We start from the raw sequence: 46,786 nt of genomic DNA, 5'->3' as shown, positions 1-46,786 counted from the left end.
AGAACCAATGTGGGAGCGGGCTTGCTCGCGAAGGCGCTGGATCAGTCAACATCTTTGTTGAATGTGAAGCCGCCTTCGCGAGCAAGCCCGCTCCCACATTTATCTTGTTTACATCCTCGAAACACGCGCAAAAAAAAGGGCAACCGAAGTTGCCCAAAATGCCTTGCGTGCTCATTACACCCAGAAAGAACCACGGTTATTTCCGCTTGTGCGAATCCTTCCAGATAAAAAGTCCGAACCCTGCAAAAAACACAAACATGAGGCTGACAGTCAGCACCCCGGCGATCACCACGTTGTCGAAAAACATGACGCGTCTCCTGCACTTGCCCTGTTGCGATAGGGCTAAGTTAACCAAACAGGCAGGAGAGAATATTGACCGGGATCAATGTCGCCCAAGACTGGGCAAGAGGAAGGGGAAAGATTGACCCGCATCAATAAATGCGGGGGGATTCAGCGCTTTTTTGGTTTGTTTTTCGGTTTTTTCTTTGCCTTGCCCAACGGCATGGCCTGCTCGAACGCCTGGCGAACTTCATTGAGCCGCTTGTCATTGAGGTCATGAATACGCTTGGCGCGTTCAGCATTGAGGTCAATCAGTTTGTCGTCTTGGCTCATGGCGGTCAGTGCATCGTTTGAAATGAGTTTCAGCCACCGTAGCGTTCGGCAACCCTGCATCAATAATGCGGCCTGATGGTCGCGCTGACCAGCCGCACAGTCAAATCTCGATATCGACCCATAGCCCCTGCCGCGGCTGATCTTCCATCAGTGGCGCCACCGGTACCGTATTGTCGGCATTGAGTTCATCCCCGGGAATCGCCATATGCGCCTCGGGGTCATTGTCGGCTTCGCGGCGGCGCCGCTCCTGCTCCTGCCTGCGGCGCTGTTCCTCGCGCAGCACCAACCCGTCCTCTTCAGGATTGCGCTTTTGCAGGTCAATGGTGCTTTCACTGGAGCTTTCCTGCACCGGCACCACCGGTGGAATATCCGGACGCTGGCGTATCGGGTCAGTTTGTGAAGTGATCGGCACGGCACTCAAGGGGAGCATCGGTGGCAGCATGGTTTTCAGTCTCCTGTCAGCAAGCTGTCGGCTGCGGGGATGGCGACTTGAGCCATCGGTCGCAAACTGTGACTCAATTGGCACTCAAAGGTGCACTTAAGGGCGATCCCAGCGTAGGTAGGCTAACGTAAGACTGTGAGTTTTTCTGAGAGTCCTTTGGCCCTGAAGCGCTCATTCCGTTAAGATAGCCCGCTTTTTCAAGGTGGGAGTCAGGCAGCATGGCGCAGCAGTATCAACCGGGGCAACGCTGGATCAGTGACAGCGAAGCCGAGCTGGGTTTAGGCACCGTTCTGGCACAGGACGGCCGCTTGTTGACCGTGCTCTACCCGGCCACTGGCGACACCCGCCAGTACGCGCTACGGAATGCGCCTCTGACCCGCGTGCGATTTTCGCCGGGTGACACCATCACTCACTTCGAAGGCTGGAAACTGACCGTACGCGAAGTCGACGACATTGATGGCCTGCTGGTTTACCACGGCCTCAACGGGCAGAGCGAAGTGGTCACCCTGCCGGAAACCCAGTTGTCGAACTTCATCCAGTTCCGCCTGGCCAGCGACCGTCTGTTCGCCGGCCAGATCGACCCGCTGGCCTGGTTTTCCCTGCGTTATCACACCCTGGAACACACCAGCCGCCAATTGCAGTCCTCGCTGTGGGGCCTGGGCGGCGTGCGTGCGCAACCCATCGCGCACCAGTTGCACATTGCCCGCGAAGTCGCCGACCGTATCGCGCCACGGGTTCTGCTGGCCGACGAAGTGGGCCTGGGCAAAACCATCGAAGCCGGCCTGGTGATCCATCGCCAATTGCTCTCGGGCCGCGCCAGCCGTGTGCTGATCCTGGTTCCGGAGAACCTGCAGCACCAGTGGCTGGTTGAGATGCGCCGCCGCTTCAACCTGCAGGTCGCGCTGTTCGACGAAGAGCGCTTCATCGAAAGCGATGCCAGCAACCCGTTCGAAGACACCCAACTCGCGCTGGTAGCGCTTGAGTGGCTGGTAGACGACGAGAAAGCCCAGGACGCACTGTTCGCGGCGGGCTGGGATTTGATGGTGGTCGACGAGGCGCACCACCTAGTGTGGCACGAAGACCAGGTCAGCCCTGAATACTCGCTGGTCGAGCAACTCGCCGAAACCATTCCTGGCGTGCTGCTGTTGACGGCCACCCCGGAACAACTGGGCCAGGACAGCCACTTCGCCCGTCTGCGCCTGCTCGACCCGAACCGTTTCCATGACCTGCAAGCCTTCCGCGCCGAGAGCGAAAACTATCGCCCGGTGGCCGAGGCCGTTCAGGAGTTGCTGGATCAGGGACGCCTGTCGCCGCAAGCCCACAAGACCATCCACGGTTTCCTCGGCAACGAAGGCGAAGCCCTGCTGGCCGCCGTCAACGATGGCGACACCGAAGCCAGCGCCCGCCTCGTGCGTGAACTGCTCGACCGTCACGGCACCGGCCGCGTGCTGTTCCGCAACACCCGCGCCGCCGTGCAAGGCTTCCCGGAGCGCAAGCTGCACCCGTACCCGCTGCCGTGCCCGGACGAATACCTCGAACTGCCGCTGGGCGATCACGCCGAGCTGTACCCGGAAGTCAGCTTCCAGGCCCAGCCGGACGCCAGCGAAGAAGATCGCTGGTGGAAATTCGACCCGCGCGTCGAGTGGCTGATCGATCAGTTGAAGATGCTCAAGCGCACCAAAGTACTGGTGATCTGCGCCCATGCCGAAACCGCCATGGACCTGGAAGACGCCCTGCGCGTGCGTTCCGGCATCCCGGCCACGGTGTTCCATGAGGGCATGAACATCCTCGAACGTGACCGCGCCGCCGCCTACTTCGCCGACGAAGAGTTCGGCGCGCAAGTGCTGATCTGCTCGGAAATCGGCAGTGAAGGTCGCAACTTCCAGTTCTCCCATCACCTGGTGCTGTTCGACCTGCCGTCCCACCCGGATCTGCTGGAACAACGCATCGGTCGACTGGACCGGATCGGCCAGAAGCACATCATCGAACTGCACGTGCCGTATCTGGAAACCAGCCCGCAAGAGCGTCTGTTCCAGTGGTACCACGAAGCGCTGAACGCGTTCCTCAATACCTGCCCGACCGGCAACGCCCTGCAGCACCAGTTCGGCCCGCGCCTGCTGCCGCTGCTCGAAGAAGCCGACGATAGCGAGTGGCAAGCGCTGATCGACGAAGCCCGCACTGAGCGTGAGCGCCTGGAAGCCGAGCTGCACACCGGCCGTGACCGTTTGCTGGAGCTGAACTCCGGTGGCGCGGGTGAAGGCGATGCGCTGGTGGAAGATATCCTTGAGCAAGACGACCAGTTCGCGCTGCCGATCTACATGGAAACCCTGTTTGACGCCTTTGGCATCGACAGCGAAGACCATTCGGAAAACGCCCTGATCCTCAAGCCGAGCGAAAAAATGCTCGACGCCAGCTTCCCGCTGGGCGATGACGAAGGCGTGACCATTACTTACGACCGCAACCAGGCGCTGTCTCGCGAAGACATGCAATTCATTACCTGGGAGCACCCGATGGTGCAGGGCGGCATGGATCTGGTGCTGTCCGGTTCCATGGGCAATACCGCCGTGGCGTTGATCAAAAACAAAGCGCTTAAGCCGGGTACCGTGTTGCTGGAACTGTTGTATGTCAGCGAAGTGGTTGCCCCGCGTTCGCTGCAACTGGGCCGCTACCTGCCACCGGCCGCCCTGCGCTGCTTGCTTGATACCAACGGCAACGATTTGTCGTCCCGCGTTTCGTTCGAAACCTTGAACGATCAGCTTGAAAGCGTGCCGCGTGCCAGCGCCAACAAGTTCATCCAGGCCCAGCGTGACCAGTTGACGCCACGGATCAATGCCGGTGAAGCGAAGATCCTGCCTCGTCACACTGAACGTGTCGCCGAGGCGCAGCGTCGCCTGGCCGCCGATACCGAAGAAGAACTGGCGCGCCTGACCGCGTTGCAAGCGGTCAACCCGACCGTGCGCGACAGCGAACTGGTGGCCCTGCGCAATCAACGCGAGCAAGGCCTGGCCATGCTCGACAAGGCTGCGCTGCGACTGGAAGCGATCCGGGTGCTGGTGGCGGGTTAACTTCCCTACTCCACCGCTATAAAAAGAAGGCCCGCAGCGATGCGGGCCTTTTTGTTTGCTTCAATTTCAGTAGTGCTGCTGATGGCCTCTTCGCGGGCAAGCCCACTCCCACAGTGTCCGCGTCGTACACAGAACCTGTGGGAGCGGGCTTGCTCGCGAAGGCGATCAGGCAGTCACCACAGAACCTTCAGCCTCACCCACCGCCACCAACCCTTCCTTCATCCGCTTGGCATCGCGCACAAAACACCGCGAAGCCAGGAACAGAAACACCACGGTGAACAACAGCGCCACCGGAATCAGGTACATCGCATCATGCAGGCCGACCGCCTTGAAGGCTTCGGTCATCTGCCCGGCACCGGCCGCCAGCATCGCCGAGTGGGCAAAGTGATCCGACAAGGCCCCGACCACCACCGGCCCCAGGCCACCGCCCAACAGATACAGCCCGGCAAAGAACAGCGCCATCGCCGTTGCCCGCAACCGCGGCTCGACCACATCCTGAATCGCCGTGTACACGCAGGTGTAGAAGTTGTAGGCAAACAGCCAGCCGACACTGAATACAGCGACAAACACTCCGATTTCGATGCGCCCGGAATGCAGCGCCCACGCGGTGCAGAGCGTCGAAATCATCAGGCTGAAGGCCGCAAACAACAATCGCCCATTGGCGACCCGTTGGTGAATCTTGTCCGCGATCCAGCCCCCCAGAGTCAGGCCGAACAGCCCGGTCACGCCGACAATAACCCCGGTAGCGACCGCAGCTTCCTGCAATGGCATCAGGAAATACCGTTGCAGCATCGGCACCAGAAACGAGTTGCAGGCATAAGTGGCGAAGTTGAAACACAGACCGGCCATCACCAGCCACAGGAAGGTCGGCACAGCCAATACCCGACGGATCGGCCGATCGATCTTTTCCTGCGAAACCTGAACACTCTCGGCGGCGCCGCGTTTCGGCTCCTTGATGAAAAACATGAAGATCGCGAGGATCAGCCCGGGTACCGCCGCGATAAAGAACGGCGCGCGCCAGCTATCGAAGGCCTTGACCATCGCGCCGATGGTGAAGAACGCCAGCAACAACCCCAATGGCAGCCCCAGCATGAAAATCCCCATGGCCCGCGCCCGGCGGTGAGCGGGGAATAAATCGCCGATCAGCGAGTTGGCGGCCGGCGCATAACTGGCCTCGCCGATGCCGATGCCCATGCGCACGACCAGGAAACTCCAGAAACTGCCCACCATACCGTTAACGGCCGTCAGCCCGCTCCACACCGCCAGCCCCCAGCCCATCAGCTTGCTGCGCGAGCCGGTATCGGCCATGCGCCCCAACGGCAGGCCGGCAATCGCATAGACGATGGTGAATGCCGTACCGATGATCCCCAACTGGAAGTCACTGAGGTGCCATTCCATGCGAATGGGCTCGATGATAATGGCCGGGATGGTGCGGTCGAAAAAATTGAACAGGTTGGCCAGGAACAACAGGAACAGAATGCGCCAGGCATTCGCCGCTTGGGTCGAGTTCTGCATGGGTCCGTCTCTTTTATTGTTTTTGGGGCGTCACTGCCCCCGGACTTTGCAATCTAGACAGGCCGGCCATAACTGTCTGTCATTATTCGCCAGGCTGATACCAACCCATGGCGCACAACCTGTGGGAGCGGGCTTGCTCGCGAAAAGGCCGGCACATTCAATACAGGCGGTGACTGACAGACCGCCTTCGCGAGCAAGCCCGCTCCCACAGGAGATACAGCGTTCGCAGGGTGGGCATTTCGCAGCTCGTCCGGCCGATGAAAAATACCTTTCGCCCCCCCTTCCCAAGCCGTTGGCGAAGCCTAGAATAGCGGCCTTGCCCCTCCCTGCGTCTCCACTCTTCCTTACGATAATCGCCCATGTCCGAAGCCAGTCCGTGTCTGAATTGCGGTGCCTGCTGTTCTCATTTTCGCGTGTCATTTTTCTGGGGTGAATGCGCTTCGTCCGGGGGAACGGTACCCGATGAGCTTGTCGAGCAGATCAGCCCCAGTCGGGTCGCGATGCTCGGCACCGGCTGCAAACCCGTACGCTGCACCAGCCTGGTGGGAGACGTGGGCAGTACGGTGCAATGTTCGATTTACGAAAAACGCTCCAGCACTTGCCGGGAGTTCGAGGCTTCATGGGTCGATGGCGTGGCCAATCCCGATTGCGACGCGGCCCGTGCCGCTTTCGGCTTGCCGGCCCTGCAACCCGCGTTCGAGACGCCTCAGAAGCAAATCGCCTGAGCAATAGCACGAATCGCTATTAGGCTAATGCCAAAATCATTAGTGCCAATGTGCCACTATCGCTTGCGCTCCATCCATGCCCTCTATACTCCAAGGCATTCGCCGGCGCTCCTTGCGCCAGCCTGAGGATAACAATGGGGCATGCTATGGAATGGCTTGGTTTGCATTTCCTTACCGAGCTACCAGAGAGTGGGCAGGTCATACTTAATTGCACACATGACCCTTTTCTGGTGCTGCTGGCTTATCTGGTCGCCTGTGTTGGCTGTTTCGCGACGCTGGACATGGCCGAACGGGTTGCTCACGCTGAAAAATCCGCTTCCCAGACGCGCTGGCGCTGGGTTGGCAGCGGATGCCTGGCTGGCAGTATCTGGGCCATGCACTTCGTCGCGATGCTGGCATTCCAGGCGCCTATCGATCTTTACTACCAACTGCCTGTCACGGTGTTCTCGCTAACCATCGCACTGCTCGCCGCCTGGCTGGCAATGCATACCCTCAGCCTCCCTGATTTGAGTTTGCAACAGTGTCTCAAGGCATCGATCGGGATCGGCCTGGGTATCGCGACCATGCATTACGTGGGCATGACGGCCATGCACTCCAATGCCGAGGTCTATTACCATCCGGGCCTGTTCGCCCTTTCCATCGCGATCGCAATCGGTGCCGCGCTGGCAGCCTTGTTGCTGGCATGGTATCTGCGCGACGGCACCGGCATGCTGCATCAGCTCTTCAAATACAGCGCCAGCCTGTTGCTCGGGGCTGGCATCCTCAGCATGCACCTCACGGCGATGGCCGCCTTCAACATGGTGCTGCCCGGCGACAGCCTGCCAGCGCAAACCGGCGAACACAGCCACCTGCAACTGGCACTGACCGTGACGGTCATAGCCCTGCTGATCATCGGCAGCAGCATCAGCGCGGCACTCGCGGACAAAAAACTGCAACACAAGGACAACGACCTGCAGCGGGTCAACTCCCTGGTCAGCCAACTGGACCAGGCGCGCATGTCACTGCAACAGGTGGCGCACTACGACCCGTTGACCAACCTGATCAACCGCCGCGGGTTCAACCAGATCTTCGCCGAAAAACTCATGGAGAAAACCAACGAAGGCGGGATGCTGGCGGTCATGTTCCTGGACATCGACCATTTCAAACGCATCAACGACAGCCTTGGCCACGATGCCGGTGACGATCTGCTCAAAGTGCTTGCCCAACACATCAAGAGCTCGATTCGCAGTCACGAGGATGTGGTCGCGCGCTTCGGTGGTGACGAGTTCTGCCTGCTCATCAACCTGCATGATCGTGAGGAGGCGCGGCATATGGCCCAACGCATCATGCTGAAAATGAAGGAGCCCATCGAGCTGGCCGGCAGGCGCATGGTCATGACCACCAGCATCGGCATCAGTCTGTTTCCGGAAGACGGCAGGACGTGTGAAGAACTGCTGAAGAACGCCGACCTGGCGCTGTATCAGTCCAAGGGCAGCGGCCGCAACGGGCTGAACTTTTTCAGCGCCAACCTGAAAACCCGCGCCATACTCGAGCTGCAGCTGGAAGAAGAATTGCGCCACGCCCTGCGTGAAGACACCGGCCTGATGCTCTATTACCAGCCGATCTATGACCTCAAGACCGGTCAGGTCAGCAAGCTCGAAGCCCTGATTCGCTGGCAACACCCGGTCCATGGTTTACTCGCACCGGATCGTTTTATCGCCATCGCCGAGGCCAACGGCCTGATCGCCGAGCTGGACAACTGGGTGCTGCGCAAGGCCTGCGAGGATCTGGGCGAGTTGTCGCGCAAAGGCTGCGAAGACCTCAGGATCGCCGTGAATTGCTCGCCGCTGAACCTCGCACGCGAAGAACTGGCAGATGAAATCGAGTACGCATTGCGGGTCGCCGGTGTGGCGCCCAACCGGCTGGAACTGGAAGTCACGGAAAACGCCTTGATGGGCAATATCGCCAACACACTGGTGTTGCTGCGACAGATTCGCGCCCTCGGCGTTTCGTTGTCGATCGATGATTTCGGCACCGGCTATTCATCCCTGGCCTACCTCAAGCGCTTGCCGCTCAACACGCTGAAAATCGACCGTTCATTCATCCAGGACATCCCCAAGGCCACCCAGGACATGGAGATTGTCCAGGCGATTATCGTCATGGCCCATACCCTGCACCTGCAAGTGGTCACCGAAGGGGTCGAAACCTTCGAGCAATACCAATTCCTGGAAAACCACGGCTGTGACTTCGTTCAGGGCTACCTGCTGAGCCGGCCGGTGCCATTGACCGAACTGCATCCGGTGCTGAACGAAATCAACCAGCGCAAGCACGCCTATACCGTCACGACGCTGAGCCTGGCTCACGGTACATCTGCACTAATGTAGACGGGTCTTTCTCAAGGAATCCCTGACTCCCATGCAGGCGCATCAACTGTGCGGCCAGACCGCTGATCGGTGTCGCCGAGCCTTGTTCACGAGAAAACTTCACCGCTGAATCCAGATCCTTGAGCAACGTCCGCACGTGCCATTTGACCGGCTCGAAACGGTTTTCAGCCATTTGCGGCGCCAGGAACTGCAACGGTTTCGAATCGGCAAAGCCGCCAGCCAGCGCTTCGGCGATCAGGCTTGCATCCACCCCCGAACGCTCCGCCAGCGCGACCACTTCGGCAATCACCAATGCATTGCAGGCGACGATCATCTGATTGCACGCCTTGGTCACCTGCCCAGCCCCGACGCCACCCATGTGCGTCACACGCTGCCCCAGGCTCAACAGAACAGGCCGGACCCGTTCCAGGTCCTGTACGTCACCGCCAACCATGATGGCCAGGCTCCCGGCTTCAGCCCCAACCACACCGCCGGACACCGGCGTGTCGAGCCAGCCCATGCCGGTTTTACCGGCGAGTTCTGCGGCCATTTCCCGCGTGGCGTTGGGCTCCAGGCTGGAAAAATCCACCAGTAGCTGGCCTTTTTTCGCCCCCTCGATAATACCTGCCGGACCAAACACGACCTCGCGTACGACCGACGTATCCGCCAGGCACAACATCACCACGTCAGCGTGTTGGCACAGTTCGGCCGGGCTGGCGACCTGGCGTGCGCCTGCCTCCACCAGCGGCTTGCACTTGTCCGGATTGCGATTCCATACCGCCAGCGGATAACCCGCGGCCAGCAGGCGCCGGCACATCGGCAACCCCATCAGGCCGATCCCGGCAAACCCTAGCGAAGGTAGCGTTGACATCATTTAGCCTCCTTTTGATTAAAGATCACCGAATACTGGCCGATTCATCATGACTTAGGAAAGGATTCCCCCCGAGTGATGCTCAGGCTAAAGACCAAGGCTTGGTCCAAGTACGCGCTGAAAAAAGACGCGATTCTATTCCGTGACGGTTCGACGACAGCGAGTCGGCCAACCAATCAGCCCAGGTAGATGGCGAACAATGACTTCTAAAAACAACCCGGCCACTGCGGTAACCGATCTGACGTTGAGCCCCGCGGCCAACAGCCCGTCATCACCGAAGCCATTGATTCAATCCCGTCCGTTGGCGACCCAGCAATACCTGTACTTCACCGAAACCAACACCGACCGCATCCTCGATAACCTCGACGGCCTGCGCGACATGGTGTTCCCGCGCGCCCCCCATCTGGATGGCGACAGCGAACAGCACAACGATCAGGAATTCCCGTCGGTGTGCCTGATCGGCCTGGGCCGCTGCGGTTCGAACATCGCGTTGGACGTGGCGGAGCTGGTGTACAACGCCCGCAAGTTCTACCTCAACGAATTCAATAACGAAGACCGCTTGTCGCCGGACAAGCGCTTTGCCGAAAAGGGCTACAGCCCGGCCCAGTGGATTCGCAACAACCTGCGCCTGGGCCAGAACAAAAACACCAAGCCGGTGTTTCTGGTCGAGCCACTGGTGATGCTCGGCGACCTGGACAAGGACATTGCCGGACGCATCCGTTTCTCGCGCAAGGGCGAAAAAAGCGGCTTCCTGCGCGACTACAGCAAGATGAAGATCATGGACTTGTCGGAAGTCCACGCCGGTGGCGCCGGTAACGCGCCGATCCTCGGCCAGTACCTGGCCAAGATCATCCTGAACAAGGACACCCAGCGTTTCTCCAGCCCAGACTGGAAGATGATTCACTCGTACCTGATCGACAGTTGCGGCATAAAGGCCAACCAGTCGCGCCTGTATTTCTCGATCTTCAGTGCCGGCGGCGGTACCGGTTCGGGCATGGCCTCGGAGTTCGGCCTGGCCCAGCAGCACTCGTACATGAACAAGACGTTCGACACCAAGCCGATGGACGAGCACGACAGCAAGAGCGGCCATTCCTTCGTCTTCGAACCGATCTTCACCAGTGGCATCTGTGTACTGCCGAACATTTCCGATCACCGCAGTGAAATGTCCGAGGCGCTGCACATCAACGCCGGCCGCCTGCTGTGCAAATACCTGTCGGAAGAGTGGGACTTCTCCTACAATTTCGCCAACGAAGACAGCAGCGAAGCCAGCGTCATGGGCCGCATCCGCCCATGGAACGCGATGATGCTGATTTCCAACGACATCATGCGTTACGCCGAAGAGAACGATGACGGCAATATCCAGAACATTGATGTCAATGCCATGGAAAAGCATGCCAACCAATACATCTCGCAGCAGATCTTCAACATTCTGACGGCCCAGGCGGTTACTACCGACTACGACCAGAACTATTTCCGTCGCGCCGGCATCGACATCGGTGAAACCATCCGCCTGGACGCCAACGACCTGTTCATGAGCCTGGCCGGCCCGGTGGCAATTGCCTATGCCGAGTCAGTGGTGCCGGAAACCCCGCCGCCGAGCAGCGACAAATTCAAGGTGTTCGAGAAAGAGCCGCAGCGCCTGAACATCGACGACCTGTTCTTCCGTTCGATCGACCTGCCGCACTTCAACAAAGTCACCCAGGCCATCGAAGGCATCAGCCTGTTGCCGATCGAATCCAAGCGCTATCGTGCGTCGCTGGAGCAATACAAGAACTCGGGCTACGACGCGGCGGCCCTGCATGACCTGCACTTCTTCAAGAATTGCTCGTCGGTGGTGTCGATCGTTTCCTTGCCGAAGGACTACAAGCTGTCCTACATGGATCTGAACCGGTTGAAGACTCACCTCAACAGCCTGTTCCCCAACACCACGCTCAAGCGCTACGCACTGGTGATCGGTGCCTCGGCCAACCTGTCGCTGACCACCCTGATCGCCAAGAGCCCGTGCCTGTCGGACGACTTCCTGACGCTGATCGTCGCCTTCATCAAGCGCTGCTTTGCGAAGTCGGCGTACCGTTTCGACGAAACCCTGGACAACTCGATCCTGGACTTCATCGTCCAGGAGGAGTTCGACGAAGGCCGCATCGACGACTTGCTCAACGAGTTCGAGAACCCGGCGAAGATCCTCGATACCAACTGGTACGCGATCAAGCCGATGTATGAGAAGAAGTACCGCGAGCTGATCAACGACAAGGAAAAATTCGTCTCGATCAACGACATCCGCCTGTCGCGCGATTGCGTGAAGAAGGCAATCAAGTACCTGCGCGAGATCTACCGTCACCGCATTGGCAAGACCAAGGTTATTTCGCTGAATAACCATACGGGCAAGACTGCTTACTAAACGTCGCCCCCATTCGCGAGCAAGCCCGCTCCCACATTCGACTGCATTCCTTCTGGAAGAACACGGTTAAATGTGGGAGCGGGCTTGCTCGCGAAGGCGGCTTTGAAAGCAGCACATATCAACATTCAGAAACAATTGAGCAGCCGTTCAGTTGCCCTCCCAACTGTTCCCGTTACGTTTACGTCACCGTGAAGCTGTGGCCTTTCTCCACGGCAACATGCCATCACGCTACTCGGCTACACACTTTTCTCCTTGAAAAGAGCGCACCAAGAAGGTGCGACCTTTTAAGCCTGCGCCCTTTCCTGGATCAGAATCCACGGCGAAACAACCACCGCCCACAACTGCGGATCACGTTCAAAAAGATCCAACGCCCGCGTTTCAGACAGCTTGGCGAGCTTGTCGCCGGCCAGCCAGGCGGCCACTTTCTCCCCTTCATCCTGGGCAACGGCCTCGGCGGCGGCGATCAAATCCAGGCCGGGATCGACCCACAATAGGGCACCCTTGGCGAAGAACGGCTCCAGCTCTTTCCAGGTAATAGATGCGGTTTCACCAAGCAGCTTGGCATAGAGGGTGCTAGGTTCTTGATTCATGGGACTGTCCGGAAAAGAAATCGACGCGAATGATAACGTCGGTGGTCGGGCAGAAAAACCCGGATGCAATTGAGTGACCGAAATGAAAAGCGCAGGAAAGCCAGGGAATGCACTGAATCCGGCTATAAGCCCCTCAACGCCCCCGCCGCAATTCTGTCTTTTACTTTCAATAAAGCGACACTTGCAGGTTTTGCCCCCCGGCGCCGCCTTCCCAGGCCGACAATCGGCGCTCTACACTGTACCGGTACAGTTGCCGAGGGGCTTTTCCGGGGAATGTCGTAGATATCTGACCCGGTTCTGCTGCCCAAGGCGCCAGGACTATAAAAACTACAACAGTAAGAGTGGAGCACTATGACTAAGGCTACTAAGCAGATTTCCAAACTGTTTGCCGCTATGGTTCTGGCCGGGGTTGCCAGCCATTCGTTCGCAGCTGACACCATCAAGATCGGCATCGCCGGCCCTAAAACCGGCCCGGTCACTCAATACGGCGACATGCAGTTCATCGGCGCCAAGATGGCCATCGAGCAGATCAACGCCAAGGGCGGCGTCGACGGCAAGATGCTCGAAGCCAAGGAATACGACGACGCGTGCGACCCTAAACAAGCCGTGGCCGTCGCCAACAAAGTGGTCAACGATGGTGTGAAATTCGTTGTAGGTCACCTCTGCTCCAGCTCCACTCAACCGGCTTCGGACATCTACGAAGACGAAGGCGTGATCATGATCACCCCGGCTGCCACCAGCCCGGACATCACCAATCGTGGCTACAAAATGGTGTTCCGCACCATCGGTCTGGACAGCGCCCAGGGCCCTGCCGCCGGTAACTACATTGCCGATCACGTAAAACCGAAAATCGTTGCTGTGCTGCACGACAAACAGCAATACGGTGAAGGCATCGCCACCTCCGTTAAACAGACCCTTGAGAAGAAAGGCGTCAAGGTTGCCGTGTTCGAAGGCCTCAACGCCGGTGACAAGGACTTCTCCTCGATCATCCAGAAGCTCAAGCAAGCCAACGTCGACTTCGTCTACTACGGCGGCTACCACCCGGAACTGGGCCTGATCCTGCGCCAGTCCCAGGAAAAAGGCCTGAAAGCCAAGTTCATGGGGCCTGAAGGTGTCGGCAACGACTCCATCTCGCAAATTGCCCAGAACGCTTCCGAAGGCCTGCTGGTGACCCTGCCGAAATCCTTCGACCAGGACCCGTCCAACAAGGCACTGGTTGAGGCGTTCGCCGCCAAGAAGCAGGACCCGACCGGTCCGTTCGTGTTCCCGGCCTACTCGGCCGTTGAAGTGATCGCCGAAGGTATCAAGTCCGCCAAGAGCGAAGACACCGCCAAGGTGGCTGAAGCCATCCACAAAGGCACCTTCAAGACCCCTACCGGCGACCTGTCGTTCGACGAAAAGGGCGACCTGAAGGACTTCAAGTTCGTGGTCTACGAGTGGCACTTCGGTAAACCAAAGACCGAAGTTTCGCCTCAGTAAACTGGCTCCATAAGTAATAGAGCCCACTGCGCGAGCAGTGGGCTTTGTTTTACGAGGTTAATGGGTCAGGGTCCCGTGATCCGGGAACTGATTCACCTGAAAATCTTAAAACCGTCACCAGCGGTTCGCTGGCAAACGCTTGTGCGAAGGTGGCCACAGACCACACAGCCCGGGCCGGAACATGACTCCACCAGTGAAATGCGTATCAGGTTTTTAGGAGCGTTGTAATGCCTGAGATCTATCACTTCTTCCAACAGCTGGTTAATGGGATGACCATTGGCAGCACCTATGCCCTTATAGCCATTGGCTACACAATGGTTTACGGCATTATTGGAATGATCAACTTCGCCCATGGCGAGGTCTACATGATCGGTTCCTACGTGGCCTTCATCGTCCTTGCCGGACTGGCCATGCTGGGTATCCATTCTCTGCCACTGTTGATGACCGCCGCTTTCCTGGCGACCATCGTTGTAACCAGTGCCTACGGCTACAGCATCGAACGGATCGCCTACCGCCCCCTGCGGGGCAGTAACCGCCTGATCCCGCTGATCTCGGCCATCGGCATGTCGATCTTCCTGCAAAACTCCGTACTGCTCTCGCAGGACTCCAAGGACAAATCGATCCCCAACCTGATTCCGGGCAGCTTCAGCTTCGGTCCGGGCGGCGCACAGGAAGTGCTGATCTCCTACATGCAGATCCTGGTGTTCGTGGTGACCCTGGTGGTGATGCTCTGCCTCACCCAGTTCATCTCGCGTTCACGCCTGGGACGTGCCTGCCGGGCCTGTGCCGAAGACATCAAGATGGCCAACCTGCTGGGCATCAACACCAACAACATCATCGCCCTGACCTTCGTTATCGGTGCCGCCCTGGCGGCCGTGGCGGCTGTATTGCTCAGCATGCAGTATGGCGTGATCAACCCGAACGCCGGATTCCTGGTGGGCCTCAAGGCCTTTACCGCGGCGGTACTGGGTGGCATCGGCAGCATTCCGGGCGCCATGCTCGGTGGTCTGGTGCTGGGGGTGGCCGAAGCATTCGGCGCCGATATATTCGGTGACCAGTACAAGGACGTGGTGGCTTTCGGCCTTCTGGTTCTGGTGTTGTTATTCCGGCCAACCGGCCTGTTGGGGCGCCCGGAGATTGAGAAAGTATGACTAGGAATCTTAAACAAGCGCTGTTCAGCGCCCTGCTGGTCTGGGCCGTGGCCTATCCGGTACTCGGTCTGAAACTGTCCATCGCCGGCATCAACCTCGAAGTACTGGGTGCCAGTACCTCTACGCTGTTCATCATCACCGCCAGCTCGGTGCTGATGTTCCTGCGGGTGCTGTTCGACAAGCAGTGGAGCACCATGATGAAGTCAGCGCCGAAAGGCTCGCTGGTTTCGCCGAAGGTCAGCCACTTCATGACCCTGCCCAGCACCCAACGCTGGATCATCATGGGGTTGATCGTGGTCGCTCTGGTGTGGCCGTTCTTCGGCTCGCGCGGTGCGGTGGATATCGCCACGCTGATTCTGATCTATGTACTGCTCGGTCTGGGCCTGAACATCGTGGTCGGTCTGGCGGGGTTGCTCGACCTGGGCTACGTCGGTTTCTACGCGGTGGGCGCCTACAGCTATGCGCTGCTGTCGCACTACTATGGCCTGAGCTTCTGGATCTGCCTGCCAATCGCCGGGTTGATGGCGGCCACCTTCGGTTTCCTGCTGGGTTTCCCGGTACTGCGTTTGCGCGGTGACTACCTGGCGATCGTGACCCTGGGCTTCGGTGAGATCATCCGTCTGTTCCTGCGTAACCTGACGGACCTCACCGGCGGACCTAACGGCATCAGCAACATCCCCAAACCGACGCTGTTCGGCCTGAGCTTCGATAGAACGGCCGCCGAAGGCATGCAGACCTTCCACGAGTACTTCGGCCTGACCTACAACCCCGTCAGCAAGGTGGTTTTCCTCTACCTCGTTGCGTTGTTGCTGGCGCTGTTCGCGCTGTTCGTGATCAACCGCCTGCTGCGCATGCCGATCGGTCGTGCCTGGGAAGCCTTGCGTGAAGACGAAATCGCCTGCCGTGCCCTGGGCCTGAACCCGACCGTGATCAAGCTGTCGGCCTTCACCCTCGGCGCCTGCTTCGCCGGTTTCGCCGGTAGCTTCTTCGCCGCACGTCAGGGTCTGGTGACGCCGGAGTCGTTCACCTTCATCGAGTCGGCCACCATCCTCGCCATCGTGGTGCTGGGCGGCATGGGCTCGCAGTTGGGCGTGGTCCTCGCGGCCGTCGTGATGATCCTGTTGCCCGAGCTGATGCGTGACTTCAGCGAATACCGCATGTTGATGTTCGGCGCCCTGATGGTGCTGATGATGATCTGGCGTCCTCAAGGTCTGCTGCCCATGCAACGTCCTCACATGGAGCTGCGTAAATGAGCCGCGAGATCCTTAAAGTAGAAAATCTGAGCATGCGCTTCGGCGGTTTGCTGGCGGTCAACGGCGTAGCCCTGAGCGTGAAGGAAAAGCAGGTCGTGGCTCTGATCGGCCCCAACGGCGCCGGCAAGACCACCGTGTTCAACTGCCTGACCGGCTTCTACAAGCCGAGCGGCGGCAGCATCCTGCTGGACGGCGAGGCCATCGAGGGCCTGCCCGGCCACAAGATCGCCCTCAAAGGCGTGGTGCGTACTTTCCAGAACGTGCGGCTGTTCAAGGACATGACCGCGGTCGAGAACCTCTTGATCGCACAGCACCGTCACTTGAACACCAACTTCCTGTCCGGTCTGTTCAAGACCCCGTCATTTCGCAGAAGCGAACGCGAGGCCATGGAGTACGCCGAGTACTGGCTGGACAAGGTTCACCTCAAGGAGTTCGCCAACCGTCCGGCCGGCACCCTGGCCTACGGTCAGCAACGTCGCCTGGAAATCGCCCGCTGCATGATGACCCGCCCTCGGATCCTCATGCTCGACGAACCGGCCGCCGGCCTGAACCCGAAGGAAACCGAAGACCTCAAGGCGCTGATCAGTGTGCTGCGTGAAGAACACAACGTCACCGTGCTGCTGATCGAGCACGACATGAAACTGGTCATGAGCATTTCCGACCACATCGTCGTGATCAACCAGGGCACCCCCCTGGCCAACGGTACGCCGGAACAGATCCGCGACAATCCTGAAGTGATCAAAGCCTACCTGGGGGAAGCGTAAATGCTGCAGTTCGAAAACGTTTCCACCTTCTACGGCAAGATCCAGGCCCTGCACAGCGTCAACGTCGAAGTCCGTCAGGGCGAGATCGTGACCCTGATCGGCGCCAACGGTGCCGGCAAGTCGACCCTGCTGATGACGCTCTGCGGTTCGCCGCAGGCCCACAGCGGCAGCATCCGCTACATGGGTGAGGAACTGGTCGGCCAGGACTCCTCGCATATCATGCGCAAGAGCATTGCCGTGGTGCCGGAAGGTCGTCGGGTGTTTTCCCGCCTGACAGTGGAAGAAAACCTCTCCATGGGTGGTTTCTTCACCGACAAGGGCGATTATCAGGAACAGATGGACAAGGTCCTCGGACTTTTCCCGCGCCTGAAAGAACGCTTCAGCCAGCGTGGCGGCACCATGTCCGGCGGCGAACAGCAAATGCTCGCCATCGGCCGTGCGCTGATGAGCAAGCCCAAGCTGTTGCTGCTCGACGAACCTTCCCTGGGCCTGGCACCGATCATCATCCAGCAGATCTTCGACATCATCGAACAGCTGCGCAAGGACGGTGTGACCGTGTTCCTGGTCGAGCAAAACGCCAACCAGGCGCTGAAGATCGCTGACCGCGCCTACGTGCTGGAGAACGGCCGGGTAGTGATGCAAGGCACCGGTGAAGCGCTGCTGACCGACCCGAAAGTGCGCGAAGCGTACCTCGGCGGCTAAGCCTTTGCGGTAAAACAAAAAACGGCCTTTGCAGGCCGTTTTTTTATGCCTGGCACCTTTTCCACAACGTTGAAGATCCCTTGTGGCAGCGGGCTTGCTCGCGAATAGGGAGGGTCAGTCGACATTGTTGTTGTCTGACACGCCGCATTCGCGAGCAAGCCCGCTCCCACAGGTTTTGTGCAATCCATTACAAGCGGTCCAACACCTCCCCACTGCGCTTGAACCACCCGATCAAATAATCCGCCAGCACCTGCGTGCGCTTGGGCAACCCACCCTGATACGGATGCACCAGGTACATCGGCATGCTGCGGGTCTGATAATCGCGCAGGAGCCATCGCAAACGCCCGTCGGCCAGTTCTGTTGGCAAACAGTAGGATGGCAGGCGCGCAATACCGGCGCCGACCAGTGCGGCTTTTTTCAAAAGGTTGTAGTGGTTGCTGGCGAACGGCCCCGACACCCGCACCCGCAATAACTCGTGCTGCTGGTGATACAGCCATTCTTCACGGCCGCTGTAATGGCTATTGAGCAGGCAGCGATGCCCGGCCAGCTCCTGGGGTGTTTGCGGTTCACCGTATTGCTCCAGATAGGCCGGGCTGGCACAGGTCAACTCTTGCCACGCCAGCAGCGGACGCGCCACCAGTCGTTGGTCAATGGCCACGTCCGAGCGAATCGCTAGGTCGAAGCCGTCACGGGACAGCTCGCGATAGCTGTTGTTGAGCTCCAGTTCGATCTGCACCTGAGGGTATTTGGCGGAGAACTCCAGCAACAGGCCATCGAAGAAGGTTTCCCCGAGCGACACCGGAACCGTCATCCGCACCGGACCAGTCATATCGTCCTTCAGACGCGCCAGGGCCTGACGCGCCCGCTCGACTTGCACCACCAGTGCCTGGGCCTGAGGCAACAACGCAGCCCCGGCCGCGGTCAGGCTCAAACGGCGGGTGGTCCGTTGCAACAACACCACAGAAAACTGCGCTTCCAGCTGGCTGATGCGCTTGGACAACTGGCCTTTGCTGCAACCGAGCTGCTGCGCCGCCAGAGTGAAACTTCCCGCTTCGATCAATACGGCGAATGCGGCCAGGTCATCCATCTCGCTCACGGATTGTTTCCATTTGAAAACCAAAGGTTGCCTATTAGTGCGCTTATCCCAAGAAAAAACCACCCTAAACTAAAACCTCGTTCAACCCACACGAGGATCACCCCCATGAAAATTCTTTTGATCGGCGCAAACGGCACCATCGGTTCGGCAGTCGACAAGGAGCTGTCCCAACGCCACGAAATCATCCGCATCGGTCGTACCAGTGGCGACTTTCAGGTGGACATCAGCGACAGCGCCTCGATTCGCAAATTGTTCGAGCAGACCGGAAAATTCGATGCGCTGGTGTGTGCCGCCGGCAACGTGACCTTCGCGCCGCTCAACGAAATGACCGCAGAAAGCTTTGCCCTGGGCCTGAAAGACAAACTGATGGGCCAGGTCAACCTGCTGCTGATCGGCCGCGAATTCGCCAATGACGGCGCCTCGTTCACCCTCACCAGCGGTGTCCTCAGCCACGATCCGATTTACAGCGGTGCCTCGGCAGCGCTGGTCAATGGCGCGCTGGACAGTTTCGTCCGCGCCGCCGCCATCGAGCTGCCACGTGGCCTGCGGGTGAACTCGATCAGCCCCAACGTGCTAGTCGAGGCCATGGGTAAATACGCACCGTACTTCCGCGGCTTCAAGCCGGTTCCTGCGGTAGATGTGGCCTTGGCCTACGCCAAAAGCGTGGAAGGCCTACAAACGGGTCAGACCTTTCACGTTGGCTGAGTCGGTTCAAGCTCAATCAACCAACGTGGGCAATAGGTCTTTGGCGATAGCTTTCGGGATGGACACCCTGAACTGCGCGCCCAAGACCGATTGCACTGTCGCTGTAGAGACCGTCCAACCATTGATCGACAGCGTCAAATTCTGGCCTACCGACTCACGGGTAATGCGCTGCATACGTTCAGTTGCTTCAGGACTGAGCGTGACATTCATTTCAAATCCCGAATGAAGTCTGTCGCTATCCTTCAACAGTAACTCCATGCGGGTGAAGTCGGTTGCCGAAGACAAATTGATCTCGGCAGCGTGACTGCCCGTGGCCCCCGTCATCACCATCAGAAACAACCCGATCTTCCAGCCCATCGCCTTCTTCATCTCCGCCTCCTGTAAAAAAAGCGGCAGCTTACCTTTGGCATCCCGATACTCGGTATCGGAACAATTCACAAGATGTTGCCGGAAATCGCCCTCTGCCGTGCCAGAGACCCACTCCAGTCTTGTGGTGAACGGTCAGCCTGAGTAACGTGGCGGCACTTGTCAGGAGACCCCAAGATGCGTGTTGCCCGTTCCTTAGTCCTCGTTGCCCTGCTTCCGATGTTCGCCGCTTGCCAGTTGTTCGAGGGTGAGCGGCAGAGCGCCTCCCATGTCGGCCAGACACGCATGCAAGGCCAGTTGACCGCGGCTGACGGCAAACTTGTGTTCCAGCCGTGCAACCAGGCAAACCGCTATGTGGTCAACGACACCGGCGGTACCAGCGTTCTGCAACAGGCCGCAAGCCTGGCGGATAAGCAGGGCAAGCTGTTTGCCGACGTGCGCGGGCGGGTTGTGCCCGGCAGCGGCGGTGACGGCCAGCTCGATCTGGAGCAGCTGTACCGCGTCGAACGATCGGGCAGCGCGTGTGACGATCCGAATTTCAAGCAACTGATCCTGCGCGCCGCCGGCCACGCCCCGGAATGGAGCGTGAAAGTCAGCGGTAAAGGCATGGTCATCGACCGCGCCGGTCAGCCTCCCCTCGCCGTGCCCTACGTCGAAGAACAACTGGGCGACGGCCGTTTCAACCTCAGCACCGAAGCCAACAATCAGCACGTCGAGTTGTGGGTCGCACCGCAACGTTGCGTCGATAGCAGCACTGGCAGCATCCAGCACATGAGTGCCGAACTGCGTATCAACGGCCAGGTGCAACGCGGTTGCGGGTATTTCGGCGGATCGCGCGACGACTGATCGTTTAGGCCTCACGGGACTGCGCCATTGCGGCTTATAATCGCCGGCTTCAAACGCCCTGGCGCAGTTGTGCGCCCCGCGAACCGGATCCCGCCATGTTACGAATCACCGAACTCAAGTTGCCGATCGACCATCCCGATGAAGACCTGCGCCCTGCTATCGTGCAGCGCTTAGGGCTTGCCAGCGATGACCTGCTCGATTTCACCTTGTTCAAGCGCAGCTACGATGCGCGAAAAAAGTCCTCCGAGCTGTGCTTCATCTACACCATCGACCTTGAAGTTCGCGATGAGGCGGCGGTGCTGAACAAGTTCGCCGATGACCGTAACGTCAACCTGGCACCGGATGTCAGCTACAAAATGGTCGGCCAGGCGCCGACCGATCCGAGCGCGCGTCCGATCGTGGTCGGCTTCGGCCCGTGCGGGATTTTCGCCGGGCTGCTGCTGGCGCAAATGGGCTTCAAGCCGATCATCCTTGAACGTGGCACCGAAGTGCGCCAGCGCACCAAGGACACCTGGGGCCTGTGGCGCAAAAGCGTGCTCAACCCGGAATCCAACGTGCAATTCGGCGAAGGCGGCGCGGGGACATTCTCCGACGGCAAGCTCTACAGCCAGATCAAGGATCCGAAATTCCTCGGCCGCAAAGTCCTGCACGAGTTCGTCAAGGCCGGTGCACCGGAAGAAATCCTCTATGTCAGCAAGCCGCACATCGGTACGTTCCGCCTGACCGGTGTCGTGGAAAACATGCGTGAGCAGATTCGCGCCCTCGGTGGCGAAGTGCGCTTCCAGCAGCGGGTCACCGACGTGTTGATCGAAGACGGCCAACTGGTCGGCGTCGAACTCAATGGCGGCGAGCAAATCCACTCGAAACACGTGATTCTGGCCCTCGGCCACAGTGCCCGCGACACGTTCCGCATGCTCCACGGCCGTGGCGTGTTCATGGAAGCCAAGCCGTTCTCGGTGGGTTTCCGCATCGAGCACCCGCAGTCGCTGATCGACCGCGCACGCCTGGGCAAGTACGCCGGCCACCCGAAACTGGGCGCCGCCGACTACAAACTGGTGCACCACGCCAAGAACGGCCGGTCGGTCTACAGCTTCTGCATGTGCCCGGGCGGCACCGTGGTGGCGGCGACGTCCGAGCCGAACCGCGTAGTGACCAATGGCATGAGCCAGTACTCGCGTAACGAGCGCAATGCCAACTCCGGGATCGTCGTCGGCATCACCCCGGAAGTCGATTATCCGGGCGGCCCACTGGCCGGTATCGAGTTGCAGGAACGCCTGGAATCCCACGCCTTTGTGCTGGGCGGCAGCAACTACGAAGCCCCGGCGCAACTGGTCGGCGATTTCATCGCGGGCAAACCGTCCACCGAACTGGGCAGTGTCGAGCCGTCCTACAAGCCGGGTGTTGCCCTGGGCGATCTGGCCCTGGCTTTGCCAGCGTTCGCCATCGAAGCCATTCGCGAAGCCTTGCCGGCGTTCGAGAAGCAGATTCGCGGTTACTCGCTGCACGACGCGGTGTTGACCGGGATCGAGACCCGCACCTCCTCGCCGCTGCGTATTACCCGCAATGAGTCGATGCAGAGCCTGAACGTGAAAGGCTTGTTCCCGGCCGGTGAAGGTGCCGGTTATGCGGGCGGGATTCTGTCGGCGGGTGTCGACGGAATTCGCATTGCAGAAGCAGTGGCACGGGACATCCTCGGTCTCGAGGCCTGATACCACTCTAATGTGGGAGCGGGCTTGCCCGCGAAGTCGGTTTCACATCCAACATCTGTGTTGGCTGATTGACCGCTTTCGCGAGCAAGCCCGCTCCCACATTTGATCTTCTCCGTGTCAGATATTGGCGCGCAAAACCGAGTCCGGTAGCGGCTCCCCTCTCTCCACCGTCGCGGCCACCGCAGCCATCGAACCACTCAATTCATACCCTTGGGCCTTGAGCCACTCCGGATCGTAATAGGTCGTGGCGTAACGCTCGCCGCTGTCACACAGAATCGCCACCATCGACCCCGTTTCCCCAGCTGCTTTCATGTGCTGAGCGGCCATCAAGGCGCCGATCAGGTTGGTCCCGCTCGACCCGCCCACATGCCGCCCCAGACGCTCGGCCAGGTAGTGCATGGCCGCCAGTGACAAGGCATCCGGCACCTTGACCATCGCGTCGATCACCTTGGGCAGAAACGACGCTTCCACACGCGGCCGGCCAATGCCTTCGATGCGCGAGCCGTGATCCAGGCGCAGGCTGGCATCGCCGGTCTGGTAGTAATCGAAGAACACCGAACGCTCGGCATCGGCACACAGCACACGGGTGCAATGCTGGCGATAACGCACGTATCGGCCCAACGTGGCCGTGGTGCCGCCAGTGCCTGGGCTGGAAATCAGCCAGCTCGGCTCGGGATGCTGCTCGAAACGCATTTGATGAAAGATCGACTCGGCGATGTTGTTGTTCGCCCGCCAGTCGGTGGCGCGCTCGGCGTAGGTGAATTGGTCGATGAAGTGCCCATCGTGTTCACGCGCCAGACGCTCGGACTCGGCGTAGATCTGGGTCGGATCGTCCACCAGATGGCTTTGGCCACCATAGAAGGCGATTTGCGCGATCTTTTCTTTGGACGTGGTCGCCGGCATCACCGCAATGAACGGCAAGCCCAGCATGCGCGCGAAATACGCTTCGGATATCGCCGTGGAACCACTGGAAGCCTCAATGACCGGCGCACCGGGTTTGAGCCAGCCGTTACACAGCGCATACAGGAACAGCGAGCGGGCCAGGCGGTGCTTGAGGCTGCCTGTGGGGTGGCTGGACTCATCCTTGAAATACAACTCGATGCCCGGGAAACCCGGCAGCGGCAAGGGGATCAAGTGGGTGTCGGCGCTGCGCTGGAAATCCGCTTCGATGATCCGGATCGCTTCGCGGGACCACTGTCGGTTGTCGCTCATGATGGTTTTCTCGTTGAATCGGGCAGGAGTCGGCCTTTTAACAAGGCTCATCCAACAAGCTTAGGAAAAAACCTACATCCAGCACAGGTACAGCTGAGGTTCAATACGCCCGGCAACTGCTAGGCTCAGGTCGCAGCTGACGGATCACTCTGTAACGGTATATAACAAAAAAGAATATAACTTTTGTTTTAACAACTAACAGTACTTGTTAGGGTGTAACACCTTTTGAACTCACAGATGGAGAGCGACCTTGCCTCTGCGTAGCACTTTCACGCGTTTCTTTCAGTTGGAAGCTGCCAGCGGTCTGTTACTGATCGCCGCTGCCGTTCTGGCTCTAATCATCAACAACTCGCCGCTGTCGTGGCTGTACAACGGCCTGCTGGACACCCCAGTGGTGGCCCAGATAGGCGCGCTGAAAATCGCCAAGCCGTTGCTGCTGTGGATCAACGACGGCCTGATGGCGCTGTTTTTCCTGCTGATCGGCCTGGAAGTGAAGCGTGAAGTCCTCGACGGCCAGCTGTCCAAACCGTCGCAAATCGTCCTGCCCGGTGCCGCCGCCATTGGTGGCATGGTGGTGCCGGCGCTGATCTACTGGTACCTCAATCGCGACACGCCACCGGCCCTGAACGGCTGGGCAATCCCGACCGCCACCGACATCGCCTTCGCCCTTGGCGTGCTGGCGCTGCTGGGTAAACGGGTTCCGGTTTCGCTGAAGCTGTTCCTGATGACCCTGGCGATCATCGACGACCTCGGCGCGATCATCATCATTGCGATCTTCTATTCCGGCGCGCTGTCGACCCTGTCCCTCGCGCTGGCCGCGGCCTGTATTGCGGCGCTGATCGGGATGAACCGCCTCGGAGTGGTCAAGCTCGGGCCGTACATGATCATTGGCTTGATCCTCTGGGTCTGCGTCCTCAAGAGCGGTGTCCACGCCACGCTGGCCGGCGTAACCCTGGCTTTCTGCATTCCGCTGCGCACGAAAAATGCCGAGCCTTCGCCATTGCTGACCCTGGAGCACGCCCTGCATCCGTGGGTGGCCTACGGCATCCTGCCACTGTTCGCCTTCGCCAATGCCGGCCTGTCCCTGAGCGGCGTCACCGTTGAAAGCTTCACCCACCACGTCCCCATGGGCATCGCCATCGGGCTGCTGCTGGGCAAAACCGTCGGTGTCTTCGGCCTGACCTGGCTGGCCGTGAAAACCGGTATCGCCGCCCTGCCCCAAGGCGCCAACTGGGGCCAGATACTGGGCGTGGCGATTCTCTGCGGCATCGGGTTCACCATGAGTCTGTTTGTCGGCTCGCTGGCCTTTGAGCCGGGCGTGAGTGATTTCGCCGGGATGGATCGCATGGGCATTTTGACTGGCTCCATCCTGGCCGCGCTGATCGGTTATGCGGTGACGGCGATGGCGAGTCGCAAAAGCACCGCACTGGCCTCCTGAAAAACAGCGACAAATCCTGGCGTCATTCGAGACGCGTCCTACAGCCACACTCAATCACCTTGGTTAACGTCGCGCAGCCCCTTTTAAGGGGCTGCCGATGGACGCGACCAAGGACGAACAGTGGCTGGCACTAAGAATATTCCCCTCATTAAAACCCCGCCGTCGGGTGACGGGCACCACGTCACCTGGCGCCCCATGACGGCCAGCGAACTCGCCACGCGGGAAGCCCGGCAAAAGGCCTACGAGGCCATGCTCGCCAGGCAGCAGGCTTACATGGACCGTCGCGACGTCGCGGCGAAAAAAGTGGAAGTGGCTCGCGCAGGTTGCGTATTCGCCAAGTCCTGCAAACTGCCTGACGCCATCATCGACTACACCAATCCTTCTGGCATGGTGCCGACCGACAGCCTCGGGGATTACGGCGAAATAGCCTGGCTTGGCGGCCGCAACGTCGACGACGACGGTGTGCTGAATCTGCAAAGGATCAGTGGCAGCACAGTTGCGCTAGGCGTTGGCCGCCTGGCCCTGAGCGCTCCGGATCTCGCCGCCCCGGCCATCGGTGCCGTCGGAACTGCGGCTACCGCGACGTTGGCCGGGCTGGTCGCGTTGTTCTGGACACCCAGCCTGGGCGACAGCGCCCTCTATACCGAAGACCAGCTCCGCGCCCTCAAACAAGCCCGCACCCGCGTGCGCCTGCAGGTCGAGCAACAAGCCGACGGCAGCCTCAAGGGTTACGCCTTCTATACCGGGAGGAATCGCGACTGGGAAATGGTCGATGTCGTGCAGCTCACTTCACGCGACAGCCAATACGTCGCCGACCTCGGCGAAGGCATCGAACTGATCTGGACCCCGGCCGAAGACGGCTCCGACACCCTCGGCATCCCCGCCCTGCAAGCCGCCCCGCAAGCACCGCATATCTGGGTTTATCCACCGACGAAACAGGCTGACAGCATCATCGTCGATCCGGTTTATCCGCCGGATTACAAGGATTTCATTCTGGTGTTTCCGGTGGGGTCAGGAGTTAGGCCGGTTTATATTGTGGTGAGTGTTTCTGACCACAAATACCATCCCGCGCCGACAGGGCTTGCCGCATTTCCTAATGCGACTAAAGCTCCTCGTAAAACGGCAGTTAAAGGCGGCGGTGGTCTCAGGCGACGCTGGAAAACTCCAAAAGGATTAATTTTTGAATGGGACTCGCAGCACGGAACGGTCGAAATGTATGACAACCGTGGCCGTCATATCGGTGAATTTAATCCGACAACGGGCGAGCAAACCAAACCTGCAGATAGCACCAGGAAAGTAGAACCATGATCTACATAATTGAAGCCTTCGATAGAGAAAGCGAATTCCTCGTATTCGAAGAAAAGTTACCGAACGGGTGCGACCAAGAGCTGAAAACAATTATGGGGTGGACGTCGGACCAACAGGGGTGGGAAGGATACGACCTGACATCCGAACAGCTTGAGGCTCTGGAAAGAATACTGGGAAAGAAAATTCATAATCCAGCGTTGATATTTCAGCTCAGTTGCAACGTTTAGATGCTAAAGCATTCGACCACCTGCTTCAGAACGTAAAAACCCCGACCAGTCACCTGATCGGGGTTTTCTTTTACCCAACTTTCCGCTTAGTGCGAAACGCGGCTGGTGCCATTCACACTGGCGATGCGCACACGCTCGCCAACACGGAACACTTCGTTTGGCTGAACTTCCTGGACGTAGGCGCGCATGCTGCCATCGTCTTCGCGCACGGTGATTTCCACGCCCTGGGTGCGGGTCAGGCCTTCTTCAGCGGCCGAACCGAGCAGACCGCCGGCCACAGCACCGATGACGGCAGCAACGACGCTGCCTTTGCCGCCACCAATGGAGCTGCCGCCAACGCCGCCGACCACTGCGCCTGCAGCGCCGCCGATCGGGGTTTTGGTGCCTTCGATTTTCACCGGGCGCAATGCTTCGATGGTGCCCATGCGAACGGTCTGCACGCGACGCGCCTCGTCACGGGAGTAGGAGTCACCGGTCAGGCTCGATTGGCAACCAGTGAGCAACATCGCCATCGTGGAAAAGGAAGCAACCAGCAGAACAGACTTACGCATAGCATCAACTCCAAAAAAACAGATGTTCATTAAACTCCGCAGCTTGACGCCTGTCACGGCACCGCACGGGTAAAATTGGTTTGATTCAGGCTCCGTTAAGGCGCCTCCACGAACTCACACAGTAGCGGCAAAATCGGAAAACCGCCCCACTGGCCAAGGATTCTCATGGACTACTTTATCATCGTCGTCACGACTGTTGCCGGTTTGTATTTCCACGGGTGGCTATACGTACGGATCAAACGCTGGATGGATCGTGACCTGGCGCTAGCGCTGGCCGGCAAAGACGAGCAGAAAAAAGCCTTCATGCTCGAACAATTGGCGAGTGCTCAGGCGCAGAAGATCAAGCGTCGAGACTTGCCGAAGTGGCTGGAGGCCGCTGCGGCAGGTTATCCCGGTCGCTAGACGGCTCAGGGTGCCAGACGTTCAAGAGTCCAGTCGGCGCCCTGCCGACGGTAATTGAGGCGGTCATGCAGACGGCTTGGGCGGCCCTGCCAGAATTCGATGCGTTCCGGCAGCAAGCGATAACCGCCCCAGTGTTCGGGGCAGTGCGGCTGGGTGTCGCTGAAACGTTGCTCGGTGTCCTTGAGCAGCGTTTCGAGCTCGCCACGATCGGCGATTACGCGGCTCTGCGGCGATGCCCAGGCGCCGAGGCGACTGCCCAGCGGACGGACCTGAAAATAGGCGTCAGACTCCTCAGGCGTCACCTTCACCACCCGCCCTTCGATACGCACCTGGCGCTCCAGCGCCGGCCAGAAAAACGTCATGGCCGCGAACGGATTCACGGCCAGATGCTGCCCCTTGGCGCTTTCGTAGTTGGTGAAAAAGGTGAAGCCCTGTTCGTCCAGGCCCTTGAGCAACAGAATGCGACAGTGTGGTCGACCGTCCTGATCAACGGTGGCCAAGGTCATGGCGTTGGCTTCCACGGGTACCTGTTCGGTTTTCACCGCGTCGGCGAACCACTGGTGGAACAGCGCAAACGGCTCGGCCGGTGCTTGTGCCTCGGTCAGGCCATCACGGGTGTAGTCACGACGCATATCAGCCAGGCCCTGGGTCATGGCGCATTCCTTTTGGTTAACGAATCACTGCTTAGCAGTATCGGTGGCGACGACCTTCTTGTCAGCCGCGGCGGCTTTGGCTGGCACGGTCTTCTTTGCCGGCGTTGCGGTTTTCGCTGGTGTTTTCTTGGCCGGTGCTTTTTTCGCTGGCGCTTTTTTCGTGGTCGGGACGGTCGCTTTTTTAGCGGCCGGGGCCGGTGTAACAGGCTTGGCGACCGGTTTGATGTCAGAGGCAGCGACCATGGTCACAGGGGCTGGCGCCGGCATGTTGTACTTGCTCAGCAGCGCGACCATGGTGTTTTGCGGGGTCACCAGCAGTTCCACGCGGCGGTTCAACGCACGCCCTTGCGCGCTGTCGTTGGCGGCACGCGGTGCATCACCACCCAAGCCACGCAGCATCAAGCGATCACGCTGCAAACCACTGAGACGGAAAATCGCCGCGACGGCCTGGGCACGCTCCTGGCTCAGTTTGACGTTGGCAGGAGCCGCGCCGGACGTATCGCTGTGGCCGAGGATCAAGACAGCAGTCTTTGGATCGGCTTCAAGGATTTTGGCAACCCGGGTAAACGGTCCGAGTGTGACCGGCAGCAGCATGGCCGGACGATCCGGGTTGAACGAGCCTTCGACCGGCGCGGTCACCACCAGTACGTTTTCGCGGCGCTCGAGCTGCATGTTGCTGCCCTTGACCGCCTCGCGCAGACGCGGTTCGTAGTCGTCAAGCCAGGCCTGGGTAACTTTCGGATCTGGCATAGGCACGGCCTTGGCGGCGCTCTGTTCGCTACCGCCGAACGGCCAGTACCACTTGCTACCGCTATCGGTTCCGGACTTGGCCACCGCAACGGGTTTGACTTCAGGTTTCACCTCCGGCTTGACCGCGGGTTTGCCGGCGCTGTCGTCGGAACTGAACGGCCAGTACCAGTGGCTGCTGCTTTCAGTCTTGGCTACGGGGGCTGTCGCGTCCTTCTGTGGAGTCTGTGCGCAACCGGTAATAGCGAAGCACAGGGCCAAGGCGAGGGTTTTATTGGATGACATTGGATATCCACAAAAATGAAGTCAAAAAAATCAGGCCACATCGGCTAATGCTGTTCACTTAAGGACGAACACTGAATCTGTGGCGAGGGAGCTTGCTCCCGCTGGACTGCGCAGCAGTCCCATTTTCAGGGTCGCTTCGCGCCCCAGCGGGAGCAAGCTCCCTCGCCACAGGTTGCTTATTGTTCGTTCTATCTCTTAACTGATCGGCATTAGCCCCATCGGCCCGTATAAACAGACGCTTTGAAACTCAAAAGGCTATCGGGTTCCAGCCCTGGAACCCGATAGCCGCTTTTACAGACAAGTGGCCAGAACCCGCACCAGCTTTTGCGCGCGCGGGTCCATCAAGACGTAAGGTCCCAGGGTATTTGTCACAAATCCGAAGGCCACATCGTGCTCCGGGTCGGCAAAACCAATGGAGCCGCCGGCACCCGGATGGCCAAACGCCCGCGAGCCAAGGCCGAAGGTGGCGTTGGCAACGTCCGGTTGGTCGAGCATGCAACCCAGGCCGAAACGGGTCCGGGTCAGTAAAGTCTTGTCCTCGCCGAGGCTGTGCTCGCGAGTCAACTCATCGAGCATTTCGCTTTCCAGCAGGCTGCCGTCGAGCAGGCCGGCGTAGAAACCGGCCAGGCTGCGGGCATTGCCATGGCCATTGGCGGCCGGCTGCTGCATGCGTCGCCACTCGGGTTTGTTGGTGCTGGTCATGATCGACGGCGGGTTGGTGAACGCCCGGGTCGTCATGGCCGTTGGCTCACGCATGGTCACTTGCAGCAGGCGCTGGGCGGCAGCATCACCGACATTGCCCTTGCCCCGGGCGATGTGGGCCACGCGATAGAACTCTTCATCGGCCAGGCCGACATGGAAATCCAGGCCCAACGGTTTGGCGACCCGCGCCACGATGGATTCACCCGGCCCACGACCATCGGCACGGCGCAGCAATTCACCGACCAGCCAGCCATAAGTGATCGCCGCGTAACCGTGGCCTTCGCCAGGCGTCCACCACGGCGTTTCGGCGGCCAGGGCGTCGACCATGGTTTGCCAGTCGTAAAGGGCTTCGGGGGCCAGTAACTCGCGCAATGCCGGAAGACCGGCCTGATGGCAGAGCAATTGTCGCAGGGTGACGGACTCTTTGCCGGCGGCGGCGAATTCGGGCCAGTAGCGCGCAACCGGGGCATCCAGTTGCAGCTTGCCTTCGGCCACCAGTTGCAGCGCGGTGACCGCGGTAAAGGTCTTGGTGCAGGAGAACAGGTTGGCAATGGTGTCGCTGTGCCAGGCCTCGGCCCCGTCCTTGTCGGCAGTGCCGGCCCACAGATCGACGACGGTTTCGCCACCGACCTGAATGCACAACGCTGCGCCACGCTCCTGGGGATCGTCGAACAGTGCTGCGAACGCCTCTCGCACCGCTTCGAACTTAAGCTCGTAATGACCCTGAATCTGCACCCGCAACTCCCCGGATTAACGCTCTACAAAGTGGCGGGCATTGTTCCAGCCCTTGAGGGTTTTGGGAACAGGGTTGGGCCAGGCGGTTGTGGCGAGGGGGCTTGCCCCCGTTGGAGCGCGCAGCGCTCCCAAACTATTCGGCCATTGCCGAGATTTTGGGGTTGCTACGCAACCCAACGGGGGCAAGCCCCCTCGCCACAGGGTTTCAGCGATTAATGGCCTTTCCCGGAATGCCCACCAGCGCCCTTCCCCGGTCCCTTGCCAGCCTCGGCTTTCCTGCCGCCCTCGGCATCGTGGCTGGCTTTGTCGGCGGCGGCCGCAGCCTTCTCGGCTTCTTTGGCCAATTGCTCGACCGTCGCCAGATTGCTCTTGCGCACGCTGTCGACAAAGCCCTGGAACGGCAGATCAGTGATGCCCACCAACCCGAAGTGACCGTTTTCACCGTCAAGCAGGCGCCCGGTGACCGGTTGATCGAGGTACTGGAACCAATGCACACCAACAATCGACGGCTCGCTCAATGCCTGCTTGAGGAAGTTTGAATACGCCGGACCACGCTCCTCCTCCTTCGCCAATGGCGTGACGCCGCCCCAGAACGGGCCACGATCAGCCGAGCCGAAATTGAATTCGGTGATCAGCACCGGTTTGTCGAGACTGCGCAGCCTGGCGAAGTCGTAACCATCCTGGGGTTGCAGGGTGTACATGTTGAAGCTCAACACGTCGCAATACTGGGCGCAGGACTCCACGGCTTCCGGCGTGCTGATGGCGAAACGGCCGCCGAGCAGCATCTGGTTCGGCGCGTGCCATTTGAGTGAGTCGGAGATGGTCTTGAAATAAGTGTCGGCAAAGACCTTCTGGAAGTATTTGAAGTCGGCTTCGATTTCCGGATGCTCGGCGCTTGGCAACGGCGGCACGAACCCTGGGTCTTCCATCAACTCCCAGGCCGGCAGATCAATGCCCCAGGCTTTCGACAGGCCTGCCTGGTTGCGGTACTTGTCGCGCAGTTGCTTGAGGAACGCACGTTTGGCCGGCACGTCGGTGGTCATTTTCAAAGTGCCATAGGCCAGGGCATAACGGGCTTTCGGGTCATCGCCGGGACCGGCCCAGGCCAGTTCGTTGTCGGCGTAATAACCGATCAGCCACGGATCGTCGCGATGATCGCGGGCGGCAATGGCCACGGCACGTTCGGTGGCCATGGCAAAACGCGGGTCGAACGGGTCGGGCATGCCACCCCACCAGTCGGCACCGGTGCTGATGCTGGCGTAGTCACCGACGATCGATAGCGGCAAGGTGTACGGCACGCGATCAGCATTGCCCAGTACGGGTGCGCTCCAATTGCCAATGGTGTTGAAGCCCCAGGCCTGCAAGCGGTCAAGGGTGTGACTGGCCCAGCGCTGCTCGTCGAACAGCGCCTTGCACGGTTCGGCAGATTTTGGCTCAACGGCTATCGCTACCGTCGCTTCGGTCTTGGCCGCTTCGGCGACGCCGGACTCGGCAGTCGAAGGAACCGGGGGTTGCTCCGCCGCCTTGGCCGCCGTCGCCTCAACCGCATCTGCCTTGGCTGCTGCGGCGACACCAGCCTTGGTATCGCTGCCCTTCGCGCACGGATCGCCATACAGTCGCTGCAAGTTGGCACCGTAGAAGTCATACCAGCGCCCGGCATTGTAGCCGCGCCCTTGATCGGCACCGTTGCCGCCACGGTTGTCGCCTTCGCCGTAGTGGCTGGCGAGTGCTTCGTCAGCCTTGGGCAGGGATTCGAACATCCACTCGCGGCCGGCAACGTAGGTCTGGTTGACATCCGGGGCCACGGTATTGACCCCGAGGGAATAGAACGGGTGCCCTTCCGGCGTCACCAGATACCAGCGACCATCGCGTTTCTCGGTGCGGAAAAAGCCGCTGGCTTTGAATGACGGGCCTTTGCTCAAACCACCGAATTTATCCAGGGAGGACTTTTCGCGCTCGGCCAGCCAGGTTTTCAGTTGCTGCTGCTCCTTGCCAGCGGCACCTTTAAGTTGTTCGTCGCTGCTGACTTTTTCCGGCCATTTGGCCCGGGTCGACTGGCCATATGCATCCACCAGCCCGCCATACACGGCTTGGGTGATCGACTCGCCGTCCTGCACACCAAAGCGCTCCAGCAGGATGCTTTGCGCGGCTTTCGGCTGGTCCATCGACAAAGTCACGGACACCACCTGGCTGCGATCCAGCTCACCGGCGCTACTGGCCAGCAACACACGTTGCCCCTCGACAGTCATCGGCATCGGCGGGCCAGCCTTCATGCCCTGGCTCAGCGGTGATGTCGCTTGCAAAGGCACCAACAGGGTTTGCGCAGGCCCCGCCGGCAGATCGACGCGGCTGACCAGTGTCTTGCCGTCGTTGCTCTGGATGGTTACGTACAGGGTCAAGGCCCAGTTCATCGCGCTCTGGATCCGCAGGCTCATGACGCCCGACTGCGACCAGTCCCAGGCACCGGTTTGCGGGGTCAGGCGCAAAGTCGGCCGGGCGACCGGGTTGAACGTCACCCGGCGCAGCACTTCACCTTCAGGGGTTTGCTCGGCGTTGGACTGCGGCAGGCTGGCGTCCTGAGTCGCCACCTGAACCACGTCGGCGGGGCGCACAAAGTTGAACAGCGTCTGCTGGCTGGCAGGAGCGGCCAACAGCGGTGTTGCGAACAACAGGGCAAAAACGGCAGGCAACGAACGGCAAATCATGAGAACGAAAATCTCCCTAACGACCTTCAATGGGCCAGTGGAAAAGCGATGGCAGAGAGATAGACAACGCGGTGGGCAAAACTGCCCACCGGTGCTTCAGGAAATTTCTCGACGGAACGGCGGCAACGCATTGAGGATGGCTTTGCCATAGCGCTGGGTCACCAGGCGCCGGTCGAGCAAGGTAATGGTGCCGCGGTCTTCTTCGGTGCGCAGCAAGCGCCCGCAGGCCTGGACCAGCTTCAGCGAGGCGTCCGGTACGGAGATTTCCATGAACGGATTGCCGCCCCGGGCTTCGATCCATTCCGCCAGCGCCGCTTCGACGGGATCATCGGGCACCGAGAACGGAATCTTGGCAATGACCACGTGCTCGCAATAGGCACCGGGTAAGTCGACCCCTTCGGCGAAGCTCGCCAGGCCGAACAGTACGCTGGAATCCCCGCCATCGACCCGCGCCTTGTGTTTGTTCAGGGTTTCCTGTTTCGACAGGTTGCCTTGTATGAACACTTGCTTGCGCCAGTCGCGGTCGAGGCCGTCGAACACGTCCTGCATCTGTTTACGCGAGGAGAACAGCACCAGCGTGCCCCGCGAGCCTTCGACCAGTTCCGGCAGATCACGAATGATCGCGGCGGTATGCGCGGCTGCATCACGCGGGTCGGCGTTCAGGTTCGGTACTCGCAGCACACCGGCGTCGGCATGATGGAACGGACTTGGCACCACCGCCGTCACGGCTTTTTTCGGCAGGCCGGCGCGCATGCGGAAGCGATCGAAGGTGCCGAGGGCCGTCAAGGTCGCCGACGTCACCAGGCAGCCATACGCCACGTTCCACAGGTTGCGGCGAAGCATTTCCGCCGCGAGGATCGGGCTCGCGTTAACTTCGATGTCGAACAGCGAACCGCTTTCGGCCAGGGTCAGCCAGCGGGCCATGGGTGGGTTGTCTTCCGGGTCTTCGACAGTGAAGGCGGTCCATAGCTCCCAGTTGCCCGAAGAACGCGACAACAGGCTGCCGAACAGCGGGTACCACTCTTCAGCCTGATTGCTGGCGATGCCAATGTTGACCTCGCCGTCCATGCCTTCCTTGAGCAACTCGGTCAGACGGGTGAACAAGTCGGTCAGCCGTGCGAAGCCTTTCTTCAGTTCGATGCCCATTTCACGCATGTGCTCGGGAATCACCCCGCCGACGAATCGGTGGCGCGGGCGCTCGCGGCCTTCAACGTCTTCGCCGGGTTTGAAATCGGCAATCTGCTCGCAGGCGGTGAACATGAACTGCTGCTGGGTCTTGATCTCCCGCGCCAGCTCCGGCACCTGCTCGATCAACTTGCCCAGATCGCCCGGCAACGGGTGCTGGGCCAGCAGTTTGGTGAGGTTCTTGGCGGTGGTTTCCAGCCAGTCGGCGGTGGAGCGCAGGCGCGTGTAATGGGCGAAGTGGCCGATGGCCTTGTCCGGCAGGTGATGGCCTTCGTCGAACACGTAGATGGTGTCGCGCGGGTCCGGCAATACCGCGCCACCACCCAGGGCCAGGTCAGCCAGGACCATGTCGTGGTTGGTGACGATCACGTCGACCTTGCCCATGCCTTCGCGGGCCTTGTAGAAGGCGCACTGGCCAAAATTCGGGCAATGACGGTTGGTGCACTGGCTGTGATCGGTGGTCAGGCGCGCCCAGTCGGCGTCTTCCAGTGCGGTGGACCAACTGTCGCGATCGCCGTCCCACTTATTGCCGGCGAGTTTTTCGATCATGCTGGTGAACAGCTTCTGGCTGGCCTCGTCGACCTCGATCTTGAAACCTTCTTCTTCGAACAGCTGCGCGGTGGCCGTTTGCGCGTGGCCTTCCTGGAGCAGCATGTCGAGCTTGGACAGGCACATGTAGCGCCCGCGTCCCTTGGCCAGGGCGAAGCTGAAATTCAGCCCGCTGTTGCGCATCAGGTCAGGCAAGTCCTTGTAGACGATCTGCTCTTGCAGGGCCACGGTGGCCGTGGCGATCACCAGGCGTTTGCCAGCGGCCTTCGCCGTGGGGATCGCCGCCAGGCTGTAGGCCACGGTCTTGCCGGTACCGGTGCCGGCTTCCACCGCGACAATCGCGGGGTCGCCACTGCGCCGGCCTTCGTCGTCGGTGTCGATGTCACCCAGGACCTTGGCCACTTCGGCGATCATCAGGCGTTGGCCATAACGCGGCTTGAGGCTCTTGGCTTCGAGAAAACGCGAGTAGGCGCCCTGGATCGTGGTTTTGAGTTCGGTGCTGATCATGGATTGTCGGGCGCAAAAAACGCTGGATAAATTTTCAGTGGTTCGGATCGCCGCTATCATACCCCGCTAATTAATCCCGCGCAGAACGGAGTACCCCAATGACACCTTTTAGCCTCATTTATAGCCTGCATCTGCTGGCCGCCCTGGTCTGGGTCGGCGGCATGTTTTTCGCCTGGATGGTCTTGCGTCCCGCGGCGATCACGGCACTGGAGGGCCCTGCCCGGCTGAAGTTGTGGGTAGAAGTGTTTCAAGGTTTTTTCCGCTGGGTCTGGGTGGCGGTGGTGTTGTTGCCGGTCAGCGGTGTGGTCATGCTGAATCTGCACTTCACCGGTTTTGAAAACGCACCGCGCTATGTGCAGGTGATGATGGGGTTGTATGTGGTGATGACCGCGCTGTTTATCCGCATTCACGCGTTGATGCTGCCGGAACTGCGCACAGCCGTGACGGAGCAGAATTGGCCGGCCGGAGCAGCGGTACTGGGGCGGATTCGCCGATTGGTGGGGATCAATCTGTTGGTGGGGTTGGCTGTGGTGGCGATTGCGGCGATTCGGCCGATGTTTTAAATCTACAGCGCTTTTGTGGCGAGGGGGCTTGCCCCCGTTCGGCTGCGAAGCAGTCGTAAAACCAGACACCGCTAACCTTCAGCAGTATTGCGATTATCGGAATTGGGGCCGCTTCGCGGCCCAACGGGGGCAAGCCCCCTCGCCACAGGGATCTCGGTGTTGCTTACATCCGCTGCACAGTCACCGAACCCGCCGCGCCTTCTGGCCCAGGCTGACCATCAGCCCCGGGACGCCCGCTCTTGCCGCCATCGGCCTTGTAAATCAAACAGCCCTTGGCCTTTCCACCCGCGCCCGGTTTACCGCCAGGACCGGCCACGCCGCCGGCACCGCCGGCCACCTGAACCTTGATCCGGTCTGTCGGAAAGTCATGCGGCACCGCCAGTTTGACCAGCGCCCCCGGTGCCCCCGGCTGACCATCACTGCCATCACTGCCATCGGCACCGCGACCCGCCTGCCCCCAAGTGCAGCCCGGCTCCTGGCCGTTAGCCCCATCAAGACCAACGAACCCCGGTGCGCCCGCACCACCGCGAGCATCTACGATCAATTGCGCTGCGTTCAGTGCCTTGATCTGTAAATCAAGGTTGCGTCCGGATCGGGCAGCCTTCTGGTAAGTGCCCGGCGCGCCACGCGCAGTTATCTGGCTGCCTTCGGACAAATCGGCTCGATGAACCTTCAGTGCCAGCGCCTGTTCGCCGGGCACGATGGCGATGCGGGCTTCACGCCCCAGGTGCAATTCACCCACGGTGACTTCGGTCACGTTCGAGGGAATCAGCAAGGTGCCGTAATCGGCCACTTCCAGGCGTTCCAGTTGCAGGGTGCTGGCGGTGTTGGGCAAGCGCATCAGCGAGTTGGGTTCGACACTCACCACCTGTGCGCTGGCCAATGGGCTGATGAGTGCGGCGAGCAGGCAGAGTTTACGCATGGGAAGCCTTCGAAGCGGTGGGGGCAGGAATGGTTTGCAGGTGGAAAACGCCGAACATGACGATCTTCAGGCGATCAAGCCAGGGATGGGCGCGCCCTCGCAGGCTGCGATAGCACAGCAGCGCCTCCAGTAGATGGATGAACCCCAACAGGCCGCCGGCCAGATTGACCAACAGGTGCAGCGGAAAGACGAACGGCGTGAGCAGATTGACCAGCACCACCGACCAGAACAGCAGGGTCAGCAACCGCCCCAGCCCCCATAAGACTTTCATACGCTCCCCCGATGAGAATTATTGTTTGCGCGCACAGTAACGGCTTCCACGCGGGATAAGCCAGAGGGCAATGGAAAAATCTTCATGAAGGCCGCCGAACGGCCGTCACAGCGCTCACAACTGTCGCCCGACGGCTCTATCTCTTGGCTCAGCGGTTTATATGCAGGTCCACGCGACGGTTTTTCGCACGGCCTGCTTCTGTTTCGTTGTCGGCAATCGGCTGACTCTCGCCCTTGCCTTCGCTGGTGACCTTGTTCGGCGCCACACCCTGGCTCAACAGGTATTCCGCTACGCTGCTGGCACGCCGTTCCGACAGGGCCTGGTTATAGGCATCCGCACCGACGCTATCGGTATGGCCGACCACCTTGATGCTGACCACATCGGCATCTTCGAACTTGCTCATCAACGCATCCAGTTGACTCTTGGCCGTCGGGGTCAGGTCGGATTGATTGAAGGCAAACAGCACGTCATCGCTCAGGGTGATGACTTCGGACTGCGCGGGCTCGGACTTGACGCTGTCCGGATACTGCTGCATCGGGCAACCGCGGTGATCGACCGGGGTATTGGCAGGTGTGTCAGGGCAACGGTCACGCCGGTCGAAAACGCCATCGCCGTCTTCGTCGCCATCCTGGGCATAGCAGATCAAGCCACCGGACAAGATACCCAGCGCGGCCCCACCCGCGGCCCAACCGCCACTTTCGATTGCGCCCAGTCCACCACCGACGAGGCCGCCGATGAGACTGCAAATTGGCCAGTTTTGTTGATTGAGGGGGGCAGTGCCGTCGCTGTGAGTCGCGCAGCCGGTCAAGAGGCTGCCAAGTAGTAGAACCGGCAAGACGCTCCTTGTGAGAACTATCATGTTGAAAGCTCCTGTGTAACCGGCCAATACCGGTTACACAGGAGTAAAGACCCGCATCCGCGACTGCACAAGGCGCGGATGCGAGGGGGACTTAACGCTGGATCTTGATTTCCGTACGACGGTTCTGTGCACGACCGTCAGCAGTTTTGTTGTCCGCAACCGGCTGGCTTTCACCGGCACCGACAACCGACACGAAGTTGCTGCGAGGCACGCCTTGCTCGATGAGGTACTCAACCACCGAGTGCGCACGTTTATCTGACAGTTTCTGATTGTAGGTGTCGCTGCCCACGCTGTCGGTATGGCCGGTTACGGTCAGTTGAGCGGTCGGGGCTTCGGCTTTCAAGCGAGTGGCAATCTTGTCGAGTACCAGTTTGTCGGAGGAGGTAAGCGTGGCCTTGTCAAACTGGAAGTGAACATCGCGGATGACGATGGTTTCTTCCTTGACCACAACCGCTTCTTCGACCACAGGTGCTGGTGGTGGGCAACCGTTGGCATCGACATGAACGCCTTTAGGTGTGCCCGGGCACTTGTCGCGACTATCCGGTACACCATCGCCGTCTTCGTCGCCATCACCATGAACCCAGCAATACGCCGCTGCCGTACCGCCAACGAGCAGAGCGCCATACCCTGCCCAAGCCGAGCTTTCGGTCGCACCGAGGCCCGCTCCCACGACACCACCGACCGCCGCACAGGTCGGCCAGTCGGTTTTCTGCAAACCTGCGCAACCAGTCAAGACACTGGTTAGCAGAACCAAAGGTAATGCTGTCCGAACTATGCTCATCTAGTTTTCTCCTGAAGGATCGGCTTGGAACCGATGCAGGTAGTAAAGACCCGAGTTTTAATCTCCGCCAGCAATAGGCCATGCTGTTTATTCACGCATTAACGACGGGTTGGCATCTTTACCGCCAAGCCGCTCTAGGCCAGAGCGTTCGGGCAGGCTAGTCTTGGCGGATCTGATTGAGGATCTTTGATGATTGCAGGTATTTCTTCACGCACGCCGCAGCAGGCACTGGCCGCGTTACTTGACCGATATGCCCCCGCGCGCCTGTTGTTGATCGGCGCCAGCGAGTTCCCGGCGCTGGAGGCTTTCAAACTCGCTCACCCGGACAGCAGCGTCGCTTTCGCCGCCCCCGGCCCATTGCCCGCCGAGTTGGCGGCCTGCCGATTCGACCTGGCCCTGGTGGTCGATTGCCTGGAGCATTTGCCCAAGCGCGACGGCCTGAACCTGCTGGGCGGCATCCGCAACCTCAACGCCAGCCGCATCGCGGTGCTGGCAGATCTGCCGGCCTGTGGCTGGCAAGAGACGGATTTTTTTTCCCTGGCCCTGCAAGCCAGCGAGCGCTTTCAACGCGATGAGCAGGTCTTGACCCTGTTCACCTACGATCTGCTTGAATACAAACAAGTCCCCGACTGGCTCAACTCGCGCTTCTGGGCCAATCCGGAAAACTTCGGGAAATACTGGTGGTAATGCAATGAGTACATCCATTTGCCCTTGCGGCAGCGGCACTCTGCTCGATGCCTGTTGCGGTCATTACCATGCCGGGCACCCGGCGCCATGCGCCGAAGCCTTGATGCGCTCGCGCTACAGCGCCTATGTGCTGGGATTGGTCGATTATCTGGTGGCTACGACCCTGCCCGCACAACAGGCCGGCCTCGACCGTCAATCGATCAGCGACTGGAGCGCGCAAAGTACGTGGCTGGGCCTTGAGGTGGAAAGCTCCGAAGTGCTGGGCGGCCAGCCTGAACATGCCTTCGTGACTTTCACCGCGCGCTGGCACGACAGCAATGGCGAGCACAGCCACCGCGAGCGTTCGTCGTTTGTGCAAAACACCGGTCGCTGGTATTTCATCGACCCGACCGTGCCGCTCAAACTCGGGCGCAATGACGCCTGCCCGTGCGCCAGCGGGCAGAAATTCAAGAAATGTTGCGCGGGGTATTTCAGCAGTTAGGAGATGGAATGGCTGTCCACCAAGCCAGGGCGCCGAAGGCTGCGATCTTTTGGGTCTAGACTGGGGCTCAAGGGAGAAACACCACGATGATCATCCGCCGCAGCGCACTCTATTTGCTCACATTGTTCCTGGCACTCGGACTCGGTGGCTGCGCGTCGTGGTTCGACGACGACTTGCCGGACCCCGAGGTCCATCTGGTGAAAGTCGAGGTGGTCCGCGCCAAAATGCTGGAACAGAAATTCCTCCTGCACTTTCGTATCGACAACCCCAACGACAGTGACCTGACGGTGCGCAGTCTGGAGTACCGCGTTCACTTGGGTGACATTCTGCTGGCCGAAGGCGAGTACGAACACTGGTTCACCATCGGCCCCAGGCACAGCACCTACTTCAAGGTGCCGATCCGCACCAACTTGTGGTCCAAGGTACGGGATCTGGCCAAACTGCTGAAAAAATCCGATCAACCCATTCCCTATCGTCTGGAAGGTGAACTGGAAACCGGTATATTCATCACCCACTACGTGCACCTGGCGCGCAATGGCGTGATAATCGCCGCCGATTTAATTCCGGAGCAACACCGATGACCCAGCAACCCCACGTCCACGGTCCTGATTGCAACCACGATCATGACCATCACCACCATGATCACGACCACGGCCATGTCCACGGTCCGAACTGCGGCCACGCTCACCAGGAACCGGTGCGCAACGCCCTGAAAGACGTCGGCCGCAACGATCCTTGCCCATGCGGCAACGGCAAGAAATTCAAGAAGTGCCACGGCGCCTGATGCTTCGGGCGGACATTGATTTCGCCTGTTGAAACGCCATCGCGAGCAAGCTCGCTCCCACATTATTACGGTGAACACATTTCCCCTGTGGGAGCGGGCTTGCTCGCGAAGACGGTGTGTCAGTAAACAGAGATGCCGGATTTCAGTCCGCTTTCGCGAGCAAGCCCGCTCCCACAGTTTTTTCAGTCAGCCGAGAAAATTGTTGCGCTACTCGTGACCGTCGCATACTCGCCGTGCAAATTCCCCAGCGACATCGCATGCACCTCTTCAGCTGTATGGGCATGGCCGAAAAAATCAGCCTTGTCGAAGGTAAAGCACGCATCCTCGGCCACCCACGTATCAAACCCCAGATTGCCCGCGGTACGCGCCGTGGATTCCACCGAGTTGTGGGTCGCGACGCCCACGATGATCAACTGCCCGATCCCCGCCTCGTGCAACTGCGCCTCCAGCCCCGTTGAACAAAACGCATCCGGCACCTGTTTCTGGATCAAGCGTTCACCGGCCATGGGTTGAAACCGCTGCTGAAACTCCACCCCCGACTGCTGCGGCCAGAACACTGAGTCCACTGAGCGAGACAGATGCTGCACATGGATCACCGGCCGGGCGGTGCGCCGCCAATGGCCGAGCAATTCCAGCATGCGCTCTTCGGCCTGAGGATTATTCCGCCGGCCGAGTCTGGGATGCAGGATGCCTTTTTGTTGATCGATGATGATCAGTGCCGCGTTTGCCTTGAGCTCCATGCCCGTTGTTCTCCAGAATTGTTGTCGGTGTTGCACTTCAGCATCACCCATTGCGACTGGCAAGGCTGCGATCTTTTCGGTTTATCAGACAAATCCTGAAATAACCTTGTACCCCGCTTGCGCGGCCACCTCCCGCTCACTAACGTAGCGCCTTTATTGCGCGCCGCCGCCTCTACCCCCGCAGGAGCTTTGCCATGGCCTCGCCAGCCCTTACTCATTTTCTACCCCGGTTCGGCGTTGCCGCAGCAGTGGCCGGTGTCTTGAGCCTGACCGGTTGTCAGAACTTCAACGCCCAGGACACCCTCCCGCCGACCTCCGGCGTACAACCGCTCAAGGGCCTGGCGCAGAACGTTTCGGTGCGTCGCAATGCCATGGGCATGCCGCTGATCGAAAGCAACAGCTTCCACGACGCACTGTTCACCCTCGGTTACGTACATGCCAGCGACCGCATCACGCAGATGGTCACCCTGCGCCTGCTCGCCCAGGGCCGATTGGCCGAGATGCACGGTGCCGACCTGCTGGATGCCGACCGATACATGCGGGCGGTCAACCTGAAGAAAAGTGCTGGCGAGCTGTACAAGGCCTCTTCGCCGCGCCTCAAGCGTTTCTTCGAAGTCTATGCACGGGGCGTCAACGCCTACCTGTTCCGCTACCGCGACAAACTGCCGGCGGACCTCGCGGCTACCGGCTACAAGCCCGAATACTGGCAGCCGGAAGATTCGGCGCTGATTTTCTGCCTGTTGAACTTCAGCCAGTCGACCAACCTGCCGGAAGAAATTTCCGCGCTGGTGCTAGCCCAGACCGTCACCACCGACAAACTGGCGTGGCTGACGCCGTCGGCTCCCGACGAAAAACTGCCAGTCGCCGAAAGCGAAAAACTGCAAGGCATCAAGCTCAACGGGCAAGTGCCGGGGCTGGCCGAACTCGGCAAGGCCACGGGACAACTGTCGGACCTGAACCTGCTGGGCGCCACCTCGTCGAACAACTGGGCCATCGCCCCGCCACGCAGCCGCAGCGGCAAGAGCCTGCTGGCCAGTGACAGTCACGGACCGCTGGGCGTGCCTTCGTTGTTCAGTTACGTGCAGATTCGCGCACCGAAGTATCAGGCCTCCGGCGTGACCATCGCGGGCCTGCCGATGGTGCTCGGTGGTTTCAACGGTAAAGTGGCGTGGAGCATGGCGTCCGTGATGGGCGACAACCAGGACCTGTTCCTGGAGAAGATCAAGCGCCAGGGCAACGGACTTACCTACGAAAACGCCGGGAAGTGGCAGCCGGCGATCGTGCGCAACGAAACCTATTTCGTCAAAGGCCAGCGGCCAATTCGCGAGGCGGTGTACGAAACCCGCCATGGCCCGCTGCTCAACAGCGCCCAGGGCACCACGCTGGCCAATGGTTTCGGCCTGGCCTTGCAGATGCCGAACTTCACCGACGACAAGACCCTGGACGCGTTCTTCGACCTGTCCCGCGCCCAGAGCGCCGAAAGAGCTTCGGATGCCAGCCGCGAAATCCGCGCCATCGCACTGAACCTGGTGTTTGCCGATGCAAGCCACATCGGCTGGCAAGTCACCGGTCGTTACCCGAACCGCCGCGAAGGCGAAGGTTTACTGCCCTCGCCGGGCTGGGAAGGTCGTTACGATTGGGACGGTTATGCCGACCCGATGCTGCACCCGTACGACCAGGACCCGGCCCAAGGCTGGCTCGGCACCGCCAACCAACGGGTTATCCCCCATGGCTATGGCATGCAGTTGTCCAACTCGTGGGCGGCACCGGAGCGTGGCGAGCGTCTGGCCGAACTGGCCGGCGCAGGCAAACACGACAGCCGCAGCCTGATCGCCATGCAATACGACCAGACGACCACCTTCGCGGCCAAGCTGAAGAAGATGTTCGAAGCACCGGGCATGGCCCAGCCGCTCAAGCAAGCCATGGACGCCCTGCCGGCGGCCGATCGCGCCAAGGCACACGAAGCCTACAGCCGCTTGATGGCGTTCGATGGCAAGCTCAGTCCGACCTCTACCGATGCGGCGATTTACGCGTTGTTCCTGCAGGAAAGCACCCGGCAGATCTTCCTCGATGAACTGGGTCCGGAAAGCGGCCCGGCATGGAAAGCTTTTGTCGCTGACGGCAAGTTGTCCTACGCGGCCCAGGCCGATCACTTGCTGGGGCGTGAGGACAGCCCGTTCTGGGATGACGTGCGCACCGCGCAGAAAGAAGACAAACCGGCCATCCTCGCCCGCAGCCTCACCGCAGCGATCAGCGCCGGCGACAGCCAGTTGGGCGGCGATCACAAAGCCTGGCAGTGGGGCAAACTGCATCGCTATGAGTGGAAAAACAGCAGCGGCCAGACGGTACGCGGACCGCTGCCGGCCGGTGGCGATCACACCACGCTCAACACCGCCGCCTTCGCCTGGGGCCAGGACTTCAACACCACGCTGGCTCCCGCCATGCGCTTTATCGTCGACTTCGGCCAGTCCGAACCGCTGATGGCGCAGAACGGCACCGGTCAATCCGGCAACCCGGCCAGCCCGAACTACCTCAACAGCATCGAACCGTGGCTCAAGGGCCAGTACCTGAGCCTGCCGATGCAGCCGCAGAACTTTGACAATGCCTATGGCAAGGCACGGTTGACGCTGACTCCAGGTAAATAACCTCCACTGTGGGAGCGAGCTTGCTCGCGATTGCACCCTGTCAGTCAACATTGTGGATGACTGACATACCGCTATCGCGAGCAAGCTCGCTCCCACAGGGGTATTTCATCCGCCCATGAAATCCCGATAGAACTTCTTGCCTCGCGCCAACCTTGTTCCGCGGATGTTGCGCTGGCGCAAGGACAAGTCAGTCGACGAAGCAGACAGTTTGATGCCCCTGCAAAACCTGCTCGGCCAAGCCCTCTTCTCATGCCGGAATTTTTTTCTTTTTGAGCCGAATGGGTGCACCCATTTCCCTGCGCCCGTTTTCGTGCATAAATCAGTCTCCGGCCACTCTCCAAGCACCTTTTAAAACGCTTGTTCGGCACACTGGTTCGGAAATTGCTACTTTCAATAGGTCTTACGCTTTCCAGTAACAATAATTCTGCGCCACAAGCGCTCATATTGGTTTTTAGGGATTGAATAATGAAAAAAGCATTGCTGACCCTTTCTGCACTGGCGTTGTGCATGGCTGCCGGCTCCGCCATGGCGAAGGAGTACAAAGAACTGCGCTTCGGCGTTGACCCTTCCTACGCACCGTTCGAGTCGAAAGCGGCCGATGGCAGCCTGGTAGGCTTCGACATCGATCTGGGGAACGCGATCTGCGCCGAACTGAAGGTCAAGTGCAAGTGGGTCGAAAGTGACTTCGATGGCATGATTCCCGGCCTCAAAGCCAATAAGTTCGACGGTGTCATCTCGTCGATGACCGTGACCGAAGCCCGTGAAAAAGTCATCGACTTCTCCAGCGAACTGTTCTCCGGTCCAACCGCCTACGTGTTCAAGAAAGGTTCTGGCGTGACTGAAGACGTTGCCTCGCTCAAAGGCAAGACCGTCGGTTACGAACAAGGCACCATTCAGGAAGCCTATGCCAAAGCCGTTCTGGACAAGGCCGGCGTGAAAACCCAGGCTTACGCCAACCAGGATCAGGTCTATGCCGACTTGACTTCCGGTCGTCTCGATGCAGGGATCCAGGACATGCTGCAAGCCGAACTGGGCTTCCTGAAGTCCCCACAGGGTGCCGACTACGATGTCAGCAAGCCGGTCGACAACGCTTTGCTGCCAGCCAAAACAGCCGTTGGCATTAAGAAAGGTAACACCGAGCTGAAAGCACTTTTGGATAAAGGTATCAAAGCGTTACACGATGATGGCACCTACGCCACCATTCAGAAGAAACACTTTGGCGATCTGAATCTGTACAGCGGCAAATAATGCCCGGCGCCCATCTCGCGATGGGCGCTTTTTTCATCCGATCAGGTTGCTGATTTATGTTCGAAAACCTACTACAAAATCTGGGGCTCTCTGCCTTCAGCCTCAAGGGCTTCGGTCCGCTGCTGATGCAAGGCACCTGGATGACGATCAAGCTCTCGGCGTTGTCGCTGTTGGTCGCCGTACTGCTCGGGCTGCTCGGTGCCAGTGCCAAGTTGTCAAAACTCAAACTGATGCGCGTGCCTGCCCAGCTTTACACCACCCTCATTCGCGGCGTTCCGGACCTGGTCCTGATGCTGCTGATTTTCTACAGCCTGCAAACCTGGCTGACCTCGTTGACTGACTTCATGGAATGGGAATACATCGAGATCAACCCGTTCAGCGCCGGGGTCATCACCCTGGGCTTCATCTACGGGGCGTATTTCACCGAAACCTTCCGCGGCGCGATTCTCGCCGTCCCACGGGGCCAGGTCGAAGCGGCCACCGCCTATGGTCTCAAACGCGGCCAGCGCTTCTGGATCGTGGTGTTCCCGCAAATGATGCGTTATGCCCTGCCGGGTATCGGTAACAACTGGATGGTGATGCTCAAAGCCACCGCCCTGGTGTCGATCATCGGCCTCGCCGATCTGGTCAAGGCGGCCCAGGACGCGGGCAAAAGCAGCTATCAGCTGTTCTACTTCCTGGTACTTGCCGCACTGATCTATCTGGTGATCACCAGCGCGTCCAACTTCATTCTGCGCTGGCTCGAACGTCGTTACTCCGCCGGTACCCGGGAGGCCGTACGATGATCGAACTTCTGCAGGAATACTGGAAACCCTTCCTCTACAGCGACGGCAACAACATCACCGGCCTGGCCATGACCCTGTGGCTGCTCAGCGCGTCGATCTTCATCGGCTTTCTGGTGTCGATCCCGCTGTCCATTGCCCGAGTGTCGCCGCACTTCTACATCCGCTGGCCGGTGCAGTTCTACA

44 protein-coding genes and 1 pseudogene are annotated in these 46,786 nt (G+C 59.8%); 25 read left to right on the top strand and 20 right to left on the bottom strand.

Annotated elements, in window-relative coordinates; genetic code table 11:
• Window positions 1-196: 196 nt before the first annotated feature.
• The 3 genes from ccoM to PMI28_RS01610 form a co-directional block, all read right to left on the bottom strand.
• Complete coding sequence (gene ccoM, locus PMI28_RS31485; protein WP_007976669.1) at window positions 197-307, bottom strand: cytochrome c oxidase subunit CcoM; 111 nt, start codon at window positions 305-307, stop codon at window positions 197-199.
• A gap of 143 nt (window positions 308-450) precedes the next feature.
• On the bottom strand, window positions 451-612 hold the full coding sequence (locus PMI28_RS30830; RefSeq protein WP_007998358.1) for a hypothetical protein: 162 nt from the start codon (window positions 610-612) through the stop codon (window positions 451-453).
• Window positions 613-712: 100 nt separating this feature from the next.
• A complete protein-coding gene (locus tag PMI28_RS01610; protein ID WP_007992422.1) occupies window positions 713-1,054 on the bottom strand; it encodes a hypothetical protein in 342 nt (113 codons plus the stop codon).
• A 218-nt stretch (window positions 1,055-1,272) separates the two neighbouring features.
• Here PMI28_RS01610 and rapA point away from each other — a divergent pair, with 218 nt between their 5' ends.
• Complete coding sequence (gene rapA / locus PMI28_RS01615; RefSeq protein ID WP_007992421.1) at window positions 1,273-4,119, top strand: RNA polymerase-associated protein RapA; 2,847 nt, start codon at window positions 1,273-1,275, stop codon at window positions 4,117-4,119.
• A gap of 165 nt (window positions 4,120-4,284) precedes the next feature.
• Here rapA and PMI28_RS01620 read toward each other — a convergent pair whose 3' ends face one another.
• Entirely contained in the window at window positions 4,285-5,634 is a 1,350-nt protein-coding gene (locus PMI28_RS01620) for a spinster family MFS transporter (protein WP_007992420.1), read from the bottom strand.
• Between the two features lie 359 nt (window positions 5,635-5,993).
• Here PMI28_RS01620 and PMI28_RS01625 point away from each other — a divergent pair, with 359 nt between their 5' ends.
• The gene (locus PMI28_RS01625; RefSeq protein WP_007992419.1) at window positions 5,994-6,359 is read left to right on the top strand and encodes a YkgJ family cysteine cluster protein; all 366 of its coding nucleotides are present in this window, start codon (window positions 5,994-5,996) and stop codon (window positions 6,357-6,359) included.
• A gap of 146 nt (window positions 6,360-6,505) precedes the next feature.
• Window positions 6,506-8,722 carry a putative bifunctional diguanylate cyclase/phosphodiesterase gene (locus PMI28_RS01630; protein WP_274517547.1) on the top strand — a complete coding sequence of 739 codons (2,217 nt, stop codon included), beginning with the start codon at window positions 6,506-6,508 and terminating at the stop codon, window positions 8,720-8,722.
• Here PMI28_RS01630 and PMI28_RS01635 read toward each other — a convergent pair.
• Entirely contained in the window at window positions 8,679-9,575 is an 897-nt protein-coding gene (locus PMI28_RS01635; protein ID WP_007992417.1) for an NAD(P)-dependent oxidoreductase, read from the bottom strand. The genes PMI28_RS01630 and PMI28_RS01635 overlap by 44 nt on opposite strands.
• A 196-nt stretch (window positions 9,576-9,771) precedes the next feature.
• Between PMI28_RS01635 and PMI28_RS01640 the strand changes: the two genes are divergently transcribed.
• Window positions 9,772-11,970, top strand: a complete 2,199-nt coding sequence (locus PMI28_RS01640) for a hypothetical protein (RefSeq protein WP_007992416.1) — start codon at window positions 9,772-9,774, stop codon at window positions 11,968-11,970.
• A gap of 284 nt (window positions 11,971-12,254) precedes the next feature.
• Here the strand turns inward: PMI28_RS01640 and PMI28_RS01645 are convergent, their stop codons facing one another.
• Window positions 12,255-12,560, bottom strand: a complete 306-nt coding sequence (locus PMI28_RS01645) for a DUF2288 domain-containing protein (RefSeq protein WP_007992415.1) — start codon at window positions 12,558-12,560, stop codon at window positions 12,255-12,257.
• Between the two features lie 351 nt (window positions 12,561-12,911).
• Here PMI28_RS01645 and PMI28_RS01650 point away from each other — a divergent pair, with 351 nt between their 5' ends.
• From PMI28_RS01650 to PMI28_RS01670, 5 genes are all read left to right on the top strand, one after another.
• Entirely contained in the window at window positions 12,912-14,039 is a 1,128-nt protein-coding gene (locus tag PMI28_RS01650) for a branched-chain amino acid ABC transporter substrate-binding protein (protein ID WP_007992414.1), read from the top strand.
• A 227-nt stretch (window positions 14,040-14,266) separates the two neighbouring features.
• Window positions 14,267-15,190 carry a high-affinity branched-chain amino acid ABC transporter permease LivH gene (livH, locus tag PMI28_RS01655; RefSeq protein ID WP_007992413.1) on the top strand — a complete coding sequence of 308 codons (924 nt, stop codon included), beginning with the start codon at window positions 14,267-14,269 and terminating at the stop codon, window positions 15,188-15,190.
• A complete protein-coding gene (locus PMI28_RS01660) occupies window positions 15,187-16,443 on the top strand; it encodes a high-affinity branched-chain amino acid ABC transporter permease LivM (RefSeq protein WP_007992412.1) in 1,257 nt (418 codons plus the stop codon). The genes livH and PMI28_RS01660 overlap by 4 nt, the downstream gene beginning before the upstream one ends.
• Window positions 16,440-17,207, top strand: a complete 768-nt coding sequence (gene livG / locus PMI28_RS01665; protein ID WP_007992411.1) for a high-affinity branched-chain amino acid ABC transporter ATP-binding protein LivG — start codon at window positions 16,440-16,442, stop codon at window positions 17,205-17,207. Before PMI28_RS01660 ends, livG begins: the two co-directional genes overlap by 4 nt.
• Window positions 17,208-17,909, top strand: coding sequence for an ABC transporter ATP-binding protein (locus tag PMI28_RS01670; RefSeq protein WP_007992410.1), 702 nt, complete (start codon window positions 17,208-17,210; stop codon window positions 17,907-17,909).
• Between the two features lie 187 nt (window positions 17,910-18,096).
• Here PMI28_RS01670 and PMI28_RS01675 read toward each other — a convergent pair whose 3' ends face one another.
• Window positions 18,097-19,005, bottom strand: coding sequence for a LysR family transcriptional regulator (locus PMI28_RS01675; protein WP_033063614.1), 909 nt, complete (start codon window positions 19,003-19,005; stop codon window positions 18,097-18,099).
• Between the two features lie 105 nt (window positions 19,006-19,110).
• On the opposite strand from PMI28_RS01675, the gene PMI28_RS01680 reads away from it, so the two are divergent.
• Window positions 19,111-19,710, top strand: coding sequence for a short chain dehydrogenase (locus tag PMI28_RS01680; RefSeq protein WP_007992408.1), 600 nt, complete (start codon window positions 19,111-19,113; stop codon window positions 19,708-19,710).
• 12 nt (window positions 19,711-19,722) lie between these two features.
• Here PMI28_RS01680 and PMI28_RS01685 read toward each other — a convergent pair whose 3' ends face one another.
• Window positions 19,723-20,079: a hypothetical protein gene (locus tag PMI28_RS01685; RefSeq protein ID WP_007992407.1), complete on the bottom strand. Its 357-nt coding sequence runs from the start codon at window positions 20,077-20,079 to the stop codon at window positions 19,723-19,725.
• A gap of 174 nt (window positions 20,080-20,253) precedes the next feature.
• On the opposite strand from PMI28_RS01685, the gene PMI28_RS01690 reads away from it, so the two are divergent.
• Together PMI28_RS01690 and PMI28_RS01695 are read left to right on the top strand one after the other, a co-directional pair.
• Entirely contained in the window at window positions 20,254-20,922 is a 669-nt protein-coding gene (locus PMI28_RS01690) for a COG3650 family protein (RefSeq protein ID WP_007992406.1), read from the top strand.
• A 95-nt stretch (window positions 20,923-21,017) separates the two neighbouring features.
• On the top strand, window positions 21,018-22,631 hold the full coding sequence (locus tag PMI28_RS01695; RefSeq protein WP_007992405.1) for an NAD(P)/FAD-dependent oxidoreductase: 1,614 nt from the start codon (window positions 21,018-21,020) through the stop codon (window positions 22,629-22,631).
• Window positions 22,632-22,748: 117 nt separating this feature from the next.
• Here the strand turns inward: PMI28_RS01695 and PMI28_RS01700 are convergent, their stop codons facing one another.
• A complete protein-coding gene (locus PMI28_RS01700) occupies window positions 22,749-23,846 on the bottom strand; it encodes a PLP-dependent cysteine synthase family protein (RefSeq protein ID WP_177318990.1) in 1,098 nt (365 codons plus the stop codon).
• Between the two features lie 247 nt (window positions 23,847-24,093).
• On the opposite strand from PMI28_RS01700, the gene nhaA reads away from it, so the two are divergent.
• The 3 genes from nhaA (at window position 24,094) to PMI28_RS01715 (ending at window position 26,816) form a co-directional block, all read left to right on the top strand.
• The gene (gene nhaA / locus PMI28_RS01705; RefSeq protein ID WP_007992403.1) at window positions 24,094-25,281 is read left to right on the top strand and encodes a Na+/H+ antiporter NhaA; all 1,188 of its coding nucleotides are present in this window, start codon (window positions 24,094-24,096) and stop codon (window positions 25,279-25,281) included.
• A gap of 120 nt (window positions 25,282-25,401) precedes the next feature.
• Window positions 25,402-26,589, top strand: a complete 1,188-nt coding sequence (locus PMI28_RS01710; RefSeq protein WP_007992402.1) for a colicin E3/pyocin S6 family cytotoxin — start codon at window positions 25,402-25,404, stop codon at window positions 26,587-26,589.
• Window positions 26,586-26,816, top strand: a complete 231-nt coding sequence (locus PMI28_RS01715; RefSeq protein WP_007992401.1) for a DUF7683 domain-containing protein — start codon at window positions 26,586-26,588, stop codon at window positions 26,814-26,816. The genes PMI28_RS01710 and PMI28_RS01715 overlap by 4 nt, the downstream gene beginning before the upstream one ends.
• An 86-nt stretch (window positions 26,817-26,902) precedes the next feature.
• On the opposite strand, the gene PMI28_RS01720 is transcribed toward PMI28_RS01715, so the two are convergent.
• Complete coding sequence (locus PMI28_RS01720; protein WP_007992400.1) at window positions 26,903-27,367, bottom strand: glycine zipper 2TM domain-containing protein; 465 nt, start codon at window positions 27,365-27,367, stop codon at window positions 26,903-26,905.
• Window positions 27,368-27,532: 165 nt separating this feature from the next.
• Between PMI28_RS01720 and PMI28_RS01725 the strand changes: the two genes are divergently transcribed.
• Window positions 27,533-27,769 carry a hypothetical protein gene (locus tag PMI28_RS01725; protein ID WP_007992398.1) on the top strand — a complete coding sequence of 79 codons (237 nt, stop codon included), beginning with the start codon at window positions 27,533-27,535 and terminating at the stop codon, window positions 27,767-27,769.
• A 5-nt stretch (window positions 27,770-27,774) separates the two neighbouring features.
• On the opposite strand, the gene pdxH is transcribed toward PMI28_RS01725, so the two are convergent.
• The 5 genes from pdxH to dinG all read right to left on the bottom strand — a co-directional run bounded on the left by pdxH (window position 27,775) and on the right by dinG (window position 35,837).
• Complete coding sequence (gene pdxH / locus PMI28_RS01730; RefSeq protein WP_007992396.1) at window positions 27,775-28,422, bottom strand: pyridoxamine 5'-phosphate oxidase; 648 nt, start codon at window positions 28,420-28,422, stop codon at window positions 27,775-27,777.
• 24 nt (window positions 28,423-28,446) lie between these two features.
• The gene (locus PMI28_RS01735; protein WP_007992395.1) at window positions 28,447-29,454 is read right to left on the bottom strand and encodes an OmpA family protein; all 1,008 of its coding nucleotides are present in this window, start codon (window positions 29,452-29,454) and stop codon (window positions 28,447-28,449) included.
• Window positions 29,455-29,745: 291 nt separating this feature from the next.
• Window positions 29,746-30,891 carry an EstA family serine hydrolase gene (locus PMI28_RS01740; protein ID WP_007992393.1) on the bottom strand — a complete coding sequence of 382 codons (1,146 nt, stop codon included), beginning with the start codon at window positions 30,889-30,891 and terminating at the stop codon, window positions 29,746-29,748.
• Between the two features lie 212 nt (window positions 30,892-31,103).
• Window positions 31,104-33,596: a beta-galactosidase gene (locus PMI28_RS01745; RefSeq protein WP_007992391.1), complete on the bottom strand. Its 2,493-nt coding sequence runs from the start codon at window positions 33,594-33,596 to the stop codon at window positions 31,104-31,106.
• Window positions 33,597-33,692: 96 nt separating this feature from the next.
• The gene (gene dinG, locus PMI28_RS01750; RefSeq protein ID WP_007992389.1) at window positions 33,693-35,837 is read right to left on the bottom strand and encodes an ATP-dependent DNA helicase DinG; all 2,145 of its coding nucleotides are present in this window, start codon (window positions 35,835-35,837) and stop codon (window positions 33,693-33,695) included.
• A gap of 98 nt (window positions 35,838-35,935) precedes the next feature.
• Between dinG and PMI28_RS01755 the strand changes: the two genes are divergently transcribed.
• Window positions 35,936-36,400, top strand: coding sequence for a CopD family protein (locus tag PMI28_RS01755; protein WP_007992387.1), 465 nt, complete (start codon window positions 35,936-35,938; stop codon window positions 36,398-36,400).
• A gap of 163 nt (window positions 36,401-36,563) precedes the next feature.
• Here PMI28_RS01755 and PMI28_RS01760 read toward each other — a convergent pair whose 3' ends face one another.
• The 4 genes from PMI28_RS01760 to PMI28_RS01775 all read right to left on the bottom strand — a co-directional run bounded on the left by PMI28_RS01760 (window position 36,564) and on the right by PMI28_RS01775 (window position 39,233).
• Window positions 36,564-37,322 (bottom strand): hypothetical protein, encoded by a 759-nt coding sequence (locus tag PMI28_RS01760; protein ID WP_007992386.1) that lies wholly within the window; start codon window positions 37,320-37,322, stop codon window positions 36,564-36,566.
• Window positions 37,315-37,593: a DUF1145 domain-containing protein gene (locus PMI28_RS01765; RefSeq protein WP_007992383.1), complete on the bottom strand. Its 279-nt coding sequence runs from the start codon at window positions 37,591-37,593 to the stop codon at window positions 37,315-37,317. Before PMI28_RS01765 ends, PMI28_RS01760 begins: the two co-directional genes overlap by 8 nt.
• 148 nt (window positions 37,594-37,741) lie before the next feature.
• The gene (locus PMI28_RS01770; RefSeq protein ID WP_007992380.1) at window positions 37,742-38,452 is read right to left on the bottom strand and encodes an OmpA family protein; all 711 of its coding nucleotides are present in this window, start codon (window positions 38,450-38,452) and stop codon (window positions 37,742-37,744) included.
• A gap of 91 nt (window positions 38,453-38,543) precedes the next feature.
• On the bottom strand, window positions 38,544-39,233 hold the full coding sequence (locus PMI28_RS01775) for an OmpA family protein (RefSeq protein WP_007992378.1): 690 nt from the start codon (window positions 39,231-39,233) through the stop codon (window positions 38,544-38,546).
• A gap of 189 nt (window positions 39,234-39,422) precedes the next feature.
• Here PMI28_RS01775 and PMI28_RS01780 point away from each other — a divergent pair, with 189 nt between their 5' ends.
• The 4 genes from PMI28_RS01780 (at window position 39,423) to PMI28_RS01795 (ending at window position 41,185) form a co-directional block, all read left to right on the top strand.
• Window positions 39,423-39,920 (top strand): DUF6231 family protein, encoded by a 498-nt coding sequence (locus PMI28_RS01780; protein WP_007992376.1) that lies wholly within the window; start codon window positions 39,423-39,425, stop codon window positions 39,918-39,920.
• A 4-nt stretch (window positions 39,921-39,924) separates the two neighbouring features.
• The gene (locus PMI28_RS01785) at window positions 39,925-40,401 is read left to right on the top strand and encodes a YchJ family protein (protein ID WP_007992374.1); all 477 of its coding nucleotides are present in this window, start codon (window positions 39,925-39,927) and stop codon (window positions 40,399-40,401) included.
• Between the two features lie 86 nt (window positions 40,402-40,487).
• Window positions 40,488-40,982: an LEA type 2 family protein gene (locus PMI28_RS01790; protein WP_007992373.1), complete on the top strand. Its 495-nt coding sequence runs from the start codon at window positions 40,488-40,490 to the stop codon at window positions 40,980-40,982.
• A complete protein-coding gene (locus tag PMI28_RS01795; RefSeq protein ID WP_007955014.1) occupies window positions 40,979-41,185 on the top strand; it encodes an SEC-C metal-binding domain-containing protein in 207 nt (68 codons plus the stop codon). The genes PMI28_RS01790 and PMI28_RS01795 overlap by 4 nt, the downstream gene beginning before the upstream one ends.
• A gap of 182 nt (window positions 41,186-41,367) precedes the next feature.
• Here the strand turns inward: PMI28_RS01795 and PMI28_RS01800 are convergent, their stop codons facing one another.
• The gene (locus tag PMI28_RS01800) at window positions 41,368-41,925 is read right to left on the bottom strand and encodes a cysteine hydrolase family protein (RefSeq protein WP_007992371.1); all 558 of its coding nucleotides are present in this window, start codon (window positions 41,923-41,925) and stop codon (window positions 41,368-41,370) included.
• Between the two features lie 194 nt (window positions 41,926-42,119).
• Between PMI28_RS01800 and PMI28_RS01805 the strand changes: the two genes are divergently transcribed.
• The 4 genes and pseudogenes from PMI28_RS01805 to PMI28_RS01820 form a co-directional block, all read left to right on the top strand.
• Window positions 42,120-44,570, top strand: a complete 2,451-nt coding sequence (locus tag PMI28_RS01805; protein ID WP_007992369.1) for a penicillin acylase family protein — start codon at window positions 42,120-42,122, stop codon at window positions 44,568-44,570.
• Between the two features lie 465 nt (window positions 44,571-45,035).
• A complete protein-coding gene (locus PMI28_RS01810; protein WP_007992367.1) occupies window positions 45,036-45,818 on the top strand; it encodes a transporter substrate-binding domain-containing protein in 783 nt (260 codons plus the stop codon).
• A gap of 56 nt (window positions 45,819-45,874) precedes the next feature.
• On the top strand, window positions 45,875-46,603 hold the full coding sequence (locus PMI28_RS01815) for an ABC transporter permease (protein ID WP_007992365.1): 729 nt from the start codon (window positions 45,875-45,877) through the stop codon (window positions 46,601-46,603).
• A pseudogene (locus PMI28_RS01820) lies at window positions 46,600-46,786 on the top strand (amino acid ABC transporter permease); the annotation flags it as partial. The gene PMI28_RS01815 and the pseudogene PMI28_RS01820, both read left to right, overlap by 4 nt.

The sequence above is a fragment of the Pseudomonas sp. GM48 genome, from assembly GCF_000282335.1.
In the GTDB taxonomy this organism is placed as follows: domain Bacteria; phylum Pseudomonadota; class Gammaproteobacteria; order Pseudomonadales; family Pseudomonadaceae; genus Aquipseudomonas.
Note: the sequence above shows the minus strand (reverse complement) of the source record. Positions and strands in the feature narration are given on the sequence as shown.

Excerpts from the sequence above, each read along its gene's own strand:
- PMI28_RS01715 (WP_007992401.1), top strand. The coding sequence starts at position 26,586 with ATGATCTACATAATTGAAGCCTTCGATAGAGAAAGCGAATTCCTCGTA.
- PMI28_RS01660 (WP_007992412.1), top strand. The coding sequence starts at position 15,187 with ATGACTAGGAATCTTAAACAAGCGCTGTTCAGCGCCCTGCTGGTCTGG.
- PMI28_RS01765 (WP_007992383.1), bottom strand. The coding sequence starts at position 37,593 with ATGAAAGTCTTATGGGGGCTGGGGCGGTTGCTGACCCTGCTGTTCTGG.
- PMI28_RS01725 (WP_007992398.1), top strand. The coding sequence starts at position 27,533 with ATGGACTACTTTATCATCGTCGTCACGACTGTTGCCGGTTTGTATTTC.
- pdxH (WP_007992396.1), bottom strand. The coding sequence starts at position 28,422 with ATGACCCAGGGCCTGGCTGATATGCGTCGTGACTACACCCGTGATGGC.
- PMI28_RS01760 (WP_007992386.1), bottom strand. The coding sequence starts at position 37,322 with ATGCGTAAACTCTGCCTGCTCGCCGCACTCATCAGCCCATTGGCCAGC.
- PMI28_RS01790 (WP_007992373.1), top strand. The coding sequence starts at position 40,488 with ATGATCATCCGCCGCAGCGCACTCTATTTGCTCACATTGTTCCTGGCA.
- PMI28_RS30830 (WP_007998358.1), bottom strand. The coding sequence starts at position 612 with ATGAGCCAAGACGACAAACTGATTGACCTCAATGCTGAACGCGCCAAG.
- PMI28_RS01695 (WP_007992405.1), top strand. The coding sequence starts at position 21,018 with ATGTTACGAATCACCGAACTCAAGTTGCCGATCGACCATCCCGATGAA.
- PMI28_RS01650 (WP_007992414.1), top strand. The coding sequence starts at position 12,912 with ATGACTAAGGCTACTAAGCAGATTTCCAAACTGTTTGCCGCTATGGTT.
- PMI28_RS01670 (WP_007992410.1), top strand. The coding sequence starts at position 17,208 with ATGCTGCAGTTCGAAAACGTTTCCACCTTCTACGGCAAGATCCAGGCC.
- PMI28_RS01680 (WP_007992408.1), top strand. The coding sequence starts at position 19,111 with ATGAAAATTCTTTTGATCGGCGCAAACGGCACCATCGGTTCGGCAGTC.
- PMI28_RS01775 (WP_007992378.1), bottom strand. The coding sequence starts at position 39,233 with ATGAGCATAGTTCGGACAGCATTACCTTTGGTTCTGCTAACCAGTGTC.
- PMI28_RS01625 (WP_007992419.1), top strand. The coding sequence starts at position 5,994 with ATGTCCGAAGCCAGTCCGTGTCTGAATTGCGGTGCCTGCTGTTCTCAT.
- PMI28_RS01805 (WP_007992369.1), top strand. The coding sequence starts at position 42,120 with ATGGCCTCGCCAGCCCTTACTCATTTTCTACCCCGGTTCGGCGTTGCC.
- PMI28_RS01755 (WP_007992387.1), top strand. The coding sequence starts at position 35,936 with ATGACACCTTTTAGCCTCATTTATAGCCTGCATCTGCTGGCCGCCCTG.
- livG (WP_007992411.1), top strand. The coding sequence starts at position 16,440 with ATGAGCCGCGAGATCCTTAAAGTAGAAAATCTGAGCATGCGCTTCGGC.
- PMI28_RS01640 (WP_007992416.1), top strand. The coding sequence starts at position 9,772 with ATGACTTCTAAAAACAACCCGGCCACTGCGGTAACCGATCTGACGTTG.
- PMI28_RS01685 (WP_007992407.1), bottom strand. The coding sequence starts at position 20,079 with ATGAAGAAGGCGATGGGCTGGAAGATCGGGTTGTTTCTGATGGTGATG.
- PMI28_RS01785 (WP_007992374.1), top strand. The coding sequence starts at position 39,925 with ATGAGTACATCCATTTGCCCTTGCGGCAGCGGCACTCTGCTCGATGCC.
- dinG (WP_007992389.1), bottom strand. The coding sequence starts at position 35,837 with ATGATCAGCACCGAACTCAAAACCACGATCCAGGGCGCCTACTCGCGT.
- PMI28_RS01800 (WP_007992371.1), bottom strand. The coding sequence starts at position 41,925 with ATGGAGCTCAAGGCAAACGCGGCACTGATCATCATCGATCAACAAAAA.
- PMI28_RS01735 (WP_007992395.1), bottom strand. The coding sequence starts at position 29,454 with ATGTCATCCAATAAAACCCTCGCCTTGGCCCTGTGCTTCGCTATTACC.
- PMI28_RS01815 (WP_007992365.1), top strand. The coding sequence starts at position 45,875 with ATGTTCGAAAACCTACTACAAAATCTGGGGCTCTCTGCCTTCAGCCTC.
- PMI28_RS01770 (WP_007992380.1), bottom strand. The coding sequence starts at position 38,452 with ATGATAGTTCTCACAAGGAGCGTCTTGCCGGTTCTACTACTTGGCAGC.
- PMI28_RS01635 (WP_007992417.1), bottom strand. The coding sequence starts at position 9,575 with ATGATGTCAACGCTACCTTCGCTAGGGTTTGCCGGGATCGGCCTGATG.
- PMI28_RS01795 (WP_007955014.1), top strand. The coding sequence starts at position 40,979 with ATGACCCAGCAACCCCACGTCCACGGTCCTGATTGCAACCACGATCAT.
- PMI28_RS01780 (WP_007992376.1), top strand. The coding sequence starts at position 39,423 with ATGATTGCAGGTATTTCTTCACGCACGCCGCAGCAGGCACTGGCCGCG.
- ccoM (WP_007976669.1), bottom strand. The coding sequence starts at position 307 with ATGTTTTTCGACAACGTGGTGATCGCCGGGGTGCTGACTGTCAGCCTC.
- PMI28_RS01645 (WP_007992415.1), bottom strand. The coding sequence starts at position 12,560 with ATGAATCAAGAACCTAGCACCCTCTATGCCAAGCTGCTTGGTGAAACC.
- PMI28_RS01620 (WP_007992420.1), bottom strand. The coding sequence starts at position 5,634 with ATGCAGAACTCGACCCAAGCGGCGAATGCCTGGCGCATTCTGTTCCTG.
- PMI28_RS01630 (WP_274517547.1), top strand. The coding sequence starts at position 6,506 with ATGGAATGGCTTGGTTTGCATTTCCTTACCGAGCTACCAGAGAGTGGG.
- PMI28_RS01720 (WP_007992400.1), bottom strand. The coding sequence starts at position 27,367 with ATGCGTAAGTCTGTTCTGCTGGTTGCTTCCTTTTCCACGATGGCGATG.
- PMI28_RS01690 (WP_007992406.1), top strand. The coding sequence starts at position 20,254 with ATGCGTGTTGCCCGTTCCTTAGTCCTCGTTGCCCTGCTTCCGATGTTC.
- livH (WP_007992413.1), top strand. The coding sequence starts at position 14,267 with ATGCCTGAGATCTATCACTTCTTCCAACAGCTGGTTAATGGGATGACC.
- PMI28_RS01610 (WP_007992422.1), bottom strand. The coding sequence starts at position 1,054 with ATGCTGCCACCGATGCTCCCCTTGAGTGCCGTGCCGATCACTTCACAA.
- rapA (WP_007992421.1), top strand. The coding sequence starts at position 1,273 with ATGGCGCAGCAGTATCAACCGGGGCAACGCTGGATCAGTGACAGCGAA.
- PMI28_RS01810 (WP_007992367.1), top strand. The coding sequence starts at position 45,036 with ATGAAAAAAGCATTGCTGACCCTTTCTGCACTGGCGTTGTGCATGGCT.
- PMI28_RS01745 (WP_007992391.1), bottom strand. The coding sequence starts at position 33,596 with ATGATTTGCCGTTCGTTGCCTGCCGTTTTTGCCCTGTTGTTCGCAACA.